Here is a 55,471-nt window from a genome sequence, read left to right on the forward strand (position 1 = left end):
ACTGTTCTGAGGGAATTTATTGATCGGGGTGTAACATATGTTTGACAAACCTACACATCTCTGTTTTATCTGCGACGTAACAATGTCAAAGATGATCGTTCCATCGTTAAGAACTGTTTTGTCATAAGAAACCTCTTTTCCCTGGAATTTCTTTTTTATATATTCCTCAGGATCCTCAATTTCCACTTCTTCTACAAATACATCCCTCATCTGGTTTCTGGGACATTTGTTAAAAATCTCCCAAATTACTTCATACTCTTTCATACTCTCTCCAAACGCATCACGGTTATCCATTGTTGCTGATCTAAATATCCAGCAGCCATTTGCCTTCGATCTCATCTTCAAATTCAAGTTCAACCTGAGTCAGACATTTCTCCTGCTCTGCCTCTACCGCCCAGGATAAGCCACAGCTTGCAGAAATTTCTCTCGGCACAGGGATCAGTCTTCCCGGAATCTTATGTTTTTTGCAAAATCTCTCTACAGCTATTGCCCCGCTTGTGCTGTGAAATGTCAGCAAATACCTTGGTATCTTCTGAATCATGGTTTTATAACTTTGGAAGCTTTTGCCATTGTCTCTACAATATCATACATATTGGTAACTTCTCCCACGCAGAGTTTCTCTGTCAGGCCATAGTAATTAAGGCAGGTTCCACAGGTCTTGATCGTCACTCCCTGTGCTTCCAGACTCTTCAGATCCTCCAGTGAATCAGAACCTTCTGTCGTCAGTGTTGCGCCTCCATTATAAAAAAGCATGGTCTTTGGAAGTTCATCCAGCTGTGTCACTGCAAAAAGGAATCCTTTCATCAGAACTTTGCCCAGTTCATCATTTCCTCTTCCCATTGTCGCTGTATCCACTGCGACCACGAAATCTCCTTTCACATCCGGAATGCAGGATACTTCTTCGGCCTTTGTGTCTGTCACCGGCTGACGGTCCTTCACACGAATGAACACATGAAATTCTTTGTCACTTTTTTTCTCGGAGAACACTTCTGCACCTGTATTTTTACCCATTCTGGTGAGATTCTGTACCGCTGTTTCATTATCGACCAATACTTCGATCTCGGCATCTCCCTGAATGCTGTCCAAAACTTTTTTTGTCTTTACTACAGGAATCGGGCACTGCTCTCCCATAGCATTGACCGTATATCGCTGTCCGCTCATCTTACTTCCTCCTGTTTTATAATTTTCTGAAATTAATATCATTGTAGCAGACTCTTTTCTCTTTTGCAATGTCCGACCAAAATTGTCCAGTATAAAGGACATTTTCGCCTCCAATATTTTTGTAACTTTACATAAATTTTTGTCGAAAAGAATTGAACTTCTTCGAAGAATAGAGTATCATAGATATAATTTTAGAAAAAACGTTTACAGATCAAAGGAGAGAAATCATGCAGCTTTTAAAGGAGCGTATACTGAAAGATGGAATCGTAAAACCGGGTAATATTTTAAAGGTTGACAGTTTTTTAAATCATCAGATGGATATTACTCTCATCAATGAAATTGGCAAAGAATTTAAGAGACGTTTTGCCGATTGCCCGATTACAAAAATTCTCACAATTGAAGCTTCCGGCATTGGAATTGCCTGCATTGCCGCACAGTATTTTGATGTTCCTGTCGTTTTTGCAAAAAAAGCGCAGAGCCTGAACCTTGATGGAGAAATGTACTGTTCAAAGGTTGAATCCTTCACTCACAAAAAAGTCTATGATGTTATCTTATCCAAGAAATTCCTTGGACCGGAAGATCATGTACTTCTGATTGATGATTTCCTTGCAAACGGATGTGCACTGCTCGGTCTGATCGATATCGTCAAAAAATCCGGTGCAACCCTTGAAGGTGCCGGAATCGTTATCGAAAAAGGCTTTCAGAATGGTGGTCAGAAGATCCGTGATATGGGTGTAAGACTGGAATCTCTTGCAATTGTGGATTCCATGACTGATGATTCTTTGACTTTCCGTGAATAATCCCCAGACATAAAAAACTCCGAATTTTGCTTCGGAGTTTTTTTTATGTAATTTTACTGGTTATGATTTCAGTTTTTGCTTTTTTCAGATTTTTTTAATGTCACCTTTGGTTTCGGAGTTGGTGTTGCCTTTTTTTCATCTTTCTGCTCCGGGGTTGGTGTCACAGTCTCTGTTGATTCTGCAGTTTCTGTCGGAGACGGTGTTACTGTCTCTGTTGGTCCTGCTGCATCTGTGGGTGTCGGCGTTACCGGTTCTTCTGTCGGTGTCGGCGTTGCCAACGGTTTCACTTCATCTTCTGTATAGTATCCATTATCAATCAGGATTTCATAATTCTCACCATCGATCAGCTGTGGCTCACAAAGATAGCTGGCTATGATCTTAATTCCATTATCATACTGTTCATAATCATTGACTTCCGGATCATCTTCCCCATGCAGATAAATGTTTACCATCTCTTCACACTGATCGGCAAGCTCTCTTCGATCCATAAAAATGCTGAACGTCTGTTTTCCCTCTGCAATTCTGCGAACACCTTCCTCATTGCATCCGGCACCACTGATCAACGGCCAGTTTTCGGTTCCCGGAACAAATCCAGCTTCTTCCAGAGCTTCTTCCGTTCCCATCGCAGCATCATCAAATCCGGTGCAGATAATATCCGGAACTGCACCATCTGGATAATATTCTGTAAGAATATCTGTCATTCTCGTTTTGGCGATCTCAGAACTCCAACGAAGAATTCCTGTATCATCGAAAGAGGTTTTGCCGGATTTACATATCAGTGTTCCATCATCGATATACGGTTGCAATGTTTCCATTACTCCATTATAGAGGAACAATGCCTGTGTATCATCCAGAGATCCCATAAAGAATTCTATTGTTTTTGATTCTTTCGCCTCCTGTACTTTGTCAAGTTCCTCACTGTCTATAATCTGTTTTGCTATCATCTGGCCCACCTGACGACCGCCAAATGTAACATAATATTTTATTCCATCCGTATTCATGATCAGATCATCATAGGAAATCACCGGTATCTCTATCTCTGCATCCTTTACATCTGCAAGTACATCTGCCAGACCATAAGGATCTACCGGGGCGATCACCATGGCAGATACCTCTTCGGCTGCCATCTGCTGGATCTGAGACACCTGTTTGGAGCTGTCATTATCTGCATAAAGAAGAATCGGATCATATCCGTCTTCTTCAAACTGTACTTCCAGTTCTTTTGCATCTCTCGTCCAGTTCTGTTCATCTGGAAGAAGTACTGCAATCTTTTCTCTGTTTTCTTCTGTTTCAGAAGCATCCTCTCCTGTTTCCTCAGCGTCTGTACCCTTCTCTGCTTTTTTATCTGTTTTCGTATCCGCTGTTTCATCAGTCTTCTTCTGGTCATCCTCTGCAGAATCAGCTGTTCTCTCTCCGGTTCCTTCCTTTTCGGTCTGTGCGCTTTCGCTGGCAGCCTCTGTTGCCTTGTTTTTACCACATCCGGTAAGCAATGTTCCCGTCAGAAGCACTCCCAGTAACATACATACTGCTTTTTTTTTCATGCTGTTTTCCTTTCTATACACCCTTATACTCTTTTGCAAGAGTTTTCAGATAATCACGGTAAGATGCTGCCGTTTTCTTTGGTTTCAGAATATGAACATCTTTTCCCATCATTGCCAGCCATCCGTAAAATTTTGGTCCTGCAATATGCGGCACCGTTACATGTAAATAGCCGGATTCTTTTAATTTGTACTCTCCATAACTGCCAAAGTACTCCCGGATCTCTTTTTCTCTGGAAGCATCACACTGCAGTTTCATTGCCTTCTCTGTGTTCTGAATTTCTTCTTTATCAAGTGTATTCTCTTTGTAAATGATCACTGGTTCTGATTTTTTTTCTGTCTCTGCATTTTTTGAAATCCCTGCTTCCTCTTTTGTGTGAACTGACTCCGGTGCCGCAGCAATTTCCTGTCCCCCGGCCAGATAATATCCACCTGGTCTGCCTCTTTTGTACTGAACATCCAGTCCAAATTCTCGAAGAGCTTCTATATCATCATAGATACTCTTTCTCTCTGCAGTGATTCCATATTCCAGAAGTTTATCAAGGATTTCCTGCATCGTCACTATCCGGCTTTCTCCTGTTCCCTGGAGAAGATGTTCAATCACCAGGATCTTCCCTTTCTGATTACGTGATTTTGCCATATTCATTCCCTCATTCTCTGTTTCCTGATCAGTTATTTATGCTTTTGTTACTTCAGGTACCTGCTTTACTTTTATTTATTTTCGTGCACAAAGCGATGCACGATATAATCATTGGCTTCCTTTTCCTGACTGTCATCCAATGGTGTCAGCACGGTCTCTTCGCCATATTTTTTCTTAAGTGCATGCTCAATGAGCCAGTCGGCAAGCTGCGGGTTCTTCGGAAGGAGGGGACCATGAAGATAAGTTCCGATCACATTCTTGTAAACAACACCCTCATATCCGGATTTGCCATCATTTCCTGAACCATAAAGTACCTTACCCAATGGTTTGTTGTTATTGATACAGGTCCTGCCGCCATGATTCTCAAATCCTACGACCGGCATATCAAAAAGATCACTTTGCAGTACAATATTACTGATAAGACGTCCTTCTTCCTGTTCCGTATACATATCAACCAGGTCAAGTCCTGTGATCATTCCCTGCTCGGTCTTGTAATATTTTCCCAAAAGCTGGTATCCACCGCAGATTGCGATCACGACACCATTATCCTCAACATATGCCTTAAAGTCTTTCTGAATAGTCTTCAGTTTTTCACAGACCAACATTTGTTCCCGGTCAGATCCGCCTCCGAGAAGTACGATATCCAGCTTGGAAAAATCGATTGTATCATCGATTTCATAGGCAATAGTTTCCGCCTCAATACCACGCCATTGACAACGTTTCATTAAACATTGGATATTTCCTCTGTCGCCATACAGATTCAGAAGATCCGGATATAAATGACCTATTGTAAGTTTCATTTGTGTTCTCCCTCCAGTTTCTTCAGAATATTTCTGGTACTGAACAATGCGGTGTAGTTGACCAGTACATAAAGGTTTCCGGTTCCATCTTCTACACGGTCACGGATTGCCTTTTCTACATCAGCTTCCAGCACAGACGGGATATCCACATATTTCATTCGCAGACGCATATCCTGACAACGGATACCACTGACGGTAATAGAACGTACACTTTCATCGCTGAAACGGTCAAAATCGACATCCCAAAGCCAGGATATATCGATTCCATCCTGTGCATTATCATTGATCGCGATGATCACATCTTTTGGACTACGATCCTGCATGACTGCGGAAATATTCTGGTTAAATCCAGCCGGGTTCTTGGCAAGATTCAGGATCACACTGGTTCCTTTGATGCGGAACTGCTCCATTCTTCCATTCTCCGGATTAAATTTTTTCAGCATATCACTAAAATGTTCAGCCTTAAGTCCGGCTGTCCGGATTCCTGCATAAGCCGCCAGAATATTATATACATTATAAAATCCCTTATAATTCGCTACAATACGTCTGTTCTCAACAGAAAAAGAAAGCTGATCTCCTACTTTTACATCCTCTGCATCAAAGTCAGGTGTTGGACGCTTGAATCCGCATTTCGGACACCTGTAATCACCAAGCTGACTGTAATGATAAAAGCTGTACTGAAGTCTTTCCCCGCAGCATTTACAGAAACGTCCTTCCCGGATTTCGTTTGTTTCATTTTTCATGACCGGACGACTGATTCCGTAATAAATACATGCATTGCCACTGTCCTTGGCAAGATATGCCGACAGTGCATCATCACCATTTACGATCAGTTTCATGTCCGGAACTTTGCGGATCATTTCTTCAAGGATATTCATGGTAATATCAATCTCACCGTAACGGTCCAGCTGATCTCGAAAAAGATTCGTCATAACCATATAATTCGGTTTGATCTTTGTAAAAATATGTCTGGTAGATGCCTCATCTACTTCAATACAGGCATAATCCGCATCAATATGTCCATTCATTCCGGCACTAAGTGCAAACGCAGCCACAACACCGTTCAGCATATTGGATCCGGTGTGATTGCAGATAACTTTGTTCCCTTCTTCCTCCAGAGCTGCACAGAGCATATTATTGGTAGTTGTCTTACCATTGGTTCCACAGACTACAAAAATGTCTTTCCGTACTTCTGCAGCAAGCTCCTGCAAAATCGGTGGATATATTTTTAATGCAATCTTTCCTGCCCAGGTAACACCCTGACGTCCCAGTAGCTTACAGCCGGCACCGGCAGCTTTTGCTGCCCAGATTGCTGCTATTCTTCGTATGTTCATAGTTTGTATCCTTTTGTTGCTGTATCTTCCGCCACAGCAATTCCTTTTTCTATAAATAGTGTTTGTAAATGATTTTACGCTAAAATGCGAAATTTATCAACCTTATGGAATAAATTAACGGGAATAAAAAAAGAGATGCCTCCGAAGAGACATCCCTTGATCATCATAAAGATTATACTAACTCAATGAGTACTTCCATTGCAGCGTCACCTTTACGCGGTCCAATCTTAACGATTCTTGTGTAACCACCGTTACGTCCAGCGTATTTAGGTGCGATTTCCTCGAACATCTTCTTAGTCATATCGATGTCTTTGGTATTTTTCTTTCTGCCAGCACCTTTTGCAGGTACTTCTTTAACAGAATAGAAAACTTTTGCCATCTGACGACGAGCGTGCAGTCTGGACGGAGCATCTTTAGTGATTTCTTTCTGAACTTCATCGTATACAGTAACTTTCTTACCGTCTACAACTTCTTTTACTCTCTTACCATCAGCATCTTTACGTGCAACTTTTGCAGTTACTGTAACTGTCTCAAAATTGTCTTTTTCACGTACTGCCATAGCGATAAGGCTTTCGGCGATCTTGCGAATTTCTTTTGCTTTTGCTTCAGTGGTAACGATTTTTCCGTGGTACAGAAGATTTGTCACCTGGTTTCTTAACAGAGCTTTTCTCTGATCAGAAGTTCTGCTTAATTTTCTATATTTTGCCATTTTATTTTCCTCCATCTGCGGGACATCCATACATGCTTGTTCGGTCTTACTGTATAAATGCTTAGGCATCCCCGCTCATATTTGCTGAATGAAATTACTCTTCAGTCGGCTGAAGCTGTAATCCCAGTTCTTTCAGTTTAGCAAGTACTTCTTCTAAGGACTTACGACCAAGGTTACGAACCTTCATCATGTCATCAGAAGTTTTGTTGCAAAGTTCTTCTACTGTATTGATACCGGCTCTCTTCAGGCAGTTGTAAGAACGAACAGAAAGTTCAAGCTCATCAATGCTCATTTCAAGAACTTTTTCTTTTTCATTGTCTTCTTTCTCGATCATGACTTCTGCAGTCTTAGCATTCTCAGAAAGATCAATGAAAAGGCTGAGATGTTCGCTCAGTACCTTAGCAGCAAGGCTGACAGCCTCATCCGGATCCAGTGTACCATTGGTATATACATCCAATGTAAGTTTATCGTAATCAGTGATCTGTCCAACACGGGTGTTCTGAACAATCATGTTTACTCGGTCAACCGGAGTATAGATTGCATCTACAGCGAGTACACCGATCGGCATATCGTCTGTTTTTCCCTTGTCAGCACTTACATATCCACGTCCACGTGTGATTGTAAGCTCCATAGCCAGTCTGCAGTCTTTGCCACCGTTCAGAGTAGCAATGACCTGATCTGGATTCATGATTTCGATATCCTGATCTGCCTGAATATCAGCAGCAGTTACGACACCTTTGCCCTCACACTCAATGTATGCGGTCTTTGGTTCATTGTCGGCACTGTTATTCTTGATAGCAAGGCTTTTCAGATTCATGATGATTTCTGAAACGTCCTCTTTCACGCCCGGAATAGAGCTGAATTCATGAAGGACTCCATCAATCTTAACCTGGCTGACTGCTGCTCCCGGGAGGGATGACAGCATAATTCTTCTGAGAGAATTACCAAGTGTAGTTCCATATCCTCTTTCCAGAGGTTCTACTACAAATCTGCCAAATTTTTTATCTTCGGAAATTTCCGTAATTTCGATTTTTGGTTTATTAAAATCAAACACTATAAGTCCCTCCTTCTGGGTTTGTCAACATTTGAGGGTATTTAATTTAAAATGCATTATTTAGAGTACAACTCGACGATAAGCATTTCGTTAACCGGAACATCAATAGCTTCTCTTCTTGGAAGTTCTTTTACAGTTCCGCTTAAAGCTTCCTGATTTACATCAAGCCATTCCGGAACAAGTCTTCCACCTGTTACTTCCAGAATTCCTTTGTATCTTTCAGAACCTTTGCATTTTTCTTTGATTTCGATTGTGTCACCAGCTTTTACAAGGTAAGACGGAATGTTTACACATTTTCCGTTTACAAGTACATGCTTGTGGTCAACGATCTGACGAGCTTCACGTCTGGTTCTAGCAAGTCCCATACGGAATACTACGTTGTCAAGTCTGCTTTCCAGAAGAACCATAAGGTTTTCACCAGTCTGTCCTGGCATTCTGTCAGCTTTGTTGTAGTAGTTGTGGAAAGGTTTTTCCAGAACTCCGTAGATGAATTTTGCTTTCTGTTTTTCTCTTAACTGTAAACCGTACTCAGACACTTTTCTGTTTGCACGTTTTAACTGTCTTGTAGATTTTTTATCAATTCCTAAATAAATCGGATCCAGGCCGAGGGATCTGCATCTTTTCAGAACAGGAACTCTATTTACTGCCATTTCAAGCTACCTCCTAAAATTAGACTCTTCTGCGTTTTGGTGGACGGCATCCGTTGTGCGGAACCGGTGTTACGTCACGGATACTTGTTACTTCAAGACCACATGCCTGAAGTGCACGGATTGCAGCTTCACGTCCTGATCCTGGTCCTTTAACCATAACATCAACAGTTTTTAAACCATGAATTAAAGCAGCTTTTGTTGCAGTCTCAGCTGCCATCTGTGCTGCATAAGGGGTAGATTTTCTTGAACCTCTAAATCCCAGACCACCAGCACTTGCCCATGAAAGAGCGTTTCCTTCGCTGTCTGTCAGAGTAACAATTGTGTTGTTAAAAGAAGACTGGATATGTGCCTGTCCGTGTTCAACGTTTTTCTTAACACGACGTTTTGTTGTCGCTTTTCTGGTTGTCTTTGCCATTTTAAAACTAACCTACACTTTCCTTTTTATAATCAATTATCTGTTACTTATTATTTTTTCTTATTTGCAACGGTTCTCTTAGGACCTTTGCGTGTTCTAGCGTTTGTTTTGGTCTTCTGGCCACGAACCGGAAGTCCTTTACGATGACGGATACCTCTGTAGCATCCGATTTCCTGCAGTCTCTTGATATTCAGAGCGATTTCACGACGAAGATCACCTTCAACTGTCATTGTTTCATCAATTACAGCACTGATTTTCTTAACATCATCATCTGTCAGGTCTCTGACACGAATGTCAGGATTTACACCTGCCTGAGCAAGAATTTTGTCAGCGCTTGTTCTGCCGATACCATAGATATAGGTAAGGCCGATTTCGATACGTTTGTCTCTTGGTAAGTCTACACCAGCTATACGAGCCATGTACTGTTTCCTCCATTTTCTTTTTGGATAGTCTTCTGAATTATACCACTTGCTGTCTTGCAAGGTGAAATGGGGTATATCTTCACAAGCTTCCTGATTTTCTAGTTTCCTAATTGGGGTGCCTCGGTAAAACACCCAGCCGCTTTTGGCGTAAAGCGACCTTTCCGAAATTGTGTCCTCACGGACGCTGTTGCCTCTCGGTATTAGGCAATACATGCTTCTTTAATAAGATATTAAAACAGTTCGAACAACCCTTCCGGGTGTATCAAACTGCAGCCGCACGTTTCACAAACTTGTCAATTAACCCTGACGCTGTTTGTGTTTTGGATTTTCACAGATTACTCTGATAGATCCTTTTCTTTTGATGATCTTGCATTTTTCGCAGATCGGCTTTACAGATGATCTTACTTTCACTGGAAATCCTCCTTTTCCGTAATATAGGCTTGAATCTGCAGTTCATACACACAGTCTTTGCGCGTACATATGATATATTAACACTATCGATTGGATTATGCAAGCCCTAATTTTAAATTTTTGTTAATTTTTTTGTTGGAGTAGAATGTAGAAATGGTACGTTACGGAGATGAGAAGGATGGTACTTCCTGACACACTTCGATTTCTATATGATTCGTGCGCTTGTTTGATGCCATTCACGCAAACTCGGCTTCGCCTCAAACAGTGCGTTCGGTGGCATCAGCTAGCACAAATCATATGACGAAATCTACGTTTACCGTCTGGAAGTACCATCCTTCTATCTCCTGACTGTAGCATTTGAATACATAGCAACGGGTGGGTGGTCGCTGACAGTAGTTGGTCGCAGACCGCCTTCGGCTACACCCGTATATAAGAAATATAAATTAATCGGCTTAGCCTGCCTACTTTGGTAACGTAGAATACAGGATTTAGTCGATAGCTTTTATATTTCTGCAAGCTGGAGTTTTGTAATCTTCATAAATGAAAAACTCCCCCTGTAAGCCGGCGTGGCCAAGAGGGGGAGTTTGAGGGGGACATGCGGCCTTCGCAACTGTGAGCCTGTCCCCCTCAAGGTTTTATTTATCTCTCCAGATAATACGTCCCTTAGAAAGATCATATGGAGAAAGTTCTATTGTTACCTTATCTCCAGGAAGAATACGGATAAAGTTCATACGCAGCTTTCCGCTGATATGTGCCAGCACTACATGCTTGTTTTCCAGTTCTACTTTGAACATCGCATTAGGCAGCTTCTCTAATACAGTACCTTCCACTTCGATTACATCTGCTTTAGACATTATAAACCTCCTGTGTCATCTGTCATTTTGTAAGAGTCAGAATTTCCGGTTCTCCATCCGTGATCAGAATGGTGTTTTCATAATGTGCAGAAAGTGAACCGTCCATCGTTACAACCGTCCACTCATCATCTTCCCACGCTACATCTGCGCGTCCAAGATTGATCATCGGTTCGATTGCAAGTGTCATACCCGGCATCAGCTTGATGCCTCTACGTTTCTGTGGGAAATTCGGGATCTGCGGATCTTCATGAAGATGAGTTCCGATTCCGTGTCCTACCAGGTCACGTACGATTCCGTAGTTGAATTTTGCAGCATATGCACCAATTGCCTTGGAAACATCGTTCAGATGATTTCCGGCTTTTGCAAATTTGATTCCTTCAAAAAAGCTCTGCTTTGTAACTTCCATCAGCTGTTTTGCTTCCGGAGATACCTCACCGACTGCATAAGTACGCGCTGCATCTGAATGATATCCTTTATAGATCAGTCCGGCGTCAATCTTTACAAGATCGCCTTCCTGGATGATCTTCTGTCTGGACGGGATTCCATGTACGACTTCATCATTCAGACTGATGCAAAATGATGCTGGAAAGCCCTGATAATTTTTAAAGTTCGGAATGCAGCCCATAGAGCGGATCATATCCTCACCAATTCGATCCAGTTCTTTTGTGCTGATTCCCGGCTTAATGTGAGAAGCCAATTCATCATGAACCTGTTCCAGTAAATGACCGGCATGTCTCATAAGCTCAATTTCATGTTCTGACTTAATAGAAACTGACATCTTTATTCTCCCAAGATTTCGACGATTGCCTGGAAAACTTTATCCAGTGCAGCTGTTCCGTCTACCGTCTTCAAAACACCCTGTTTTGTGTAATAGTCAATCAGCGGCTGTGTCTGTTCATGATAAACCTTCAGACGTTTGGAAACGGTTTCTGGTTTATCGTCATCACGGAGTACAAGATTTTCGCCACAGGTATCGCAAACATCTTCTACCTTCGGTGCAGCATATACAATATGATAAGTTGCTCCACATTTCAGGCATGCTCTTCTTCCTGACATGCGGTTCACAATATTGTCATCCGGTACATCTACATCAATTGCGTAGTCAATTTTGCTTCCCAGTTTTTCAAGAGCGGCTGTCAGGCATTCTGCCTGAGGAATCGTTCTCGGGAAACCATCCAGTACGTATCCGTTCTTTGCATCATCCTGCTGAATTCTGTCTACTACAAGATCACAGGTTAATTCATCTGGTACTAAAAGTCCCTGATCCATATATGTCTTTGCTTTTTTCCCCAATTCAGTACCATTTTTAATGTTTGCACGGAAAATATCCCCAGTGGAAATGTGCGGAATTCCATATTTTTCAGCAATTTTCTTTGCCTGTGTTCCCTTTCCAGCTCCCGGTGCACCTAACATAATAATACGCATAATAAATACCCTCCTTTTTCTTTATGAAGCATAAGCTTTATAGAAATTTCCATAAAGCAAAAAAGACTGTGATGCTTTCACACCACAGCCTTCGTTTTAGCTGTTCAGAAAGCCTTTGTAATTGCGGACAAGCAACTGAGACTCGATCTGCTTCAATGTTTCAAGAACAACACCAACGACGATGATGATAGATGTTCCACCAAATGAAACATGTGCTCCAAATACACCATTGAAGAAGAACGGAATTACTGCCACAATAATCAGGCCTACCGCACCTATAAATATAATATAATTAAGCATTTTAGTCAAATAGTCTGATGTTGGTTTTCCAGGACGAATACCTGGGATAAAACCACCCTGCTTTTTGATATTATCTGCGACTTCCAACGGATTAAATGTGATAGAAGTGTAGAAATATGCAAAGAATACACAAAGTACAATGTATACAAGCAGTCCCCAGCTATACTGTAGCTGGGATGGATTACACCAGTTACTTGAAGAAAGACCTCTCAGAATCTCGCTTCCGATGCCTGTTCCGTTTGTCTTACCGGCAAACTGCGCGATAACACCCGGGAATGACATGATTGAGGAAGCAAAGATGATCGGGATAACACCTGCGGTGTTAACTTTCAATGGGATGTTGGTGGCCTGGCCGCCCATCATCTTTCTGCCAACCATCTTTTTGGAGTACTGAACAGGAATCCTTCTCTCTGCTCCATTAAGAATAAGGACAAATACAACTACAACCATAATAATTGCAAAAATAATCACTCCTGCAAGCATTCCTTTTGCAATTGTTTTTCCCTTAATAAAGTTCTCATAAAGAGTTGTCATATCACTTGGAATTCTGGATACGATATTAACCGCAAGAACGATAGAAATACCATTTCCAACACCCTTTTCTGTGATACGTTCACCGATCCACATCAGCATAGCAGAACCGGCTGTAAGGCTAGCGATTACTACAACTGCCTTTAAGAAATTCATATCTTTTACGATATTTCCACGGCTGAATCCGATTGTCATGGCAATAGACTCAAAAAGAGCCAGACCAACTGTGACATAACGGGTAATCGCAGTCATTTTCTTTCTTCCCTCTTCACCATCTCTGTGCATTTCCTCCAGAGCAGGAATTGCAATTGTCAAAAGTTGGATAATAATGGAAGATGTAATGTATGGTGTGATGTTCAACGCAAAAACAGACATGCTTTCAAAGGAACCACCGGTGAATGCATCAAAGAAATTGAATGCATCACCGGTATTGCTCTTGAACCACTGTTTGAATACGCTGCCATCCACACCCGGGATGGGAAGCTGCGAACCTATACGGATGACAAAGATCATCGCTAACAGGTAGAGAAGCTTACGTCTCATCTCTTTCACTCTAAAAGCACTTTTAAGAGTCTCAAACATTAGATCACCTCTACTGTACCACCTGCAGCTTCGATTTTTGCTTTTGCGGTTTCGCTGACAGCATTTACTTTTACATTAAGTTTTTTGGTCAGCTCACCGTTTCCAAGAATTTTAACACCGTCTCCGGCTTTGGAAATTGCGCGGCTCTCCAGTAAAGTTTCAACGGTAACATCTGTACCATCTTCGAAACGATTAAGAACGTCTACATTGATTGCGATGATTTCTTTAGAATTTCTATTCTTGAAACCTCTCTTCGGAAGACGTCTGTATAAAGGCATCTGTCCACCTTCAAATCCCGGTTTCTTATGTCCGGAACGAGCTAACTGTCCTTTGTGTCCTTTTCCGGCTGTTTTACCGTTTCCGGATCCATGTCCACGGCCTCTTCTGAAGTTATCACTATGTTTAGAACCTTCTGCTGGTCTTAAGTTTGATAATTCCATCTTTGGCACCTCCTTTTATTATTCAATCTCTGGAAATTATTATGCTTCTTCTACTTTTACAAGATGCTGAACCTGCTGGATCATTCCTCTTGTAGCTGCATTGTCAGGCATTTCAACTGTTTTGTGCATTTTTGTAAGTCCCATAGCTGCTACAGTTTTTTTGTGTTTCGGAACTGCACCGATTGGAGACTTAACAAGTGTAACTTTTAATGTGTTTGCCATTATTTTGTCCTCCTTATGCCAGAATCTCTTCTACAGATTTTCCGCGAAGTTTTGCAACTTCTTCCGGAGTTTTCAGTTTGCTTAATCCTTCGATAGTAGCCAGAACTACGTTCTGTTTATTTCTGGATCCCATACATTTTGTACGGATATTTTTGATTCCTGCAAGCTCGATGACTGCACGGGCTGGACCACCAGCGATAACTCCAGTACCTTCCGGAGCACGTTTCAGAAGCATTTCAGCACTTCCGAATTTACCTACATAGTCATGAGTGATGGAATTGTTCTCATCTCTTGCAACTGTAACCAGTTTTTTCATGGCATCTTCTTTTCCTTTGCGGATAGCTTCCGGAATTTCAGCTGCCTTTCCTAAACCTGCACCAACATGTCCGTTGCCGTCACCTACAACAACCAAAGCTGTGAAACGGAAGTTACGGCCACCTTTAACAACCTTGGTAACACGTTTGATTGACACTACTTTATCTTCTAATTCTAACTGACTAGCATCAATAAGATTATTTTTCATGTGTCTTTTTCCTCCCTTTTAGAATTTCAGCCCAGCTTCTCTTGCTGCGTCTGCCAGTGCCTTTACTTTACCGTGATAGATATAGCCTCCTCTGTCGAAGACAACGCTTTCGATACCTGCTTCAACTGCTTTCTTTCCGATTACAGTTCCAAGGTATGCTGCAGCTTTTACATCATCAGTATTTTCCAGTTCAGCTTTTACATCTTTCTGAAGAGTAGAAGCAGATACTAAAGTTTTTCCTACAGTGTCATCAATGATCTGTGCATACATATGCTTGTTGGAACGATATACTGCCAGTCTTGGAGTAGTAGCTGTTCCATTGAGATGATGACGGATTCTTCTATGTTTTTTCTCGCGAATTTCCGCTCTGGATGCTTTATTAATCATATTCTCACTCTCCTTATTTATTTCTTACCAGTCTTACCGACTTTACGTCTGATAACTTCATCAGCATACTTGATACCTTTGCCCTTATATGGCTCCGGTCTTCTCTTATCTCTGATTTCAGCTGCATACTGGCCAACTTTTTCTTTGCTGATACCGGAAACGATGATCTTGTTTCCATCAACTTTGGATTCCAGACCTTCTGGATCTTCCATCTCTACCGGGTGAGAATATCCCAGAGAAAGAACAAGTTTCTTGCCCTGTTTCTGTGCTCTATAACCTACACCGTTAACTTCAAGCTCTTTTGTGTAGCCTTCGCTTACACCGATTACCATATTGTGGATCAGGCTTCTTGTCAGACCGTGTAATGCTTTCATTTTCTTAAGATCATTTGGTCTTGTAACTACTACATGACCATCTTCTACTTTGATTTCCATTTCGGTTGGAAGTGCTCTTTCGAGTGTTCCTTTAGGACCTTTAACGGTTACTACGTTACCTGCAGCTACGCTTACTTCAACGCCTGCCGGGATAGCTACCGGAAGTCTTCCGATTCGTGACATAATATTGTCCTCCTTACTTAAATTGTCGGAGAAGGTACTTCCTTCTCTGTTTTCAGTGCATTAACCACTTAACAAGTACAAGTGCTGTACAAGTTTAGTGTGAAAGTACACCTCGACACTTAATGAGAAAGTCGATGCATTGCGCCGGCTGTCGAATTTAGTGACGATGGTGTTTCCTTCATCTATAAAAATCTGCTTGCAGATTTTTTACCTTACCAAACGAATGCAAGAACTTCTCCACCAACCTGAAGTTTACGAGCTTCTTTGTCAGTGATTACACCTTTGTTTGTGGAAAGAATTGCGATTCCAAGTCCGCCAAGTACTCTCGGGAGTTCATCTTTACCAGCGTAGATACGAAGACCTGGTTTGGAGATTCTCTTAAGTCCTGTGATGATCTTGTCGTTCTTTGTTTCACCATATTTCAGTGTGATGTGGATGGTTTTGAATACACCATCTTCGATCAGATCGTATTTTGCAATGTATCCTTCATCTACAAGGATGTTTGCGATTGCGATTTTCATTTTGGATGCCGGAACATCTACTGTATCATGTTTTGCAGTGTTAGCGTTACGGATTCTTGTAAGCATATCTGCGATTGGATCACTCATTGTCATGTTAGTTTCCTCCTAATTTTTCAGACTTTACATGTCGATATATTTTCTAAATCAAATTACCAAGAAGCTTTTTTAACACCCGGGATCTGACCTTTGTAAGCCAGTTCACGGAAGCAGATACGGCAGATACCGTATTTTCTCAGGTATGCATGTGGACGTCCACAGATTCTGCAGCGGCTGTATTCTCTTGTGGAGAATTTCTGTTTGCGCTGCTGTTTGATTTTCATTGCTGTTTTAGCCATTCGAATTCTCCTCCTTATTTAGCAAAAGGCATATTGAACTGAGTTAACAGCTCACGAGCCTCTTCGTCTGTCTTAGCAGTTGTAACGAAGATGATATCCATACCTCTTACTTTGTCTACCTTATCATACTCAACTTCTGGGAAGATCAGCTGTTCTTTAATTCCCAGTGCGTAGTTTCCTCTGCCATCGAAAGCGTTTGGATTAACACCACGGAAGTCACGTACACGAGGAAGAGCAAGGTTGATCAGACGATCAGCGAACTCATACATCTTCTCGCCTCTTAAGGTAACCTTACAACCGATTGGCATACCCTCTCTGATTTTGAAGTTAGCTACAGATTTTTTAGCTTTTGTTGCGATTGCTTTCTGGCCTGTGATCAGTTCCATATCAGCGATTGCTGCATCAAGAAGCTTAGCGTTTTCTTTAGCTTCACCAACACCCATATTGATAACGATCTTATCGAGTTTTGGCACTTCCATAACGTTTTTATATCCAAATTTTTTGGTCATGGCATCCATGATCTCATTTTTGTAAAGTTCTTTTAATCTACTCACCTGTCATGCCTCCTCTCTTAATTAATCGATAACTTTACCTGTTGCTTTTGCAACACGTACTTTTTTGTCTCCATCCATCTGGAATCCAACTCTTGTAGCTTTTCCGTCAACAACGAGCATTACGTTGGAAATATGAAGAGCAGCTTCTTTTGTTGTGATTCCGCCAGCCTGGTTTGCAGCTGATGGTTTGTTGTGCTTTGTAACCATGTTGATACCTTCAACGATTACGGTGTTGTCTTTTACGTTAACGGCAAGAACTTTTCCTTCTTTGCCTTTATCTTTTCCAGCGATTACTTTAACAGTATCGCCTTTTTTAATTTTCATAGCTGACATTAGGCACCCTCCTATAATACTTCCGGAGCTAAGGAAACGATCTTCATGAATTTTTTCTCACGAAGTTCTCTGGCAACTGGTCCAAAGATACGTGTTCCTTTCGGAGTTAAATCGTCTTTAATGATTACGGCTGCATTTTCATCGAAACGGATGTAAGATCCATCTTTACGACGAGCGCCTTTTTTTGTACGAACTACAACAGCTTTTACTACATCGCCTTTTTTAACAACACCGCCTGGTGTTGCATCTTTAACAGTAGCAACGATAGTATCACCGATGTTAGCATATCTTCTTGTAGAGCCACCCATAACACGAATACAAAGGATTTCTTTTGCACCAGTGTTGTCGGCAACTTTCAGTCTTGTTTCCTGCTGAATCATACTGGTTTCCTCCTTATTTCACTTTCTCTACAATTTCAACCAGTCTCCATCTTTTGTCCTTGGACAGCGGTCTGGTTTCCATAACTTTAACGGTATCACCGATATTGCACTCATTGTTTTCATCATGAGCTTTAAGTTTATATGTTCTCTTTACGATTTTTTTGTAAAGAGGATGTTTTACATGGTCTTCGATAGCAACAACAATGGTCTTGTCCATCTTATTGCTGACAACCTTACCCACACGGGTCTTTCTCAGATTTCTTTCCACGATTATTTCCTCCTATATATCACTATTTCGCAGCGTTTGCCTGCTCAGTGATTACTGTCTGGATTCTGGCAATATTTTTGCGAACCTCTTTGATTCTGCTTGTATTGTCTAACTGATTGGTTGCATTCTGAAATCTCAGATTGAAAAGTTCTTTTTTAGCAGCTACTAATTCTTCATTTAATTCTGCAGCTGATTTTGCCTTTAAATCTTCTACGAATTTATTAATTTTCACTGTTATCACCGCCTTCTAAGTCTGCACGAGAAACGATTTTACATTTACATGGTAACTTGTGCATCGCAAGACGTAATGCTTCACGAGCGATTTCTTCAGAAACGCCTGCGATTTCGAACATTACACGTCCTGGCTTAACAACTGCTACCCAGTACTCAAGGGAACCTTTTCCGGAACCCATACGTGTTTCTGCTGGTTTCGCTGTTACTGGTTTATCCGGGAAAATCTTAATCCAAACCTGGCCACCACGTTTGATATAACGAGTCATGGCAACACGGGCTGCTTCGATCTGATTAGATCTGATCCAGCAAGGTTCGGTAGCAACAAGACCGAATTCACCATAATTGATTTTGTTACCTCTGAGGGCTTTACCTTTCATGGTGCCACGGAACTGTTTACGACGTTTTACTCTTTTTGGCATTAACATTATTTATCGCTCCCTTCCTTATTTCCTTTAGTAGGAAGTACTTCACCGTTGTATACCCAAGCTTTTACACCAACTTTTCCGTAAGTTGTGTCTGCTTCTGCAAATCCGTAATCAATGTCTGCACGAAGTGTCTGAAGCGGAATAGTTCCTTCGCTGTAGAACTCTGTACGAGCCATATCAGCTCCACCAAGACGTCCAGATACGGATGTTTTGATTCCTTTTGCTCCAGCTTTCATTGTTCTCTGCATTGTAGATTTCATAGCACGTCTGAAGGAGATACGGTTCTCAAGCTGCAGTGCAATGTTTTCAGCAACAAGCTGAGCATCTCTGTCCGGTCTCTTTACTTCTTTGATATCTACGATCAGTTTCTTATCTGTATATTTCTGTAATTCAGCTTTAACTTTTTCGATCTCAGAACCGCCCTTACCGATTACGATACCCGGTTTAGCAGTGTAGATGATGATCTTAACTCTGTCAGATGCTCTTTCGATCTCGATTTTAGAAACACCTGCGCTGTAAAGTTTTTTCTTTAAAAATGTTCTGATATTATAATCTTCAACCAGGTAATCTGCAAAATCTGCTTCTGCATACCATCTGGAATCCCAATCCTTGATAACACCGACTCTAAGGCCATGTGGGTTAACTTTCTGTCCCATGCTTTTCCTCCTTATCTTTCATCCAGCACGATGGTGATATGGCTTGTTCTCTTCTCGATTCTGTAAGCTCTACCCTGTGCTCTTGGCTGAATACGTTTCATTGTAGGTCCTTTGTTTGCATAGCACGCTGCAACGTAGAGGTTATCTGCGCTCATTCCGTTATTGTTTTCTGCGTTTGCGATTGCTGACTCAAGCAGTTTCTTCAGAACGCTTGAAGCGTATCTCGGATTATATGTGAGGATACCAAGTGCTGTCTGCACGTCTTTACCACGGATTGCATCTAATACATAGCAGGCTTTCTGAACAGAAATTCTTGCATAAGATAATTTTGCAGACGGTCTTGTCTCTCTATTACTCTCATTTCTGGCTCTCTTAATCTGGCTTCTATGTCCCTTTGCCATTTTAAAGTGCCTCCTTTCCAATTTTTCGATATCTGGTAACACCGCCTTGCTGCCCCTTATGGGACAACAGGCAGATTATTTATTTTAAGTTTAATACTAGCGAACGCCGGATTTCTTTTCGTCTTTTCCGTGTCCTCTGTAAGTTCTTGTTGCAACGAACTCACCAAGTTTATGTCCTACCATATCTTCTGTTACATATACCGGCACATGTTTTCTTCCGTCATGTACTGCGATTGTATGTCCTACGAAGGACGGGAAGATAGTGGAACGACGTGACCATGTTTTGATCACAGATTTATCATTTGCAGCATTCAGAGCGTCAACCTTTTTAAGCAGGCTTGCGTCTGCGAAAGGTCCTTTTTTCAATGAACGAGACATTCTGTACCCTCCTTATTATTTTGATAAAGCTTTTCCATCGCGTCTTCTTACGATGAGCTTGTTGGACTGTTTGTTTTTCTTTCTGGTCTTCAGACCAAGAGCAGGTTTGCCCCATGGTGTACACGGGCCTGGGCGACCGATTCCGGTCTTTCCTTCACCACCACCATGCGGATGGTCATTCGGGTTCATTACGGAACCACGAACTGTAGGTCTGATTCCCATGTGACGTTTACGTCCAGCTTTACCAATGTTAACAAGGTTGTGATCGCCGTTACCAACAACACCGATAGATGCGCGGCATACAAGCGGAACCATTCTCATTTCTCCAGACGGTAATCTTAATGTTGCGTATTTTCCTTCTTTAGCCATCAGCTGAGCACCGTTACCAGCAGAACGAACCATCTGTCCGCCCTTTCCTGGGTGAAGCTCAATGTTGTGTACCATAGTACCAACCGGGATAAGTTCCAGTGGCAGACAGTTTCCTACACGGATTTCTGCTTCCGGACCGTTCATGACTTTCTGTCCGACTTTCAGTCCTTCTGGAGCAAGGATGTATGCTTTTTCACCATCTTCATAGCTGATCAGAGCGATGTTTGCTGTTCTGTTTGGATCGTATTCGATTGTCTTAACAGTAGCATGAATTCCATCTTTTCTTCTCTTGAAGTCGATGATTCTGTATTTTCTTCTGCTTCCGCCTCCGCGGTGTCTAACAGTGATTTTACCCTGGTTGTTACGTCCAGCATTTTTCTTCAGAGATACGACTAAGGATTTCTCAGGGGTACTTGTTGTGATCTCAGAGAAATCAGATCCAGTCATATGTCTTCTGGAAGGTGTATATGGGTTATAGGTTTTGATTCCCATGATGTTTCTCCTTTCGAATATTAGTTATCATGCTTTCCAGCATATATCTTCAGAAAGCGTGGATTATAATCCTTCGAAGATCTCGATATCTTTGCTTTCTTCTGTAAGAGCTACGATCGCTTTTTTAGTTTTAGCTGTTTTACCAACTGTAACACCGCGACGTTTTTTCTTTCCATCCATGTTCATGGTGTTTACGCTCTTTACTTTTGTTCCTTCGAACATTTTCTCAACAGCCTCTTTGATCTGAGACTTGTTTGCTTCCGGATGAACCAGGAATGTATATTTTTTCTCACCCATGGCGTTCATGGATTTCTCTGTGATTACAGGCTTGAGAATTACATCATAATATTTAATATCTGCCATTATGCGTATACCTCCTCAATGGATGCAACTGCGTCTTTTGTAACCACTACTGTATTGTGTTTCATAACATCATATACGTTGATAGTGTTTACAGTTGCAGTCTGTACATCTGCAATGTTTCTTGCAGAAAGAACTACTTTCTGATCATCATCAGCAGTTACAACAAGAGCTTTGTCTGCTTTCAGGTTTGTGAGAACCTTCTGCATTTCTTTTGTCTTTGCTTCTGCAAGTGCAAGGCTGTCAACAACAACCAGTTTATTTTCCTGAACCTTAGAAGTCAGAGCGGATTTCAGAGCTGCTCTTCTTTCTTTTTTGTTCATTTTTACTTCATAATCTCTCGGTACCGGAGCGAATACTACACCGCCGCCAGTCCACTGTGGTGCACGGATGGAACCCTGTCTTGCATGACCTGTTCCTTTCTGTCTCCACGGTTTTCTTCCGCCGCCGCTTACCTCAGAACGTGTTTTTGCTTTCTGAGTACCCTGGCGATTATTTGCAAGCTGACGAACAACAGCAAGATGAACCAGATGCTCGTTGATTTCTACTCCGAACACTGCATCGTTCAGTTCCATTGTTCCAACTTCATTGCCTTCCATATTATAAACTGTTACGTTTGCCATTCTGATGCTCCTCCTTTCTCATTATAAAGACTTTACTGTCTCTTTGATGGTCACCAGAGATTTCTTAGGTCCTGGAACAGCACCTTTCACTAACAGTAAGTTATTTTCTGTGTCAACGCGAACGATCTCAAGGTTCTGAACAGTAACCTGTACATTTCCCATGTGACCCGGCATGTGTTTTCCTTTGAATACTTTACTCGGATCGGAGCAAGCACCATTGGAACCAGCATGACGATGATATTTGGAGCCGTGAGCCATAGGTCCTCTGGACTGTCCATGTCTCTTGATAGCACCCTGGAAACCTTTACCTTTGGAAACAGCAGTTACATCGATGTGATCGCCGTCTGCAAAGATATCAGTTTTAATTTCCTGTCCTACAGTGTATTCTGCAGCATTTTCAAATCTGAATTCTTTTACAAATCTCTTTGCTGCAACACCAGCTTTGTCAAAGTGACCTTTTTCCGGTTTGTTAACCAGTTTTTCTCTGATTTCGCCATAGCCCACCTGAACTGCAGCGTATCCATCGTTTTCCTCTGTCTTAACCTGAGTTACAACGCATGGACCAGCCTGTAAAACGGTTACCGGGATTAACTGGCCATCTTCATTGAAGATCTGAGTCATTCCGACTTTTGTAGCTAAAATAGCTTTCTTCATTTCTTTCTTCCTCCTTATAGCGGATTACCAAAAAGGCAATCATATAGTTTTTTGAAACGCCCAAAGGGCATTTAAAACGAGTTTAAATTATTTTGTTTTCATCTTGATATCGATGTTAACACCAGCAGGCATTTCCAGTCTGGAAAGTGCATCAACTGTTTTCTGAGTTGGTGTCATGATATCGATAAGTCTCTTGTGAGTTCTCTGCTCGAACTGTTCTCTGGAATCTTTATATTTGTGAACAGCTCTTAAGATTGTAACAACTTCCTTCTTAGTCGGAAGCGGAACCGGTCCGCTAACTGTTGCTCCGTTCTTTTTAACAGTCTCGATGATTTTTGCTGCGGATGCATCTACTAACTGATGATCGTAAGCTTTTAATGTGATTCTCATTACCTGATTTGCCATAAAAAAAGTCTCCTCCTATTCGTACTCAATTATGCAGTACGACAAGCGGCGACTGTACACATCTCCGTGTGTGTCTTTCGACTTCTTTACACACGTCCATCCCGTTGATGGTTTCTGAACTTGTACAGTGACTTGTCGTCAGTTTCCTAACTTGACATTCGCTCCACGGAAAACCCGTCATATCCTGACGGCAACCTCGCGCTTCATTGCTATCATGTCACAGCAAGGATTATTATACACAAGGCATTTCACTTATGCAAGTCCTTTTTTCATTTATTTTTGTATTTTTATAAGTACAATTTTATTTATACTCTTTTACCCAGGAATTATCGTTCCAGTTATATCAAAAGCGGCTTCAGGAGTTTCTCCCGAGCCGCTTTCTGCGTTACTTCTTATATATAAGAAGTAATTATTTCTTATAATATGTAACATTTAAATTCAGATATTATTCGTTATCCTCTTCTTCATCATCTTCCCCTGCAATGATATCCGAATAATCAAACAATGTTACTTTTGTAATAGAGTCTCTTACGATATCAGGAGTATCTCCTGCCTTACGCGCTTTATTTGCCAGTTGAGCTGCTGAGCGTCTTGGAATCGCAAGTTTCTTGATTTCAACCTCTTCTTCCTCATCCTCCGGTTCTGTTTCAGCAAGATCGCTTTCGAGAAGCGAAATTCTCTCAGTAAGGTTGCCCGGTGCATCAAAGTAGTCATCCGGAAGTTCCTGGCTGTCATCTGCGGTTGCAGCGGCAATTTCTTTTTTCAGAAGCTCATGTGCCTCGCTTGTTGCAGCCTGCACATTTTGTGTCGGACGTACGGTTGGTTCCTGTTCCTGTGCTTCTTCATCAAGATCATCTTCATAGATTTCATCTACAAAACCGCCTGTACGGATTTTTTTTCTTTTTATCTTTTCCTCTTTTTTGGCACGTTTTTTCTTTTCTTTCTCTCCATAAAGAAGCTCGTTGTCTTCTTCCTTCATTTTTCTTGCACGCGCCTTTTCTTCCATTTTAAGTTCTTTAGAAGTTTTCACATGTCGTGTATCACCCTGAAGATCTTCATATTCATCTTCCGGCTCTTTTTTCCAGAGTTCCGCAATCACATATAATATAATGAGGAAAAGAATTACAAGCCCGAGGATGATCAGGCCTTCAATACTTTCTGTAGCTACAAGCAAATATCCAACAAATGGAATTGTAACTACGATCTTCGGTACCCAGTTCTTGACTGACACTGTGATATTCTGCTGTGCAGATGTTGTAGTATCGATCACTGTACCCGTATTATTTTCCCGATTTACACTTACCAGATTGTAACGATAAGACTTTCCATCTTCCTGGACAAGAATTGGTGTTCCCGCAGCAACGTCTTCTGTTTTTACCGGTATTGCATAGGTCACAGAACCTACTGGCAGATTTGTAGCCTTATCTGACGAATCCATAATAACTGTTCTTACCCCAAAGAATGGCGGCAGAGCCAGTCCAAGAACACACACGATCGTACAAATAACAAAGAAATGTACAATAAATTTCAAAAATTTTGACATTGGTATCTCCTTTGCTTTGGTTCACCTTTTATTAAAAGCATTGCCCTGGAATCGGTCTTCTTCCCGGCAATGCTCTTTTATATTATAGAATAACGAATCCTGATTACTGATTGCTCAAATAATTTTCAATGCTCTTCATTGCGTCCTCTTCATCTTCCCCATTTGCAGAAAGAGTAATTTCTTCTCCCGCATCAAGACCAAGTGTCATCATTCCCATGATACTTTTTGCATTGACTTTTTTTCTTCCAATCTCAACGTAGATCTCACTGTTAAACTGACTGGCAACCTGAACCAGCTGCGCAACTGGGCGCGCTTCAAGTCCTGTAGACAGGTGAATAGTGATTGGTTTTTTAATCATAATAAATCCTCCTCGTTCATCCGCAGTTCATCGGCTATCTCACTTAATTTTCTCAGCCGGTGATTAACCCCTGATTTTCCAACCTGCGGATTTAACATCATTCCTAGTTCTTTAAGTGTGGCCTCCGGGTACTGCAATCTCAGTTCTGCAATTTCTGCCAGTCCTTCGTTCAGATTATGAAATCCTTTTTTCTGTTCGATCAGCCTGATATCTTCGATCTGTTTGACTGCCGCGTTCACCGTTTTATTGATATTTGCTGTTTCACAGTTTACTTTCCGGTTGACGGAATTACGCATCTCCTTCAGGATCCGGATATTCTCCAGATTCATCAGTGCCACATTTGCTTCCATAATTGCCAGCATATCTACGATCTGCGCGCCTTCTTTCACATAGACCACATATGACTTCTTACGCAGCACGATCTTCGCATCGATCTGAAAACTACAGATGATTTCTTGCAAATGCGCAGCTTTTCTCTCATCCTGAGTAACGATTTCAAAATGATACCCTTTTTCCGGATCGCTGATCGATCCGGATGCAAGAAAAGCACCCCGGATAAACGCCCGCTTACAGCAGCTCTGCTGCGTGAGCAATGCATTCTCCGTATATAACGTTTCTCCGTCACCCTCATTCACCGAAAGTTTCGTTCCCTGAAGGACAGTCTCCACCTGTCCGGGATCTGCGATCTCCACATAATACACATTTCCCTTCTTCATCTGACGACTCTCGCGAATGGCTATTTCTGTTTCTATATTAAATGTTTTTTGTAATAAAGTAAAGTACTTTCTCACCACAGCATCATTTTCTGTCTGAAACCGCAGTATCCCTGCGGCAGTCATTTTGCCACAGGCACTGAGCAATGCTGCAATTTCTGCAATCCGGCAGTGTCTTGCCGTGCTGATCTGTCTGGAAAGTTCTTCTTTCACCATCCCCGAAAAAGACATTTCCATTTCTCCTGTTCTGCTACTCTGTTTCGTTACATTTCGATTTGCTCACAGCATCTCTACTTCTTCAGAAGAGCGTCCTTACCGATATCTCTGTGTTCCAGCCGTATTCCATATTCACGCTTCTCCACCAGTCTGTTATACAGAACCCTTGCCAGTGTCACAGATCTGTGTTTTCCTCCGGTACATCCTATTGCAATGACCAGACTTGTTTTGCCTTCCTTCGCATAATTCGGAATCAGAAATTCAACCATATCTTCCAGTTTCTGAGCAAACTGTCTGGCCGTTTCATTATCCATCACATAATTATAAACACCCTCATCCATTCCCGTCTGCGGTCGCAGTTCATCTACATAATACGGATTTGGAAGAAAGCGGACATCAAAGACCAGGTCTGCATCTTCCGGTATTCCATACTTAAATCCGAAAGAAAGAACAGATATCATCATATTACTGAATTTTCCGTTATCAACAAAAATATTATTCAGTTCCTTCTTCAGTTCTCTGGTCAGCAGATGTGTTGTATCTATAATATAATCTGCCCTGTTGCGTAAAAATTCTGTTTTTATACGTTCCAGCCTGATTCCATCATCCACTCTTCCTGTCATGGCAAGCGGATGGCTTCTTCTTGATTCTTTATATCTTTTGACAAGTACTTTATCATCCGCATCAAGAAAAAGGATCTCAAAAGTATGTCCTTCTGCTTTCAGTCTGTCAAGCACAACTTCCAGTTCTTCAAGAGCCCGTCCGCTGCGTGCATCAATACCTATCGCAGCGTTCTGTACTTCTTCATCCTGTGATGTCGCCATCAGCGAGACAAATTTCCCGACAAGCGCGATCGGCAGATTATCTACACAAAAATATCTCGCATCCTCAAGCATTTTCAGTGCAGTAGATTTTCCTGCTCCTGACATGCCGGTAACAATTACAAGCCGCATGTTTTATCTCCTGTTAAAATTCTCCCAGAAATTTCACTTCCGGTTCAAGTGTCACTCCAAATTTAGCATATACAATCTCTGTTACATGCTTCATCAGGCTGCGTACATCTTCAGCAGTAGCGTCTCCTGTATTGATCACAAAGCCACAGTGTTTCTCCGATACCTGGGCTCCACCCACGCGATACCCCCGCAGTCCGCTGTCCATGATCAGTTTGCCGGCAAAATATCCTTCCGGTCGTTTAAATGTACTTCCAGCACTTGGGTATTCCAGCGGCTGTTTCGATGTACGCTGCTCACTGAGCTTTCTGGTCAGCATTTTTATTTCCTCGAGATTGCCTTCTTTAAGAGAGAGTACCGCACCCAGAACAATATATCCTGCTGTTTTTATGATGCTCGTTCTATATCCCATCTGAAGTTCTTCTGCCGGAATCTCAAAAACCTTTCCGCTCTGGTCCATTACCATTACTTTTCGAAGAACATCTTTCATTTCTCCACCGTACGCCCCAGCGTTCATGACCACTGCTCCGCCAAGCGTCCCCGGAATTCCTCCGGCAAATTCAAATCCTGTCAGTGATGCTCTTCTGGCAGCTACAGCAATCGTAGAAAGCAGTGCTCCCGCTGATGCATGGATCTCCGTACCTTCTACTTTTACTTCTCCGAAATTACGGTCCAGCTGAATCACAACCCCCCGGTATCCTCTGTCACTGACAAGAAGATTGCTTCCATTTCCAAGAATAAAATACGGGAGATCTTCTGTCCTGCAGATTTCCAGTATTCTTTGCATCTCTTCAAGATTCCCAGGCATAACAAATACTTCTGCCGGACCGCCGATTCGAAAAGTTGTATGACGTTTCATCGGTTCTTCCAAAAGCACTCGATCACTTCCAAACTCCCGGCAAAACTTCTGTTTTATTTCTTCATTCACAGATTTTGTCCCCTATCTTTCTATTCAGTTAATATCCTTATTTATTTCTTGTTTTCTCCGCCAGCAGGTCTTTCACCACCTCTGCAGATACCAGCATTCCTGCTGTTCCCTGCACAAACGAAATGCTTCCGCTTCCTTCCGACGCCCGGTCGGTATTGTTATCTTTCATTATCCTGCTGTTCTTTTCCTTACGGATTTTTTCACGAGAATATAACACCTTGACTTTTCGGACGTTTTTTTTGCGAAGCTCGACACGAATAGTTTTCGCAAACGGATCATTGCTTACCCTGGAAATATCTGCGATCTCAAGTCTTGCCGGATTCAGTTTGTTTTCTGTCGTGAGACATGAGATCACCGGAACTCCACAGGCTTTTGCCTGTTCGATCAGAAGAATCTTGGATGCCAATGAATTCATCGCATCTACAATATAGTCATACGCCTTCAGATCAAACATCCCTGCTGTATCATTACTATAATATGTTTCATAGGTATGCACCAGAATATCCTCATCAATGTCACGAATATGTTCTTTTGCTACCTGAACTTTTTTGCGGCCTATTGCCGAACGCAATGCATATAACTGCCTGTTGATGTCAGTCAGAGAAATATCTTCATGATCAACAAGTGTAAGGCTTCCAACTCCACAGCGTGCAAGAGCTTCCACCACATACGAACCGATACCACCAATGCCGAACACTGCGATTTTCGCACTGCCAAGCCGTTTCACACCTTTGGTTCCAAGCAGATTTTCCATTCTGGAAAATGCATCGTACATGTGTAAACCTCCTCCTGTTTTTTCATTATTTATTAAAAATTCTCTATCTCCACCCTAACTAAAGCTCATTATACTATCCACACAAAAGAATGTACAGTTTTTCATACTTTTTTTACAATCCGTGCATGAATCATGAACAGTTCCATATACTACTGACATTAACTGTGTTCTTTTGCTTTTCGATTGGCAATAGCCTTCTCATTATATGCATAAATAACGTAAAAGTCAAAAGAAAACCATGTTTTTTACAAATAAATTTTTTTATTCCAAAAATTGTTAAGGAAAGGATGGATTACATGTCAGAAGAAAAACAACGCGAAAAACAGAAAGCATACGAAAAATACGTAAAAAAGATCACTCCTGTTCACAATCTTCCGTTAAACATGCTGAAAGCATTCCTGACTGGCGGACTGATCTGTGTTCTCGGTCAGCTTATCCTGAACACCGCATCTTCTATAGGAGCTGACAAAGAAACTGCCGGAAACTGGTGTTCTCTTCTGCTGATCTTTATCAGTGTTATTCTGACTGGTCTGAATGTTTATTCTAAAATAGGAAAATTCGGCGGTGCCGGAGGGTTGGTCCCTATTACCGGTTTCGCCAATTCTGTTGCCGCATCGGCTATCGAATACCGTGCAGAAGGTCAGGTCTTCGGAATCGGCTGCAAGATTTTCACGATTGCCGGCCCCGTCATCCTGTATGGCATTTTAAGTTCCTGGCTTCTTGGCCTTATTTATTATGTATACAAACTCCTGGAGGTGATCTGATGAATTCCGGAACTCTGCTCGGGAAGGCAAGTATCTCTTTTTCCCGCCCCGTTTATATTCAAAGCTGCGCGTCCGTAGTTGGTCCCAAAGAAGGGGATGGTCCTTTAAAAAACTGTTTTGATATGATCTGTGATGATCCGATGTTCGGAGAAAAGAAATGGGAAGCTGCTGAAAGTGCCATGCAAAAAGAGGCCGCTGTTCTTGCGATCGGAAAAGCCGGTCTTACACCGGATGATATTCGATTTGTCTTCGCTGGTGACCTGCTCGCCCAGACCATTGCTTCTTCCTTTGGTATTGCAGAAATGGGAATTCCATTCTTCGGTCTGTATGGTGCCTGCTCTACAATGGGAGAATCACTCTCTCTTGGAGCTATCGCCGTATCTGCCGGATATGGGCATCACATTCTCTGTGCCACCTCCAGCCATTTTGCCACTGCCGAAAAAGAATTTCGTTTTCCTCTTGGTTACGGCTGTCAGCGCCCTCTTTCCGCTACCTGGACTGTTACCGGAAGCGCTGCCTGTATTCTCAGTCCAGAGGCCCCTCATCCATCAGAAATAGTCGGTTCTTCACTTCTCAGAAGTACCCTCGGATCTGTAGCGATCACCGGAATCACCACAGGAAAAGTCATTGATTTTGGCTTTCGTGATTCTCTCAACATGGGTGGCTGTATGGCTCCTGCCGCATGTGATACCATTTACCGGCATTTTGAGGACTTCGGGCGTTCTGTAAATGACTACGATGCTGTTCTGACAGGAGACCTCGGTGTTGTTGGACGGCAGATCCTTCTCGATCTTCTGAAAGAAAAAAATATAGATCTGTCATCCGTCCATCAGGACTGTGGTCTGCTGATATACGATAACCAGAAACAGGATACACATTCCGGCGGCAGCGGCTGTGGCTGTGCAGCCTCTGTACTTGCCGCCTATATTCTTCCCCGTGTCGTGTCCGGCTTTTGGAAACGTGTCCTCTTTGTACCGACCGGCGCCATGCTTTCCAAAGTCAGTTTTAACGAAGGCGAATCTGTTGCCGGAATCGCCCACGGAGTTGTCATCGAACACATCAGTAAAGAAACGGAGGTCTGACCATGGATTATTTTAATGCATTCTGGGTAGGTGGACTGATCTGTGCTCTTGTACAGATTCTTCTGGACAAAACCAAGCTGCTTCCGGGCCGTGTTATGGTCCTGCTCGTCTGCTCCGGTGCTGTCTTGAGTTTTCTGGGCTTTTACCAGCCTTTTATAGAATATGCAGGCGCAGGTGCCAGTGTTCCACTTCTTGGATTTGGAAATATTCTGTGGAAAGGCATGAAAAAAGCGATCGATGAAAACGGTTTTCTCGGTCTGTTCACTGGTGGTTTCACTGCCTGTGCCGTTGGTGTTTCTGCCGCATTGATTTTTTCATATCTGGCAAGTCTGATTTTTCATCCCAGAATGAAAGAATAATAAATTCCCCATTTGTCTGCCACCAGCGAACATCTGTAAATTATTCTATTGCGTTCTCTGTCCTTTTCGTTTATAATGTACCCTGTTATCATTTTAAAACGTTAAAGGAGTAGAAATATGAAAAAGCTTTGGAACAAATGGACAGACATCGCTCTGGTAAAGCGAATCCTGGTTGGACTGATTCTCGGTGCTATCCTCGGAATCGCTGTACCAGGGGCGACCGGCATCGCAATCCTTGGAGATGTCTTTGTAAGTGCACTTAAGGCGATCGCACCACTTCTGGTATTCTTTCTTGTTATCAGTTCTCTGTGTAACGCAGGTAAATCTCACGGCGGTGTCATCAAGACAGTTATCATACTTTACATGTTCAGTACTGTACTTGCCGCAGTCATTGCCGTATTTGCAAGTATGGCATTTCCTGTAAAACTGACACTTGCCACTGCTGCCACTACAGATGCAGCAGCACCGCAGGGTATTGTCGAGGTTCTCAACAATCTCCTTCTGAATCTGGTTGCCAACCCGGTATCTTCCCTTGTGAACGCAAACTATGTCGGCATCCTTATGTGGGCAATTCTTCTTGGCCTTGCATTCCGTGCTGCCAATAACATGACCCAAAATGTACTTAAAGATGTTGCTGATGGAATTTCCACAGTTGTTACCTGGATCATCAATATGGCTCCATTCGGTATCTTCGGTCTTGTATTCAACACAGTATCTACCAATGGCCTGGATATCTTCACAACATATGGAAAACTGCTTCTTCTGCTTGTCGGATGTATGCTTTTTATCTATTTTGTAACAAACCCTCTTCTGGTATACTGGTGTATCCGCAAGAATCCATATCCGCTGATCTTCCACTGTCTGAAGAGAAGTGCTCTGACTGCTTTTTTCACAAGAAGTTCTGCAGCCAATATCCCAGTCAATATGAAAGTCTGTGAAGAAATGGGACTTGACCGTGATACATATTCTGTAACGATTCCTCTTGGTGCAACGATCAACATGGACGGTGCTGCCATCACGATCACTGTCATGACGATGGCAACCGCCTTTACCCTTGGCATTCATGTAGATATCCCTACTGCAATCATCTTAAGCCTTCTGGCTGCTCTGTCAGCCTGTGGTGCATCTGGTGTTGCCGGTGGTTCTCTGCTTCTGATTCCGATGGCATGCTCCCTGTTTGGCATCTCAGATGATGTCTCCATGCAGGTCGTTGCAGTAGGATTCATCATCGGAGTGATCCAGGACTCTGTAGAAACAGCCCTGAACTCTTCATCCGACCTTCTTCTCTCTGCTTCTGCTGAATTCAGACAGTGGCGATTCGAAGGAAAAGAAATCAAATTCTGATCAGATCAGACATTCACGAAAGCCCCGGCATTAATCTGTCGGGGCTTTTTGCTGCCATTTCATCCTTTCTTTGTATACTTTTGTCTACCATCTTTTCCAGAAAAACAATCCTGCCCCGAAGCCTTTTCCAAGTGCTAACATCAGCACAAACACCGCCAGGTATCGAACGATTCTTGCCCGGCGCATAAATATCGGAAACACATTCAGGATTTCTGCAAGTGCCATAGCCCAGCATCCAACAAAAATTCCTCCAAACAGTCCAAATATCCCAAGGAATATGGAACGTCCCGGCAAATGGACCTCAAAAATCTGAAACAAATTTCCCAGTACAGCACCAGCAGAAACCATATCTTCATAAAACAGGATGTGCTTTGCAGTATGTGTACGGTCAGCAAAATCAGAGATCACTCCCAGTTCCACAATAAAGGAGAACACACCTCCTGCAACAACCATTCCTGCGCTGATACCGATCAGTGCCAGAAACACATTTCGCCACCACATTATCGATCACCCACTTCAAGTTCTTCTTTTCTTCTGGATGCATTTTCTACGAGTGCCGTCTGAATATCATTTTCATAGAGACGCATCTGCACCTCCATCGGAGTCGGATCGACTGTAAATCGTTTTTTACCAAAATGATTAAAAAAGACCAGGATTCCAAATGTCAGTCCAATAGAATATGTGACTTCCAGAACAGTGAAGCCATCACTTTGTTTTCCCATCACAAGTTCATATATCTGACCAAACAGTTTTGTTCCACCCACATCATTATTAAATGCCATGATTGAAAATGCCGAGCCAAAAAAGATAATTGCTGCCACAACTGCCACTTTGAGGATATGCCAGAGATATGGCGGAGTTTTCTGATTTTCGTATGTCACGATAATATCCGCTTCTCCAAGATTCTGCACTTCTACTTCAGGGTACGCAGCATGGATACAGGCAATGATTTCCAGTACAGAGACCACATACCGCTGTTCTCTGTTTCCATGAAGCTTCAGTATCTTTACTGTCTGAAGTTTCGGCAGAAATTTTTTATCGGAACATTCCATGCTGACAATATCCTTCAGAAACACATCCTGTTCTGTCACTTCAACATTGCGGTCTCCTTTTATATAAAGTGTTATATTTTCGGAAGCCATACTTTCATCTGTCCTTTCTTTTTTTACAGGACATTTTGTCCGATATATACAGTATCTTTATATTCAGCAATTTTATACTTCCGTTTTATCCTGTATCTCTTTTTTGAGTCTGTGTAAGATTCTTTTTTCCATTCTCGAAACCTGCACCTGTGATATTCCCAGCCTCTTTGCCACCTCCGTTTGTGTCATATCACAGAAATAACGCATGCAGATCAGCCTTCTTTCTTCTGTTCCCAATATATTTAGTAATTCTTCCAGAAAGATTTTGTCCAGTATTCTTTCCTGCCTGTTTTCCTTCTCCGGAAGCTTGTCCAAAAGCTGCAATTCCGTTCCTTCCCCCTGATGTATAGGACGATAGATTGATTCTACTTCTGTTGCTGCATCCGATGCCATGGCAATTTCCTCCGGTGTCATTCCCAGCTCTTCTGCCAGCTCTGTCACCGTCGGCTCCCTACCCAGATTCTTTTCCAGTTTTTCCCGCATTTTATAAATGCGATATTGATTTTCTTTTATGCTGCGGCTGACCTTCAGCATCCCGTCATCTCGCAGGAAACGTTTGATTTCTCCCGCAATCATTGGTACTGCATACGTAGAAAATTTCACATCATATGACAGATCAAATTTATCTACTGCTTTCAAGAGTCCGATACTGCCAATCTGAAACAAATCTTCCATCTCTGCACCTCTTCCCAGGAATCTGTGTGCAACACTGTAGATCAGTCCTGTGTTTTCATGGAACAAAATGTCTCTTGCTTCTTTATCCCCCTGGTGCGCACGCCCGATCAGGGCAACGGTATCCCAGGTCATTTTTTACCGGCCGATGATTTTTTTCATGTGTACGACAGTTCCTTTATCTGGTTCCGATTCTACTGATAATTCATCCATAAATGCCTCCATAAACGTAAATCCCATTCCAGATCTGTCCTTATCCGGTTTTGAAGTATACATCGGTTCCATTGCTTTCTCCACATCACTGATCCCCACGCCATAATCAGTAATATCTACATAAAGCTCCCGTTCCCTGTAAGACAGGTGCATCTCAATCCTTCCTCTTCTGCCTTCGTATCCATGTATAATACAGTTTGTCACTGCCTCCGAAACAGCAGTCTTCAGATCTGCGATCTCCTCCAGAGTCGGATTCAACTGCGTGCAAAAAGATGCTGCCGTAACTCTTGCAAGCCCTTCATTAACCGGATTACTTTCAAAAATAAGTAGCATCTCATTTGCAGATACTTCATTTGTATCTTCTCTCATGACACTTCCCCCTCCCCTGCTTTCTGGATCACAATGTAACGATGAAGTCCTGACAGACGCAGCAAATGCCCTATATGACCGTTTACGCCGACTGCCTGAATACAGTCCTTTCGCATTCCAAGTGCACGATATCTTCCCATCAGAAGCCCGATGCCTGAACTGTCCATAAACTCTGTCTCCGAAAAATCAAACACAATTGTACGGATATAAGTCCTCCCTGCAATCATTTCTGTTCCTTTCCGGATCAGATCTGCCATCGGATGATCCAGTTCCTGCGGAAGAATGATACGTAATGTAGTCCCCTCCAGTTGAAACATTTCATTCATTTTCTACTCCCCCTTCTGTCCATTTTCAAGAATGCCCGCCACTGATATAATTTTGTTGCTCACCACCTGCAGGTGGGAGTCATCTCACATCTGATATAAAGAAAAGGAGATGTACGTTCTGAAATCGTACATCCCCTTCTCCGAGGTTTTTCTGCTATATCGTTATTTATTCATAATACTCTTCATCATAATTGCTGTAATCCGACTCATCGTAAGAAGTATCCTCATACGAAGTATCTTCAGACGAAGAAGTATCTTCTGTGCTGTCTGACGAATTCTCCTGCCTCTGCACTCCCTCTGTATCTCCGATTCCTGCTACACCGGTCGCATCTCTGATCGTTGTATAAACAGATTTCATGCTGTCTGTCAGTACATCCACATGCACCTTCTGAATCTCCACAGCTGCTTCATCCAGATTCTGCTGCTGATAATACGTATAAGCCTGCAGAAGTGCCTGATAGCTTTCGCTCTTCGCCTGTTCTGTCGTAAGTTCCTGCGTGACAGACTCTACCGTATCTCCGGATTCTTTGGCCTCTCCCTGTGCTTTCGTGAGTTCCGCTCCCTGGCTTGCCAGAGATTCACTGTACTGGACAATCTGCTGGTTCGCCTCCTGATAGATTCCCTGCCGTATCGCAGGTACCGCCAGAAGCCAGAATGCTACTGCACCAGCTGCTATTCCGGCCATCAGAATAAAAAATACAGAAACCTTTGAATGTTCTCTGTACACGGTCGGCTGAGCGACTCTCTCGCTTCCGAGAATATCCGTATCCGGATTTTCTTTAGTCCCGGAGCGAAACAGACCTTTCTTTTTCTTTTCAAGTCTGGTCGTCACTCCTGTCTGCTCATCTACCTCTCGCAGAAAACGAAGGGTTGTTGTGTTTGTTTTGTCAATCCTTGCAGCTTTTTTGAGGATTCTTCGCGCTTTATTCCATTCTCCGTTCTTCATCTGGATTAAAGCCAGCAGATGATATCCCTTGATCAGTTTGGAATTCTGTGTAAGAATCTTTCGCAACTGAATGGCTGCCATATCTTCATGCCCTTCTCGGCAGAGCATTAATGCATGGTTATATTTCTTGATTGTTTCATTGATTGCCGCAAGTTTATTGGGATTTGCCTGCAATTTGTTGATATATTCTGATGCCAGGTTTCTGGTTGGCTGAAGATTCTTACTGATCACCCATTCACTGAGTGCCGAGACAACTTCCCCTGTTTCAAAATATACCAGCCCAAGCAGATTTCTCGCCCTGATGTTTCTTTTGTCATACATAAGACTCTGTTTCAGACAGGCAATCGCACCGGAAAGATCACGGATACTTGCCTTCTCAAGTCCCTGATTATAAAAAATCTTAGACAGATAATCTACCTTTTTCTGAATCAGTACATTATACCCACAATTTGGACAGTAATCCAGATCCATATCTGTAAGAAATGCACCGCAGTTCATACAATTCATGTAGTTCTCCTTGTATCTTATTTTACACGTCTGTTGCTTTTTGCTTCTCTTAATACTTCCTGAAGAACATCCAGGATATCCGTAAGCTCTCTGTCATAGATTGCGCCCTCTGCATCTGTAACATCCAGACATGGCTCAAATTTCTTCAGTTCCTCTTCATAATCAATCATATTATTCTCCTTTATTTACCGACTCCCTGCAGAATAAGTGTCTTGATTTCTCCAACCAGATACAGAGAACCGACACAGAATAACATTCCGTCTTCTCCTTTTGCCGCCAGCGCTTTCTTAAACGCTTCTTCCACATCTTCGCAGGCTTCCGCTGTCGGACAGCCTTTTTCTCTGAATATCTCTGCCAGTTTTTCTGCCGGAACCTTTCGATAGCCTCCAACCTGAGTCACGATCACATGATGGAAAGAAATTTTCCCAAGAATGGTACGGATCATATCTGTATAATCCTTATCATCTACTGCCGAAAAAAGCAGTGTCAGCGGATAATCTTTCTGGAAATGTACTGCTGTCTCCACAAATTTCTCTACACCATCTTCATTATGTGCCCCGTCAACGATCACACCCGGCAACACGGTTTCCATCCTTCCCTGCCAGCGTGTCTCGAGAAGTCCCTTCCTGACCGCCTCCACCGGTATCTTCACCTGGTCTTTTAATACTTCAATCGTCTTCAATGCAAGTGAACTGTTCATCACCTGATACTCTGCAATAAATGGAAGCGTAAAAACTGTATTTCCATAATACTCATTCTCATAAGAAAAATCAATGCCTGCCCTGGTGTTTCGGATGATTTTTGTATCTTCTCTCTTCACTTCAAAATACGGACTTCCCAGTTCCTGTGCTCTTGCTCTGATCACACCTGCTGCAGCCGGATTATTTCCATCATAGATCACAGGCACACCCGGCACAATGATTCCCGCCTTCTCTCCGGCAATTGCCTCAATGGTATTCCCCAGATACTGCATATGGTCAAAACTGATCGACGTAATTACACAGGCACTCGGTTCTTCTACTGCTGTTGTCGCATCCAGTCTTCCACCAAGGCCTGTTTCAAGTATCACATAATCCACATTTGCATCCGCAAAAATCACCATTCCCATCAGAAACAGGAACTCAAAATATGTTGGATGATAACTACCTTCCGCTACCAGCTCATCTGCAAGTTTTTTTACCTTTTCAAATGCTCTGAGGAATGTATCATTGTCAATATTCTTCTCATTGATCTGAAAGCGTTCATTGATCACAACCAGATGCGGAGAGGTAAACAGTCCACAGGAATATCCGGCTTCTCTAAAGACCGAAGTCAGAAATGCACAGGTGCTTCCCTTTCCATTTGTTCCTGCCACATGTACAACCTGAAACTGCTTCTGCGGATTTCCAAGACGCCGCAGGCATTCTTTTGTGTGCTCCAGTTTATTCTTTGTTGTAAATTTCGGAGTTTCTTCAATATAAGCAACCGCTTCTTCGTAATTCATAAAAAAATTCACCACTCATCTAATGTATTCGCAGCTATCTGGTCTTTAAAACCAAACCGCTACGATATCATTATATATGAGTGGTGAAAGATGTCCAGTACTAATCGTAATCTTTTATTCGTCAGAATCAGGATTCATCTGTCGGAAGTTTCCATTTATTTTCAGAATACAACATATAAACCGAACGATCGTAACTCTTGCTCAATGCCTTTCTGGTTGAACTGTTGCTTCGCTGTGATACTGATATTCTGTCAAAATCCTTCAGTTCTGTGCCTGATATCATCAGTGTGGTCGGATTCACATATACAGTATCGATCCATTCCCCGTTCAGCTTAACCTGACTGGATGGTGTGAAGTTTGTTCCCTTTAATCGATATGTAAAATCTATGTCAGAGATAAGATCCATAGAATCCAGACTCACATCATAAATGCCCATTCGCATCTTGGTTCTTTCAAATGTCAGTTCCTTATCTTTGTATGCATACTTTTCTCCATAAAGAAGATCATACTGAAGCGTTTCCAGATCTACCTGGTAATTTCGGGTATTTCTTCTTGCCTGGTGATAACGGAAGATTGTTCCTTCATGTATTCCGGCGCGATCCATAACCTCTGCTGCCATCTGATAAGCTGAGAGATTCACCTTCTTTTTCTCCATACCGAAATTGTCCCACATTACATATTCTGTCTGGAACAGATATTTATTCTTGAGATCTTCAACCGTAAGTCCCATTGTTGGAAGGTGATCGCCGTACATAACCAGGATCACATCCTCCGGATAATCTGCCAGTGCATCTGTCAGCTCTTTAACAAATTTATCCATTTCGTGGATCTCATTGCAGTAATACTCCCACTGGTTGTTCTGCGCTTCTGAAGCAGCACCTGTGACAGTGATCTCCGGATCATCGATCAGCTGTTCTTCCGGATATGCTCCATGTCCCTGCGTGGAGATCGTATATACATAATCCGGACCTTCCGTAGAATCCAGGCATTTGATGATCTCATCAGTGAGAACTTCATCTTTTGTCCAGCCCAGAGGGTTCTTATCATTTTCCTCTGCCATATATTCAGCAGAAGTGAAAGTATCAAATCCAAGGTTCGGGAAGATACCTCTTCTTCCGTAGAAGTTTGCCTCATTATTATGCACTGCATGAGTGCTGTATCCAAGATTCTTCAGGACATATGGTGCGCTTTCGCAGGTTGTCTCTTTCAGAATACTCTTGTACGGATATTCTCCCGGTCCAAAATAATGAAGGCTCATACCTGTGATTGACTCAAATTCCGTATTTGCTGTACCGGCTCCGACTGCCGGAACCTTGTAGTATCCGGATGAATACTCTTTCATCAGCTTGCGGAACGTAGGGATCGGATCTTCGGAGATTTTCAGATAATTGACCAAAGTCGGATCAAAGAAGGATTCGAGCTGCAGGAAGAGAATATTCGGCTGATTTTTCTCATTTGTTGCCGGAAGGTTATCCTCAGTCTTCTCGATTCTCTCAATCTCTTCTTCTGAATAATCACGAGGACAGCTGATGCCGGTGTTAAATATTGTGACACCAAGGCAGTATGGATATCCATAATCTTCATATGCAAATGCAATATTTCCAAAGTAATTGGAAAGCACTCTCTTTTCCAGCGCCAGCTGTGTGATTCCTACAAATGCTGCAATTCCCACAACAACCAGGAGAAGGTCATAGCGGAATTTTACTTTTCGCTGATACTTTGGTCCTTTGACCAACAAAGAAAGAAGAATCAGTACTAATACTCCAAGCACGATCAATGCAACTACCACACCCCAGGACGGCAGATATTTGTTAAGGACTGCCATACCGTCTGTGAGCAGATGCAGATCCGGGCCGGTAAACGGTGTGACCCTGTTTGCCAGGATCACGCCATTGATAATTCCAAGAAGCAGCCAGAATATGGATACCAGAACACGCCAGAAGGTTCTTCGGCGGAACAAATATACAATCAGGCTCGTGGTAAATATAAGGCCTGCGTTATAAGCAAATACCAGTGGTTTTCCTGTCATGTAGGTCCACGCATCGGTAAAAGAATGACGACTGATCGCTTCGATAAGGAAATATCCGGCTGCACTGCAAAGCGCATGAAGCAGCAGGGATATCTTATTGCATATCTTATACAATTTCATCCAAATGCTCCTTTATTACTTGTCCATCTGAGTAAGCTGTGTTTTAACCTTTTCCATCATTTCTTCATATTTCTGAAGTTTTTCTTTTTCTGCATTTACTTTTGCTTCCGGAGCTTTGTTGACAAAGTTCGGATTGCTCAGCATTCCCTGGCATCTTGCGATTTCTTTTGCAAGACGCTCCTGTTCTTTTTTCAGACGCTCGATTTCTTTTTCTCTGTCGACAAGATCTTCAAGCGGCATATATACAACTGCATCGGATACTACTACAGATACTGCATCTTCACCGATACCGTCTTTGTTTTCCTGTACAAGGATTTCTTTTGCAAATGCAAGGTTCACGAAGGATTTCTTGCATGCTTCGTATCTTGCACATGTATCCGCATCCTTACCTACGATGTAAAGGCTGGTTTTGCGGTTCATCGGCACGTTCATTTCTGTACGTGTGTTACGGATACCGCGAATTGCTTCTTTAAAGCTTTCTACTGCTTTTTCTGCCTCCGGGAAGGACCATGCTTCCTGGAATACCGGCCAGTCAGAAATCATGATAGATTCTTCTTCAGGAAGAAGTGTGCAGTAGATTTCTTCTGTGATGAATGGCATGTATGGATGAAGCAGTTTCAGTCCTTCTGTCAGGGCTGTACGAAGTGTCCAGAGTGCATTATTTGCAGCCTTCGGATCTTCTTCTGCTTTCCAGAGGCGAACTTTTGCCATCTCGATATACCAGTCACAGAGCTCATCCCACAGGAAGTCATAAACCTTCTGTACTGCGATTCCAAGCTCATATTTGTCCATGTTGTCTGTAACTTCACGGATCACTGTATTGAGTTTGGAAAGAATCCATTTATCTTCAAGGCAAAGCTCATTTAAATCTGCAGGTTCAGTAACTGTCTTGCCTTCCAGGTTCATCATAATGAATCGGGATGCATTCCAGATCTTGTTTGCAAAGTTACGGCTGGATTCTACTCGCTCCCAGTAGAAACGCATGTCGTTTCCAGGTGCATTTCCTGTGATCAGTGTCAGACGAAGTGCATCTGCGCCGTATTTATCAATAACTTCCAGCGGATCGATACCATTTCCAAGAGATTTACTCATCTTACGTCCCTGTGAGTCACGTACAAGACCATGGATCAGTACATGGTGGAATGGAACTTCTCCTGTCTGCTCAAGAGCGGAGAATACCATACGGATAACCCAGAAGAAGATAATGTCGTATCCTGTTACAAGAACATCTGTCGGATAGAAGTATTCGAGTTCCGGTGTTTTGTCCGGCCATCCAAGTGTGGAGAACGGCCACAAAGCGGAACTGAACCAGGTATCCAGAGTATCCTCATCCTGGTGGAAATGTGTGCATCCACATTTCGGGCATTTTTCCGGCATTTCTCTTGCAACGACAACTTCACCGCACTCATCACAGTAGTAAGCCGGGATTCTGTGTCCCCACCAGAGCTGACGGGAAATGCACCAATCACGGATATTTTCCAGCCAGTGCAGATATGTCTTACCAAAGCTTGCCGGAACAAATTCCAATTCACCCGGTCTTAAGGATTCCATAGCTGCTTTTGCCATCTCGTCCATACGAACAAACCACTGCGGTTTGATCATTGGCTCTACGGTTGTGCCACAACGGTCATGCGTACCAACACTGTGATTATGTGGAACAACTTTTACGAGAAGTCCCTGCGCTTCAAGATCTGCTACCATTGCTTTACGGGCTTCGTAGCGGTCCATACCTGCATATTTGCCACCAAGAGAATTGATGGTAGCATCATCATTCAGAATATTGATTTCCTCCAGATTATGACGTTTGCCTACTTCAAAGTCATTCGGATCATGTGCCGGTGTAATTTTCACACATCCTGTTCCAAATTCTTTGTCAACATACTCATCCGCAATAACCGGGATCTCACGGTCAGTCAACGGCAGTTTCAGCATTTTGCCGATCAGATCTTTGTATCTTTCATCATCCGGATTGACTGCAACTGCAGTATCTCCGAGAAGTGTTTCCGGACGTGTAGTTGCGATCTCTACAAATCTGCCTTCCTCACCTACGATCGGATAATTAATGTGCCAGAAAAATCCGTCCTGATCCTCATGTTCTACCTCTGCATCAGAGATGGAAGTCTGGCATACCGGACACCAGTTGATGATTCTGGAACCTTTGTAAATATATCCTTTCTCATACAGACGGATAAATACTTCCTGTACAGCCTTGGAGCATCCTTCGTCCATTGTGAAGCGTTCTCTCTCCCAGTCTGCAGAAGCACCGAGTTTCTTCAGCTGGTTGATGATCTTTCCGCCGTACTCTTCTTTCCATGCCCACGCATGTTTAAGGAATTCTTCACGTCCGATATCGTGTTTGTCGATTCCTTCTTTTTTCAGTTTATCGATAACCTTAACCTCTGTTGCGATTGCAGCATGGTCGGTTCCCGGCTGCCACAGAGCTTCGTATCCCTGCATTCTCTTGAAACGGATCAGGATATCCTGCATGGTTTCATCAAGTGCATGTCCCATATGAAGCTGGCCGGTTACGTTCGGCGGCGGCATTACGATTGTAAATGGTTTCTTATCTGGATTTACTTTTGCGTGGAAGTATCCGTTGTCCATCCATTTCTGATAAAGGCGGTCTTCCAGACCCTTTGGGTCATATGTTTTTGCAAGTTCTTTGCTCATAATTTCCTCCTGATTAAAAAAAGCATCTCCCATCTACTGTAATTGCATTTTTTCGCCTTGTCAAGACGGATTGTGCATTTTTCACAGAATCTGGGAGATTTGCTTTCCTGTATTATTTTTTCAAATCGTCATTCAACGGATTTCAGCGATTCTACCATATCGATCTTTTTCAGTTTTTTATGCATAAAGATGTTTACCACAGCTGAAAAGATACAGGTGATCACCGCACAGTACAAAAAGCTGAGTGGAGCAATGTTTCTTCCAAACATGACCGCATCCACCTCTACTGTGACAATAATAAAGCGATGGAGCAGGATACCAAATCCTGAGCCAAACAGAATTCCTGCGATCGTCAGAATGATATTCTCTCGCAGGACATACTGAGAAACTTCTATATCAAAGAAACCAAGTACCTTTAATGTGGCAAGCTCTCGCTGGCGCTCAGTGATATTGATATTGTTCAGATTATAAAGTACTACAAATGCAAGCATTCCGGCAGACACGATCAGTACAAGAATAACTACACCAAGAGTGCTGAGCATACGGTCTACCATTTCGATCGTACTCTCTGTATAGCTGATGCTTAAGACAGCCGGTGAATCCATGATCTTCTGTCCGACTTTTTCTACCTGATCCTTATATTCCTCTTTTACTGAGAAAACGATATCTTCATAAACCGGCTCTTCTCCAAATGTTTCTTTGTAGATCTGCGGTGTCATATACACATAATGGCCTGCGTAGTTTTCGGTGATAACAGAGATCTTCACATGATACTCTTTGTCATCTTTTTCGAGTGTCAGTTCATCACCGATCTTCAGCCCCAGAAGGCTTGCTGTCTTTTCACAGACCGCCGCCCCATCCTCAGGCAACTCGTATTCTTCTTTTGTAACACGGTTTCGAAGTGTCACATCTTTTTTGAAGTTCTCAAGGTTTTCAGGAACAAACACATATACACTCAGATTTGATTTTCCGTTTGGAGCCGTGAGCTTTGAGAGTCTTATCTTCGTATAATGATCCAGTGATTCATTTTTATCCAGAGATTCTATAAGTGCTTCCCTTTCCGTATCCGTGGCATCGTCATCTGAGATGATCGTCGCATCATAATGCTGCAGATTCGTGTACTGAAGATGTACAATGTCTGAAACAGAATCACGAATACCAAAACCTACCAGCATCAGCGCCATACTTCCTGCAATTCCAAAAATAGTCATAAACAGACGTTTTTTATAACGGAACAGATTTCGAAGAGAAGATTTCCAGGTAAAATTCAGATGTTTCCACAAAATCGGTATCCGCTCCAGAAGGATTCGTTTCCCTTCTTTAGGTGTCGGTGGACGCATCAATGATGCCGGTGTCTCTGCCAGCGCATGCACACAAGAAAAAATCGTTGCACCAACTGTACAGATCAATGCCGCCACGGAAGCAAGCAGTGCATATTTCAGTTCATAATGTATCTGAAGGGTATTCTCCACATTGTGATACATAATTCCATAAGACTTGATAATTACAAACGGAATGATCTTTTCACCGATCAGGATACCGGCAACACTGCCGCCTGCCGTTGCCAGGAACGCATAATTCAGATATTTGGAAGCAATACTGATTTTACTGTAGCCGAGAGCCTTCATTGTTCCAATCTGCGTTCTCTGCTCCTCGACCATTCTGGTCATGGTGGTAAGACTGATAAGGGCTGCTACCAGGAAGAAAATAACAGGAAATACCTCGCCGATATTTTTGATACGGTCTGCATTGTCTCCGTAATCAGAGTATTCCGGAAGTCCATTTCGGTCTGTGAGAATCCATTCCGGATATTTTAAGTCTGTAAGTTCTTTTTTTGCATCGTCAATCTTTTCCTGCCCGTCTTTTATTTTATCTTCTGCTTCTTTTTTACCGTCTTCATATTCTTTCTTGCCATCGGCAAGCTCTTTTCGGGCATCCTCAAGCTCCTTCTCTGCATCTTTTAGCTTCTGCTCGTTTTCCTGGATTTCTCTTTCACCGTCGACCAGTTTCTGTTCATTTGCTGCTATCTCGGCCTCACCGGAATTCAGTTTTTGCTCATTTGCCTCGATTTCGGCCAGAGCAGAGTTCATTTTAGCCTTGTTTGCATCTATTTCTGCCTGACCATCCTGGAGCTTTTTCAAGCTGGCGTCCAGTTTCTTTTTACTGTCTTTTAGAGTTTTTTCATTTGCTGCTATCTCTTTCTCTGCAGGACCAAGCTTTGCCTCTTCTTCATTTAACTTCGCTTTTCCTTCGTCGATTGCTGTCTGATTTGCACTTAAGTTCTCCAAAGTCTGGGCAAGTTCTGTCTTTTTAGCCTGAAGAGTTTCGACTCCGGCATTTGCTGCTGAAAGATTTGCTTCAAGTTCTGTTTTCTGTGCTGCCGCCTGCTGACAGGCATTTAATGACTCCTGAGCCTGTGCAAGAGCGCCATTTACAGCTTCGAGTTCTGCCTGGGCCTGTGCAAGAGCCTGCTCATATCCGACAAGCTCTTCTTCCGTCAGCTCTCCGTTTTCGACTTTCTGCGCTGCTTCGTCACGGGCGGCCTGTGCCGCTTCCACTGCACTCTGTTTTTCCTGAACAGCTGCCTCAAGCTGCGCCACTGCATTCTGCGCTGCCTCCAGACCTTCCACAGCTGCCTGCAGCTGACCGATTCCAGCCTCGAGCTGAGGAATCTGTTCCTGGAGCTGTGCAAGCTGTGTCTCAACAGCCTGCTGCCCCTCCTGTATCTGGGCGATTCCGGCATTCAGTTCCTGCTGTTTTTGTTCGAGTTCCGCTTTACCAGCGGCTATTTGTTTTTTGCCGTCTTCAAGCTCTTTTTTAGCGGCATCAAGTTTTTTCTTGCCGGCATTGTATTTTTTCTTACCGTCGTTATACTGATTCCAGCCCTCATCCAGTTTCTTCTGAGCTGTAGCAATCTGAGCCTGACCATCGGCAACCTGCTGACGGGCTGATGCGATCTGAGATCTTCCGTCAGCTATCTTCTGTTTTGCATCGGCAAGCTGTTTTTTGCCATCTTCGAGTTCCTGCCGGGCGTCGGCAAGCTGTTGTTTGCCATCTTCGTATTCTTTTTCGCCGTCAGTTAATTCCTGTTCTCCATCATCAAGCTTTTTCTTTGCATCCGCAAGTTCTTCATCCGCTTCCTTTTTGCCGTCCGCAAGCTCTTTTTCGGCATCCTCGATTTTTTCCTGTGCTTCACCGACTACCGAATCATAACGTGCCTGGCAGCGCTCTGCCTCAATGCCTTTTACTTTATCTTCCAGTTTGTCAGCCAAGTTATCATAGCCGTCGGTATAACTGGTGACCTTATCCACCTCATGTGCGCGCACGTAGATCTGTGTATACACATCTGAATCGAAATCATCCGCAACGACATACATGAATCCATTTACTTCACCGGATCCTACGGTCGTATTTCCTCTGTTAAAAGATATATACAGCGGACTTTTACCAATACCGACGACCGTATAGGTCTCTTCTTTCAAAAGTTCAGAGTCTCCGGGCTGTCGGATAACAACCTTGTCTCCGATCGAATATTTCTGGCCTGACGCAAACGCGGAATCCAGGAAGCACTCCCCGCTCTTTTGGGGAAGTCTTCCTTCTGTTATGCTCAGGTGATTGACTTCTTTATTCAGGGATTCCACATGGAGTACTTTCTGAGAATCTGTTTCTCCACAGATCACATCTGTAGAATATGCCCCTTCCACTGTATCAGTCTCCGGCAGTTCTTTAAGCGCCTGTATATCATCATCGGTCAGTCCCATGGTTCCGACCACTTTCAGATCCATAAGCTTTGACTCGTTATAATATGCATCACCGGAAAGCCGCATGTCCGGAGAGGATGCCTGGATTCCTGAAAAAAAAGCCACACCCAGGGCCACGATACAGAAGATCGATATAAAACGCGCCCGGCTCTTTCTGACTTCCATCCAGAAGTCTTTGTGCAATGCTCTTTTTCCTACCATTCGATTTCCTCCACCGGCGTAGGATCAGTATTCAGTTCCATTGCCGAAACCGTACCATTTTTGATATGGATCACGCGGTCTGCCATTGGTGTCAATGCTGAGTTATGTGTAATAACGATAACTGTCATCCCTTTTTCCCTGCACATATCCTGCAAAAGCTTCAGGATTGCCTTTCCTGTCTGATAGTCAAGTGCCCCTGTCGGTTCATCACACAAAAGAAGCTTCGGATTCTTTGCAAGGGCTCTTGCGATCGAAACTCTCTGCTGTTCACCGCCGGATAGCTGTGCAGGGAAATTGCCCATACGGTCTTCCAGTCCAACTTCGCAGAGGACCTTTTTTGCATCGAGTGGATTTTTGCAGATCTGCATCGCAAGCTCTACGTTTTCAAGTGCGGTAAGATTCGGCACCAGATTATAAAACTGGAAGACAAAGCCGATATCATCGCGGCGGTAAGCGGTCAGCTGGTGGCTGTTATATTCAGCAATATTTGAGCCGTCCACGTAGACGTCACCCTCTGTCGCTGTGTCCATTCCACCAAGAATATTCAGAACCGTTGTTTTACCGGCTCCACTCGGTCCAACAACTACGACAAATTCACCTTTTGATATTTCAAAGCTGATATTATCCACTGCCCGGATCTCAACTTCACCCATTTTGTATATCTTAGAAACTTTATCTAATTTTACATATGAATTTTGAAGGTTTCCCATATTTTTCTCCTGTATATTGCAACCATATTCAATACCTGCTACTATCAGTATACCAAAAAAGCACCGTCCGCAACAGCTTCCAGACGATGCTTTTTTGTATTTTTTTTGTGTTTCACATATCTTTTTCTTCTTTTCGTTTACTTGCAAGCAAACCTCCGATCCTGCCGGTTTCTTTTGCTGACAGGCTTTTCCATCCACTTTCCAGTACTTTATCCAGAATTCCCAGTTCCTGTGCAATTTCATATTTCAGTTTCTGCTCTTCCGGAAGTACTCCCTTCAGATAAGCTTCCACTTCCTTTTCTTTGTTCATGTCCACAACTCCTTTTATACTGCTTCGCACTGATTCACAGCAGTCTGCCTTCCAGCATTCCTGTTCTTTCAGAGTATGGACATCTTTTTCAGAAATTATACATTGTTTTCCGGATGTTATTCATATCGAACTATCAAATCTGCACCGGCTCATCCCTTAGGAATAATAATGGCAGCAATGATATATGCCCAGATCCCTGCCCCGCCAAAGCAGGTCAGGATCACCCAGGCAAGACGTACCAATGTTGGATCAATGTTGAAATATTCTGCAATACCGCCGCATACACCGCACAGCATATAATTTACAGATGATTTGTAAAGCCTTTTGTTATCCATGATCAATTCCTTCTTTCTTAAACTGAAAACATTTTACAGGTACCTTATAAACCAGCCGATATTCTGAACAGCCGTTTATTTTTCAAAATCTACCGTTATATTTCCCACACCGCAGTCCAGATTCATATTTCCTTTGGCATTTGGGTTCGTGATATTCTTATTATGTCCGACACCGCTGTAAGAGCTGTCGCCAATATCCACATTTCCCGCCGAACAGGAAATCTGATAATTGTAGTCTGCTTCTTTTCCCAGAATACCAAGATCAACATTTCCAATACCACAGTCAACTTCCAGATTATTTATATCCAGCTCTGACAGTTCTACATTTCCTGTGCCAACTGCAATTGTTGTATCGCTGGCTGCACGGATCTTCCCTGTATTTGTAAACTCACCTGCCGCTACAGATACATCCAGATCATCCGTCCGGAATTCATCGCACATTGTAACTGTACCTGCTGCAACCTCTATAGAAGTCTCCTTAAATCGTACATTCTTCGGATAACTCACTGTGATCTCACGGTCCCGTGTCCTGCCGGTCGTCTCAAGAATCAGACTGTCATCCTCTGTACCGATCCTTATCTTATCTTTCTTCGAACCAGACACCTCTATGCGAAGCTTATCTCCATCATAGGACCGAAACTTAAGTTCGTCTCCACTCAGTGAAAGTTTCAGATCAGAAATTGATGCTGTTTCAAAAATTTCTTTGTCATTATCTGTTTCAACCGGTTCAAGCTGTGTGATCTCATCCCAGTCCTGTTCCCAGTCATCTTTATCATCAAGGCTGATATATTTTGCTGTCTGTTTAACAATACCATCGAATCCATATTTTGATAAGTTCAGTCCTGCGATCGTAGCCCCCATGGCAACTCCACCGATACTCATTCCAATTCCGACAACACCAACAACGGCAGCTGTAAGCAGCATTACTTTTGAAGATTTTTTCATGCCCGTTCACCTTCCTTTCTGCCTCTGTTCACAATACGGCAGCAAAAATCTGTAAAATTACGCAGAAGTGCCGGAAGTGCACAGGTTGCTGCCCATTTCAGGAACACAAGACCAACAAGTGCCAATGCAAACAGGAGCAGACCAATTCCAACGAGAAGGACACCAAACGGAAGTGCTGTAAAACAGGTTCCAATTCCGGCTCCGATCACTGCTACTGCAGCAACAAACAGGCCAACTACAGCCGCCCCGATTCCGAATACGATCAGGAACGGAAGCAATGCCAGTGCTACAATAAATCCAAGTACTCCTCCGACTGCTCCTTTGATCAGAGGTGAAATAAATACCAGAAGGATCAGCACCAGAATCACACTGGCCTTTCCGCCTTTGCGTTCAGCATGATAACCTCGGTCCGCACGGTTCTGCGGCATCTGACGTTCATTATCTACACGCTCATCCTGAAATCCATTTTCGGTAAATTCTCCGTAGTTCTGCGAGCTGCCCTTTAAATCTTCTTTAATAATAGCCGCTACCTTTCCCGGGCTTCCAAGCTCCCGTATCACTTCTGCCTCCTGATCTTCTCCGGCATCATCAAAGTAACTCTCATAATACTCAAGAGCCTCTTGTCTTTCCTCCTCAGAGATATCAGAAAGCAGTTTCTTTAACTGTTCCATAAACTGCACTCTGTTCATAACTCTATGCCTCCCTCAAACAGCTTCGAAATCTTTGTTGAATAATTCCTCCATTCAACTCTGTACAGATTCAGCTGTGCCATGCCTTTTTCTGTGATCTTATAATATCTGCGGTTTCTACCTGCAAAAGCCTGATCGTATGTCTCCAGACATTCATCCTTCTGCAGTCTCCGCAGCACCGGATACAGCGTTGATTCGGATACCTCCAGCACACTCCGTACATCCTGGGTGATCTTGTAGCCGTAGGTTCCATCTTTCTCATTCGATACTACAGCCAGAACGATCGCGTCCAGAAGTGCCGCACCTGTGTTAAATACCATGCTATCACTTCCTTCATATTTTTTCTGCAATATTATCTAGCGATATAATATTATTTCGTTAGCAATACTATATGATATATAATATAGTTTTGTCAATAGTATTTTCTATTTTCTTTAACTAATTTATAATTTTATTGTTATATCTGCTATTTGCAGACTCTTCTACAATAATAACTTATTACAGATACTAAGGAGATTTTCATGTCTGAACATACAATTACCGAACTCCTCTCTCCTGCATTTCTGTCTCGCATGCAGAATATGCTGGGTGATGAATATGAAAGCTTTTTAAAAAGTTATGAAGCACCGCGTACTTACGGGCTTCGTGTAAATACCGCAAAAATCAGCTGTGACGAATTCGAACGGATCGTCCCGTTCCCGGTCACTCCGATTCCGTGGATCTCCAATGGATATTTTTATCCGGAAGATGTCCGTCCATCCTTCTGTCCACTCTATCAGGCCGGACTTTTCTATCTGCAGGAACCAAGTGCCATGACACCGGCATCCTGTCTTCCAGTCACTCCAGGTGAAAATGTTCTGGACCTTTGTGCTGCACCTGGCGGCAAAGCTACTGCCCTTGGTGCAATGCTGAATGGAAGCGGACTCCTGGTCGCCAACGACATCAGTGCTTCCAGAGCCAGGGCACTCCTTCGCAACATTGAATTATTCGGTATCACCAATGCATTTGTTACAAATGAAACTCCGGCACATCTCGGCAAACATTTTCCTGAATTTTTCCATAAGATTCTGCTTGATGCACCTTGCTCCGGAGAAGGCATGTTTCGCAAAGAAGAAGCGCTTGCACGTGACTGGACTCCTGAAAAGTCTCATGAACTTTCCAGTCTGCAAAAAGAATTGATTCTGCAGGCAGCCGATATGCTTCGTCCAGGCGGACTGCTTCTGTACTCCACATGTACCTTTGCGCCGGAAGAAGACGAAGAAGTTGTTTCTCATCTTCTTGAAAACCGACCGGATATGGAACTCCTTGAGCTTCCGGAATATGAAGGTTTCACTTCAGGTGTCCCGGAATGGGGAAACGGAGATCCGTCACTTATACGCAGCGTACATCTCTTTCCCCATAAGATGCAGGGAGAGGGACACTTTCTTGCACTGTTTCGTAAAGAGGGCAGAACTGATCTGATCGGTACAATGTCTTCTGCAAAACCAAATGCCGAAACCCGCAAATGGCTGGAACTTTTCCTGAAGGAGATCGGACTGAAAACACTTGGTGGGCAGCCCTTTGACTGGAATCGCGTTGAAACACGAAAAGACAAAGTCTACTATCTGCCACCGATAGGCGGTGATTTCCGTGGACTTACATTCCTTCGAAATGGGCTGTATCTCGGGGACCTTAAGAAAAACCGTTTCGAACCTTCCCAGCCATTTGCACTTTCCCTTCGAAAAGGTGATGCAGAAGCCGTAATCTCACTTCCGGTCTCCGATCAGCGTCTGACACGCTATCTCAAGGGTGAGACTCTCAATATTGAACCAGAAGAGGCTGCTCACGCAAAAGGATGGCATCTGCTCTGCGTTGAAGGTTATCCAATCGGATTCGGTAAACTCGTCGGCCAGACTCTCAAAAACAAATATCCCGCAGGATGGAGAGTGTAACCTCTCTGTCCTACGGGATATTTTCATGATAACGGTATCATCTTTCTCAGTGTAAATGAATAAATATATGTTTCCTTTACTTTTTTCTGCAGCATTCGTTCCAATGCCGCTGCGTAATCCTCCAACTGTATATGATACAGATCGATCAGATCCTGTTCTCCCCCCGGTGATACCTTATCAGTCTTATAATCCACCAGTACGATCTCATCGTCCTCAATAAAATAGGCATCTATGATTCCCTGCACCAGTACTGTCTCTTCACCGTTCCAGGCTGCCTCGATCTGATTCATCTTCTGTGCAATGACAAATGGCTGTTCGCGATAAAGTGCGTTTTGTTCTGCTGCTGTTTTCATACGCTGTCCAAGTTTTGAATCCACAAACGCAAGAATATCTGCAATTCGGATACATTGTGCTTCCTCCGGTGACATTTTCCTGCTGTCTGTGAGCATCCGAATCTGTTTCTGGATCTGATGTACATCTTCTGCATGTGTATAATCCAGGCATTCCATCAGACGGTGATAGGCCGTTCCTCTTGCAGCTCCACGATATTCTTCTTTTTCCCCTGAAACAAATGTCGGAATGATCTCCTGAATATCCGGTTCATAAAACAGGGATTCTTCTTTTTCTTCCTCCCCCCGCCAGCTGCGTTTCTTAAGTTCCGATACACTGACTTTCACCGGCAGATCTTTAAGATATTCAAATGGATAGCAAAAAGCAAATCTTTCTGTCAGAATCTCATGGATCTCCTCATCATAAATTTTTCTGCTGTCCCATTCTTTGAGAAGTTTTTCCTGCATCTGGCTGTCCGTCTGTCCAAGAATCTCACCCTGTACCAGCTCCGCTGCCGTAATTTTCTGCACTTTGAATTCCGCGTGTTCCATCTCACAGACCTGGATCTGCCGGTCTGCAATCCCATATTCCCTGAAAAGTGGCAGCATAGCTTCATGGCGAGCCAGAGCCGGAAGGATAAATGACCAGTAGTTTCTTGCTTCTCCCCTTGTTCCAATTGGAAGCAATGTCTCTCTGCGTCCCATCTGCCAGGAAACTGCCTGCAGCACATCCGCAAGCTTTGCAATTGTCCCTGTAATGATCAGTTTTTCCTTTGCCCTGGTCAGCGCCACATAAAGAACTCTCAATTCTTCCCCAAGGCTTTCCCTTTTGAGCTGTCTCCGTATGATCTGTTTGTGTACTGTTGACAGAATCAGACGCTTTTCCGGAAGGATGACATCCACTCCGAAGCCCATATCAGGATGAATCAGAAAACGACTGTTGATATCCTGAAAATTGAACTGTTTTCCCATTCCTGCTGCAAACACGATTGGAAATTCCAGTCCTTTACTTTTGTGTATTGTCATGATCTGCACTGCACCGTTTCCGGCATCAGCTAGATTTACTTCTCCAAAATCCACTTCATATTTCTGCAGTTTTTCTATATAACGAACGAAGTTAAACAGTCCACGATAGCTTGTTTTTTCGTATTCCATTGCTTTTTCCACAAGCATATGAAGGTTTGCACCTCTCTGTGCACCACCCGGAATTGCTCTTACATAATCCCCATATCCTGTTTTTCTGAGAATATACTGGATCAACTCATGAACCGGTGTGTACACCGCAAGGTCACGCATTTCTTCCAGCAGCTCTATAAAATGACTGATCTTCTCTCTTAATACAAGTTCTTCTTCATCCCTGTCATCTGTCTTTCTGTCTCTGAATGCAAGCAGACTTTCATACAACATACCATCCGGACATTTGCTTCGGATTATCGCAAGTTCCTGTGTATTGCAACCTCCGATTGCAGAATGCAGTACACCTGTCAGCGGAATATCCTGCATTGGATTATCGCATATGCGGAGATAATTCAGAAGCGTCACCACTTCCTGCGCTGCAAAATATCCTGTTCGAGATGCTGTATAGACCGGGATTCCCTTTGATGCAAGTACCTGGCTGAATGGCTCCGCCCATCCCGCAGAAGTTCGCAGAAGGATGACAATATCACCATATCCTGCCTTACGATAAGTTCCGCTATCCTTATCCAGCACCTCTTCGATACCGACAAGCTTCTGGATCCGCTGTGCGATCGCAAGTGCCTCCAGTTCCTGTACTGTCTGATTTCCCTGCTGCTCCAGTTCCTCACCGTCCTTTTCGATCAGGAGTACTTCTGTCTCCGGCTCTTTACCATCTGCTCTCTCTGGAAATGACGCACCTGTATAAAGTGCATTTTCATCCTCATAAGTGATCCCGCCAAGATCCTCACCCATGATCTGGCGAAACAGATAGTTGACAGATGATAATACCGTTCCACGGCTTCGGAAGTTTTTGTGCAGATCGATTCTCTGTTCCTCGCTGTCTTCCAGTGAATACCTGTGGTATTTTTCCATAAAAAGCTCCGGTCGTGCCAGACGGAAACGATAGATACTCTGCTTGACATCTCCAACCATAAAAATATTTTTCCGTTTGTCTGCCCATCCGGCTACCAGATTCGTGATCATCTCCTGTACCAGATTACTGTCCTGATACTCATCTACCATTACTTCATCATAACGTGCAGATAATTCCCATGCAGCTGCACTCGGTGTGATCGTATCGCCTTCTTTGTGCATCAGTATGTCCAATGCAAAATGTTCCATATCCGTAAAATCCAGAATATTCTGTTCTCTTTTTCGGTCAGCAAAAGCGTCCTTATACTGCAGTGTGACTTCAGCCAGTCCTTCCATTGGTCTGCGGCAATACTGCAGATACTCAAGAATCAGTTCTTCTGTCTGGTTAAAATATTTTTCTGTCAGTTCATTCCAGAGTCCCTTGGCACTGTCACGGAGATCTTTCACCTGTATTTTCTTTTCCTCGTCTACCGACAGATCTTTTTTCGTTGAAAGCCGGGCATATTTGTGATTTTTAAGAAGTTCTGAAAATCCATTGTAATCACGCTCTTTGACCGCAGTCTCCGCTGCTCTGAGTAACAGAATATCATCATCCAGCGCAGCCTCGTAAAAATAAGGTCCTGACTCTTCCCGGCAGATTGCAGCTGCCCTGGAAAGAAGCTCTCGTACCTGCACGATGCTCTCATCTGCGGCATCCCAGATCAGCTTCATCCACGGTGTATCGTGAAGGTCTTCCAGTGAATCCACCTGATACACCTCAAGACACTCCTCGATCCATTCTTCCGGAAACGGATGACTCATAGACGCATCGTACAGTTTATAGATCATATCGCGTATCTCATCATCTGTCTTTCCCGTCGCATAACACTCCACAAGACTTAAAAACTTCTCGCCTTTCCTTGCATAGGCAGCCTCCAGAACCTCCTTCATGACATCTTCCCTGAGAAGTTTCAGTTCTCCTTCCTCTGCCGTCCGATAGCCAGGATCCAGATCGATCATATGGAAATAATTTCGAATGATGTAAGCACAGAATCCATCAATTGTTGTAATCTGTGCATTGTGAATCAACGATGCTTGTCTTTGCAGGTGTTCATTGTCCGGATTATCGTACAATATCTGATCGATTGCAGCTGAAATCCTCTCCTTCATCTCCCCTGCCGCAGCACGCGTAAATGTCATGATCAACAGACGGTCAATGTCCACTGGTCTTTCTGTATCCATGATCTTGCTTAATATCCTCTGTACAAGCACAGCCGTTTTTCCGGAGCCAGCTGCAGCACTGACCAGAATATTCCGATCCCGAAGTGAAATGACTTTCTGCTGTTCTTCTGTCCAGGTTACTCCCATCAGTCTTCCACCTCCTTTGCAAATGCTTTCCAGATCTCCTCATCTGCAAACTGTTTCAGTCTGCGGAATTCATAACCTGGAATCTTCCGGTCAAAACCGCAGGTCCCCTGATATGGACAGTATGTGCAGGCATTACGGTTTCCCATCTCATATGGAGCAGCTTCCGCATTGCCGTTCAATATCGATTCCCGGATATCAGTGATTTTTTTCTT

The 55,471-nt window shown here is 43.0% G+C and carries 69 protein-coding genes (1 of these 69 cut by a window edge); 6 read left to right on the plus strand and 63 right to left on the minus strand.

All coding sequences use genetic code 11. The features are described 5' to 3' along the window. The 3 genes from LI112_RS12360 to yedF form a co-directional block, all read right to left on the minus strand. On the minus strand, positions 1 to 264 hold a 264-nt coding region (locus LI112_RS12360), incomplete at its 3' end, for a hypothetical protein (RefSeq protein WP_227190830.1). A gap of 40 nt (positions 265 to 304) precedes the next feature. Next, positions 305 to 517: a DUF3343 domain-containing protein gene (locus LI112_RS12365; protein ID WP_237976551.1), complete on the minus strand. Its 213-nt coding sequence runs from the start codon at positions 515 to 517 to the stop codon at positions 305 to 307. Positions 518 to 537: 20 nt separating this feature from the next. Next, on the minus strand, positions 538 to 1,161 hold the full coding sequence (gene yedF / locus LI112_RS12370; protein WP_117593069.1) for a sulfurtransferase-like selenium metabolism protein YedF: 624 nt from the start codon (positions 1,159 to 1,161) through the stop codon (positions 538 to 540). Positions 1,162 to 1,388: 227 nt separating this feature from the next. Here yedF and LI112_RS12375 point away from each other — a divergent pair, with 227 nt between their 5' ends. Next, positions 1,389 to 1,961 (plus strand): xanthine phosphoribosyltransferase, encoded by a 573-nt coding sequence (locus tag LI112_RS12375; RefSeq protein ID WP_005428586.1) that lies wholly within the window; start codon positions 1,389 to 1,391, stop codon positions 1,959 to 1,961. A gap of 68 nt (positions 1,962 to 2,029) precedes the next feature. On the opposite strand, the gene LI112_RS12380 is transcribed toward LI112_RS12375, so the two are convergent. The 41 genes from LI112_RS12380 to LI112_RS12580 all read right to left on the minus strand — a co-directional run bounded on the left by LI112_RS12380 (position 2,030) and on the right by LI112_RS12580 (position 28,626). Beyond that, positions 2,030 to 3,502, minus strand: a complete 1,473-nt coding sequence (locus LI112_RS12380; protein ID WP_005428585.1) for a sugar-binding protein — start codon at positions 3,500 to 3,502, stop codon at positions 2,030 to 2,032. Positions 3,503 to 3,515: 13 nt separating this feature from the next. Continuing rightward, positions 3,516 to 4,139 carry a hypothetical protein gene (locus LI112_RS12385; RefSeq protein WP_117627863.1) on the minus strand — a complete coding sequence of 208 codons (624 nt, stop codon included), beginning with the start codon at positions 4,137 to 4,139 and terminating at the stop codon, positions 3,516 to 3,518. Between the two features lie 71 nt (positions 4,140 to 4,210). Next, positions 4,211 to 4,939: a type 1 glutamine amidotransferase gene (locus LI112_RS12390; RefSeq protein WP_005428574.1), complete on the minus strand. Its 729-nt coding sequence runs from the start codon at positions 4,937 to 4,939 to the stop codon at positions 4,211 to 4,213. Beyond that, positions 4,936 to 6,273: a MurT ligase domain-containing protein gene (locus LI112_RS12395; RefSeq protein WP_022388238.1), complete on the minus strand. Its 1,338-nt coding sequence runs from the start codon at positions 6,271 to 6,273 to the stop codon at positions 4,936 to 4,938. The genes LI112_RS12390 and LI112_RS12395 overlap by 4 nt, the downstream gene beginning before the upstream one ends. A 172-nt stretch (positions 6,274 to 6,445) precedes the next feature. Continuing rightward, positions 6,446 to 6,982, minus strand: coding sequence for a bL17 family ribosomal protein (locus tag LI112_RS12400; protein WP_044926372.1), 537 nt, complete (start codon positions 6,980 to 6,982; stop codon positions 6,446 to 6,448). A gap of 94 nt (positions 6,983 to 7,076) precedes the next feature. After that, positions 7,077 to 8,036: a DNA-directed RNA polymerase subunit alpha gene (locus LI112_RS12405; protein ID WP_044926370.1), complete on the minus strand. Its 960-nt coding sequence runs from the start codon at positions 8,034 to 8,036 to the stop codon at positions 7,077 to 7,079. A gap of 56 nt (positions 8,037 to 8,092) precedes the next feature. Further along, the gene (gene rpsD, locus LI112_RS12410; protein WP_005428567.1) at positions 8,093 to 8,686 is read right to left on the minus strand and encodes a 30S ribosomal protein S4; all 594 of its coding nucleotides are present in this window, start codon (positions 8,684 to 8,686) and stop codon (positions 8,093 to 8,095) included. A gap of 19 nt (positions 8,687 to 8,705) precedes the next feature. Beyond that, positions 8,706 to 9,101 (minus strand): 30S ribosomal protein S11, encoded by a 396-nt coding sequence (gene rpsK, locus LI112_RS12415; protein ID WP_005428565.1) that lies wholly within the window; start codon positions 9,099 to 9,101, stop codon positions 8,706 to 8,708. Between the two features lie 50 nt (positions 9,102 to 9,151). After that, entirely contained in the window at positions 9,152 to 9,520 is a 369-nt protein-coding gene (rpsM, locus tag LI112_RS12420) for a 30S ribosomal protein S13 (RefSeq protein WP_022387993.1), read from the minus strand. 300 nt (positions 9,521 to 9,820) lie between these two features. Further along, complete coding sequence (gene rpmJ / locus LI112_RS12425) at positions 9,821 to 9,934, minus strand: 50S ribosomal protein L36 (protein ID WP_003497809.1); 114 nt, start codon at positions 9,932 to 9,934, stop codon at positions 9,821 to 9,823. A gap of 635 nt (positions 9,935 to 10,569) precedes the next feature. Continuing rightward, complete coding sequence (infA, locus tag LI112_RS12430) at positions 10,570 to 10,788, minus strand: translation initiation factor IF-1 (protein WP_005428560.1); 219 nt, start codon at positions 10,786 to 10,788, stop codon at positions 10,570 to 10,572. 22 nt (positions 10,789 to 10,810) lie between these two features. Continuing rightward, positions 10,811 to 11,566 (minus strand): type I methionyl aminopeptidase, encoded by a 756-nt coding sequence (map, locus tag LI112_RS12435; RefSeq protein WP_005428549.1) that lies wholly within the window; start codon positions 11,564 to 11,566, stop codon positions 10,811 to 10,813. A gap of 2 nt (positions 11,567 to 11,568) precedes the next feature. Next, positions 11,569 to 12,213 carry an adenylate kinase gene (locus tag LI112_RS12440; protein WP_022387994.1) on the minus strand — a complete coding sequence of 215 codons (645 nt, stop codon included), beginning with the start codon at positions 12,211 to 12,213 and terminating at the stop codon, positions 11,569 to 11,571. A gap of 96 nt (positions 12,214 to 12,309) precedes the next feature. After that, positions 12,310 to 13,626, minus strand: coding sequence for a preprotein translocase subunit SecY (gene secY, locus LI112_RS12445; RefSeq protein WP_117627862.1), 1,317 nt, complete (start codon positions 13,624 to 13,626; stop codon positions 12,310 to 12,312). After that, entirely contained in the window at positions 13,626 to 14,066 is a 441-nt protein-coding gene (gene rplO / locus LI112_RS12450) for a 50S ribosomal protein L15 (RefSeq protein WP_005424999.1), read from the minus strand. Before rplO ends, secY begins: the two co-directional genes overlap by 1 nt. Positions 14,067 to 14,105: 39 nt before the next feature. Next, positions 14,106 to 14,288 (minus strand): 50S ribosomal protein L30, encoded by a 183-nt coding sequence (gene rpmD, locus LI112_RS12455; protein WP_008707273.1) that lies wholly within the window; start codon positions 14,286 to 14,288, stop codon positions 14,106 to 14,108. A 13-nt stretch (positions 14,289 to 14,301) separates the two neighbouring features. Next, the gene (rpsE, locus tag LI112_RS12460) at positions 14,302 to 14,811 is read right to left on the minus strand and encodes a 30S ribosomal protein S5 (RefSeq protein WP_005424995.1); all 510 of its coding nucleotides are present in this window, start codon (positions 14,809 to 14,811) and stop codon (positions 14,302 to 14,304) included. A gap of 18 nt (positions 14,812 to 14,829) precedes the next feature. Next, on the minus strand, positions 14,830 to 15,198 hold the full coding sequence (rplR, locus tag LI112_RS12465; protein ID WP_005424994.1) for a 50S ribosomal protein L18: 369 nt from the start codon (positions 15,196 to 15,198) through the stop codon (positions 14,830 to 14,832). Positions 15,199 to 15,215: 17 nt separating this feature from the next. Continuing rightward, positions 15,216 to 15,755, minus strand: a complete 540-nt coding sequence (rplF, locus tag LI112_RS12470; RefSeq protein ID WP_005424992.1) for a 50S ribosomal protein L6 — start codon at positions 15,753 to 15,755, stop codon at positions 15,216 to 15,218. A 212-nt stretch (positions 15,756 to 15,967) separates the two neighbouring features. Further along, positions 15,968 to 16,369: a 30S ribosomal protein S8 gene (gene rpsH, locus LI112_RS12475; protein WP_005424990.1), complete on the minus strand. Its 402-nt coding sequence runs from the start codon at positions 16,367 to 16,369 to the stop codon at positions 15,968 to 15,970. 56 nt (positions 16,370 to 16,425) lie between these two features. Beyond that, the gene (locus tag LI112_RS12480) at positions 16,426 to 16,611 is read right to left on the minus strand and encodes a type Z 30S ribosomal protein S14 (RefSeq protein ID WP_005424988.1); all 186 of its coding nucleotides are present in this window, start codon (positions 16,609 to 16,611) and stop codon (positions 16,426 to 16,428) included. Between the two features lie 14 nt (positions 16,612 to 16,625). Beyond that, positions 16,626 to 17,165, minus strand: a complete 540-nt coding sequence (gene rplE, locus LI112_RS12485; RefSeq protein WP_044925691.1) for a 50S ribosomal protein L5 — start codon at positions 17,163 to 17,165, stop codon at positions 16,626 to 16,628. A gap of 21 nt (positions 17,166 to 17,186) precedes the next feature. Continuing rightward, complete coding sequence (gene rplX, locus LI112_RS12490) at positions 17,187 to 17,498, minus strand: 50S ribosomal protein L24 (RefSeq protein ID WP_005424986.1); 312 nt, start codon at positions 17,496 to 17,498, stop codon at positions 17,187 to 17,189. An 11-nt stretch (positions 17,499 to 17,509) separates the two neighbouring features. Next, positions 17,510 to 17,878: a 50S ribosomal protein L14 gene (gene rplN, locus LI112_RS12495; RefSeq protein WP_005424985.1), complete on the minus strand. Its 369-nt coding sequence runs from the start codon at positions 17,876 to 17,878 to the stop codon at positions 17,510 to 17,512. Between the two features lie 13 nt (positions 17,879 to 17,891). After that, complete coding sequence (rpsQ, locus tag LI112_RS12500; RefSeq protein WP_008707264.1) at positions 17,892 to 18,146, minus strand: 30S ribosomal protein S17; 255 nt, start codon at positions 18,144 to 18,146, stop codon at positions 17,892 to 17,894. Between the two features lie 22 nt (positions 18,147 to 18,168). After that, a complete protein-coding gene (gene rpmC, locus LI112_RS12505; protein WP_022067328.1) occupies positions 18,169 to 18,378 on the minus strand; it encodes a 50S ribosomal protein L29 in 210 nt (69 codons plus the stop codon). Continuing rightward, positions 18,368 to 18,805 carry a 50S ribosomal protein L16 gene (gene rplP, locus LI112_RS12510; RefSeq protein ID WP_005424982.1) on the minus strand — a complete coding sequence of 146 codons (438 nt, stop codon included), beginning with the start codon at positions 18,803 to 18,805 and terminating at the stop codon, positions 18,368 to 18,370. The genes rpmC and rplP overlap by 11 nt, the downstream gene beginning before the upstream one ends. Then, complete coding sequence (rpsC, locus tag LI112_RS12515; protein ID WP_005424980.1) at positions 18,805 to 19,461, minus strand: 30S ribosomal protein S3; 657 nt, start codon at positions 19,459 to 19,461, stop codon at positions 18,805 to 18,807. Before rpsC ends, rplP begins: the two co-directional genes overlap by 1 nt. An 11-nt stretch (positions 19,462 to 19,472) precedes the next feature. After that, positions 19,473 to 19,862 (minus strand): 50S ribosomal protein L22, encoded by a 390-nt coding sequence (rplV, locus tag LI112_RS12520; RefSeq protein WP_005424978.1) that lies wholly within the window; start codon positions 19,860 to 19,862, stop codon positions 19,473 to 19,475. 96 nt (positions 19,863 to 19,958) lie between these two features. Next, positions 19,959 to 20,240, minus strand: coding sequence for a 30S ribosomal protein S19 (gene rpsS, locus LI112_RS12525; RefSeq protein ID WP_008707255.1), 282 nt, complete (start codon positions 20,238 to 20,240; stop codon positions 19,959 to 19,961). 15 nt (positions 20,241 to 20,255) lie between these two features. Then, a complete protein-coding gene (rplB, locus tag LI112_RS12530; RefSeq protein WP_044925688.1) occupies positions 20,256 to 21,101 on the minus strand; it encodes a 50S ribosomal protein L2 in 846 nt (281 codons plus the stop codon). Between the two features lie 63 nt (positions 21,102 to 21,164). Then, the gene (rplW, locus tag LI112_RS12535; protein ID WP_005424975.1) at positions 21,165 to 21,464 is read right to left on the minus strand and encodes a 50S ribosomal protein L23; all 300 of its coding nucleotides are present in this window, start codon (positions 21,462 to 21,464) and stop codon (positions 21,165 to 21,167) included. Next, complete coding sequence (gene rplD, locus LI112_RS12540) at positions 21,464 to 22,084, minus strand: 50S ribosomal protein L4 (RefSeq protein WP_005424974.1); 621 nt, start codon at positions 22,082 to 22,084, stop codon at positions 21,464 to 21,466. Before rplD ends, rplW begins: the two co-directional genes overlap by 1 nt. A 21-nt stretch (positions 22,085 to 22,105) precedes the next feature. Further along, positions 22,106 to 22,738 carry a 50S ribosomal protein L3 gene (gene rplC, locus LI112_RS12545; protein ID WP_005424973.1) on the minus strand — a complete coding sequence of 211 codons (633 nt, stop codon included), beginning with the start codon at positions 22,736 to 22,738 and terminating at the stop codon, positions 22,106 to 22,108. 87 nt (positions 22,739 to 22,825) lie between these two features. Further along, the gene (gene rpsJ, locus LI112_RS12550; protein WP_005424971.1) at positions 22,826 to 23,143 is read right to left on the minus strand and encodes a 30S ribosomal protein S10; all 318 of its coding nucleotides are present in this window, start codon (positions 23,141 to 23,143) and stop codon (positions 22,826 to 22,828) included. 445 nt (positions 23,144 to 23,588) lie between these two features. Next, on the minus strand, positions 23,589 to 24,686 hold the full coding sequence (locus tag LI112_RS12555) for a hypothetical protein (protein WP_005424970.1): 1,098 nt from the start codon (positions 24,684 to 24,686) through the stop codon (positions 23,589 to 23,591). Positions 24,687 to 24,789: 103 nt separating this feature from the next. Continuing rightward, entirely contained in the window at positions 24,790 to 25,044 is a 255-nt protein-coding gene (locus LI112_RS12560; protein ID WP_022389247.1) for an HPr family phosphocarrier protein, read from the minus strand. Next, positions 25,041 to 25,988, minus strand: coding sequence for a DNA-binding protein WhiA (gene whiA / locus LI112_RS12565; protein WP_022389248.1), 948 nt, complete (start codon positions 25,986 to 25,988; stop codon positions 25,041 to 25,043). The genes LI112_RS12560 and whiA overlap by 4 nt, the downstream gene beginning before the upstream one ends. A 59-nt stretch (positions 25,989 to 26,047) precedes the next feature. Beyond that, the gene (gene rapZ, locus LI112_RS12570; RefSeq protein ID WP_117627860.1) at positions 26,048 to 26,926 is read right to left on the minus strand and encodes an RNase adapter RapZ; all 879 of its coding nucleotides are present in this window, start codon (positions 26,924 to 26,926) and stop codon (positions 26,048 to 26,050) included. A 13-nt stretch (positions 26,927 to 26,939) separates the two neighbouring features. Then, positions 26,940 to 27,851: a UDP-N-acetylmuramate dehydrogenase gene (gene murB, locus LI112_RS12575; RefSeq protein WP_022389249.1), complete on the minus strand. Its 912-nt coding sequence runs from the start codon at positions 27,849 to 27,851 to the stop codon at positions 26,940 to 26,942. A 37-nt stretch (positions 27,852 to 27,888) separates the two neighbouring features. Further along, positions 27,889 to 28,626, minus strand: a complete 738-nt coding sequence (locus tag LI112_RS12580; protein WP_055056361.1) for a ThiF family adenylyltransferase — start codon at positions 28,624 to 28,626, stop codon at positions 27,889 to 27,891. Between the two features lie 296 nt (positions 28,627 to 28,922). Here LI112_RS12580 and LI112_RS12585 point away from each other — a divergent pair, with 296 nt between their 5' ends. The 4 genes from LI112_RS12585 to sstT all read left to right on the plus strand — a co-directional run bounded on the left by LI112_RS12585 (position 28,923) and on the right by sstT (position 32,175). Next, positions 28,923 to 29,390 carry a SpoVA/SpoVAEb family sporulation membrane protein gene (locus LI112_RS12585; protein ID WP_044925684.1) on the plus strand — a complete coding sequence of 156 codons (468 nt, stop codon included), beginning with the start codon at positions 28,923 to 28,925 and terminating at the stop codon, positions 29,388 to 29,390. Beyond that, positions 29,390 to 30,472: a stage V sporulation protein AD gene (locus LI112_RS12590; protein WP_022388253.1), complete on the plus strand. Its 1,083-nt coding sequence runs from the start codon at positions 29,390 to 29,392 to the stop codon at positions 30,470 to 30,472. The genes LI112_RS12585 and LI112_RS12590 overlap by 1 nt, the downstream gene beginning before the upstream one ends. A 2-nt stretch (positions 30,473 to 30,474) precedes the next feature. Next, positions 30,475 to 30,831, plus strand: coding sequence for a SpoVA/SpoVAEb family sporulation membrane protein (locus LI112_RS12595; protein WP_005424961.1), 357 nt, complete (start codon positions 30,475 to 30,477; stop codon positions 30,829 to 30,831). A gap of 117 nt (positions 30,832 to 30,948) precedes the next feature. Continuing rightward, positions 30,949 to 32,175: a serine/threonine transporter SstT gene (sstT, locus tag LI112_RS12600; RefSeq protein WP_022388254.1), complete on the plus strand. Its 1,227-nt coding sequence runs from the start codon at positions 30,949 to 30,951 to the stop codon at positions 32,173 to 32,175. A gap of 84 nt (positions 32,176 to 32,259) precedes the next feature. Here sstT and LI112_RS12605 read toward each other — a convergent pair whose 3' ends face one another. From LI112_RS12605 to LI112_RS12685, 17 genes are all read right to left on the minus strand, one after another. Beyond that, a complete protein-coding gene (locus LI112_RS12605; protein WP_005424956.1) occupies positions 32,260 to 32,676 on the minus strand; it encodes a stage V sporulation protein AB in 417 nt (138 codons plus the stop codon). Further along, a complete protein-coding gene (locus LI112_RS12610; protein ID WP_022388255.1) occupies positions 32,676 to 33,317 on the minus strand; it encodes a stage V sporulation protein AA in 642 nt (213 codons plus the stop codon). The genes LI112_RS12605 and LI112_RS12610 overlap by 1 nt, the downstream gene beginning before the upstream one ends. A 72-nt stretch (positions 33,318 to 33,389) precedes the next feature. Beyond that, a complete protein-coding gene (sigF, locus tag LI112_RS12615; RefSeq protein WP_022388256.1) occupies positions 33,390 to 34,124 on the minus strand; it encodes an RNA polymerase sporulation sigma factor SigF in 735 nt (244 codons plus the stop codon). Between the two features lie 3 nt (positions 34,125 to 34,127). Further along, positions 34,128 to 34,571, minus strand: coding sequence for an anti-sigma F factor (gene spoIIAB, locus LI112_RS12620; protein ID WP_005424952.1), 444 nt, complete (start codon positions 34,569 to 34,571; stop codon positions 34,128 to 34,130). Beyond that, positions 34,568 to 34,897, minus strand: coding sequence for an STAS domain-containing protein (locus LI112_RS12625; protein ID WP_005424951.1), 330 nt, complete (start codon positions 34,895 to 34,897; stop codon positions 34,568 to 34,570). The genes spoIIAB and LI112_RS12625 overlap by 4 nt, the downstream gene beginning before the upstream one ends. 166 nt (positions 34,898 to 35,063) lie before the next feature. Next, complete coding sequence (locus tag LI112_RS12630) at positions 35,064 to 36,350, minus strand: lipopolysaccharide assembly protein LapB (protein WP_022388257.1); 1,287 nt, start codon at positions 36,348 to 36,350, stop codon at positions 35,064 to 35,066. A gap of 17 nt (positions 36,351 to 36,367) precedes the next feature. Continuing rightward, positions 36,368 to 36,520, minus strand: coding sequence for a hypothetical protein (locus LI112_RS12635; RefSeq protein WP_005424949.1), 153 nt, complete (start codon positions 36,518 to 36,520; stop codon positions 36,368 to 36,370). 11 nt (positions 36,521 to 36,531) lie between these two features. Continuing rightward, entirely contained in the window at positions 36,532 to 37,833 is a 1,302-nt protein-coding gene (locus tag LI112_RS12640) for a folylpolyglutamate synthase/dihydrofolate synthase family protein (protein WP_022388258.1), read from the minus strand. Between the two features lie 127 nt (positions 37,834 to 37,960). Further along, a complete protein-coding gene (locus LI112_RS12645) occupies positions 37,961 to 39,982 on the minus strand; it encodes an LTA synthase family protein (protein ID WP_117627859.1) in 2,022 nt (673 codons plus the stop codon). A 15-nt stretch (positions 39,983 to 39,997) separates the two neighbouring features. Beyond that, the gene (locus LI112_RS12650; protein WP_117627858.1) at positions 39,998 to 42,652 is read right to left on the minus strand and encodes a valine--tRNA ligase; all 2,655 of its coding nucleotides are present in this window, start codon (positions 42,650 to 42,652) and stop codon (positions 39,998 to 40,000) included. Between the two features lie 128 nt (positions 42,653 to 42,780). After that, positions 42,781 to 46,614: an FtsX-like permease family protein gene (locus LI112_RS12655; protein ID WP_227190831.1), complete on the minus strand. Its 3,834-nt coding sequence runs from the start codon at positions 46,612 to 46,614 to the stop codon at positions 42,781 to 42,783. Further along, the gene (locus LI112_RS12660) at positions 46,608 to 47,324 is read right to left on the minus strand and encodes an ABC transporter ATP-binding protein (protein WP_022388261.1); all 717 of its coding nucleotides are present in this window, start codon (positions 47,322 to 47,324) and stop codon (positions 46,608 to 46,610) included. The genes LI112_RS12655 and LI112_RS12660 overlap by 7 nt, the downstream gene beginning before the upstream one ends. A gap of 112 nt (positions 47,325 to 47,436) precedes the next feature. Continuing rightward, positions 47,437 to 47,634, minus strand: coding sequence for a small, acid-soluble spore protein, alpha/beta type (locus LI112_RS12665; RefSeq protein ID WP_005424943.1), 198 nt, complete (start codon positions 47,632 to 47,634; stop codon positions 47,437 to 47,439). A 149-nt stretch (positions 47,635 to 47,783) separates the two neighbouring features. After that, a complete protein-coding gene (locus LI112_RS12670; RefSeq protein ID WP_005424942.1) occupies positions 47,784 to 47,969 on the minus strand; it encodes a PspC domain-containing protein in 186 nt (61 codons plus the stop codon). Positions 47,970 to 48,044: 75 nt separating this feature from the next. Then, positions 48,045 to 48,914: a DUF4097 family beta strand repeat-containing protein gene (locus LI112_RS12675; protein WP_117593040.1), complete on the minus strand. Its 870-nt coding sequence runs from the start codon at positions 48,912 to 48,914 to the stop codon at positions 48,045 to 48,047. Next, positions 48,911 to 49,603 (minus strand): DUF1700 domain-containing protein, encoded by a 693-nt coding sequence (locus tag LI112_RS12680; RefSeq protein WP_117593038.1) that lies wholly within the window; start codon positions 49,601 to 49,603, stop codon positions 48,911 to 48,913. The genes LI112_RS12675 and LI112_RS12680 overlap by 4 nt, the downstream gene beginning before the upstream one ends. Then, entirely contained in the window at positions 49,600 to 49,923 is a 324-nt protein-coding gene (locus tag LI112_RS12685; protein ID WP_005424938.1) for a PadR family transcriptional regulator, read from the minus strand. Before LI112_RS12685 ends, LI112_RS12680 begins: the two co-directional genes overlap by 4 nt. Positions 49,924 to 50,124: 201 nt before the next feature. Between LI112_RS12685 and LI112_RS12690 the strand changes: the two genes are divergently transcribed. Continuing rightward, positions 50,125 to 51,534 (plus strand): RsmF rRNA methyltransferase first C-terminal domain-containing protein, encoded by a 1,410-nt coding sequence (locus LI112_RS12690; protein WP_005424937.1) that lies wholly within the window; start codon positions 50,125 to 50,127, stop codon positions 51,532 to 51,534. 23 nt (positions 51,535 to 51,557) lie between these two features. On the opposite strand, the gene addA is transcribed toward LI112_RS12690, so the two are convergent. Beyond that, positions 51,558 to 55,259, minus strand: coding sequence for a helicase-exonuclease AddAB subunit AddA (gene addA, locus LI112_RS12695; RefSeq protein ID WP_117593036.1), 3,702 nt, complete (start codon positions 55,257 to 55,259; stop codon positions 51,558 to 51,560). Continuing rightward, on the minus strand, positions 55,259 to 55,471 hold the end of the coding sequence (gene addB / locus LI112_RS12700; protein WP_118044413.1) for a helicase-exonuclease AddAB subunit AddB. The gene runs 3,117 nt beyond the window's last position; 213 of the gene's 3,330 nt are visible here — the last part of the coding sequence; its start codon lies off the right edge, out of view — the gene reads right to left on this strand; it ends in the stop codon at positions 55,259 to 55,261. The genes addA and addB overlap by 1 nt, the downstream gene beginning before the upstream one ends.

Origin of the sequence: Blautia sp. 210820-DFI.6.14 (assembly GCF_020558815.1) — a bacterium.
GTDB lineage: Bacteria > Bacillota > Clostridia > Lachnospirales > Lachnospiraceae > Blautia_A > Blautia_A obeum.

What these genes read in the sequence shown, in the direction of transcription:
- map (WP_005428549.1), bottom strand. Translation starts at nt 11,566, where the DNA reads ATGTCAGTTTCTATTAAGTCAGAACATGAAATTGAGCTTATGAGACAT.
- rpsK (WP_005428565.1), bottom strand. Translation starts at nt 9,101, where the DNA reads ATGGCAAAGACAACCAGAAAAGCGACAACAAAACGTCGTGTTAAGAAA.
- LI112_RS12590 (WP_022388253.1), top strand. Translation starts at nt 29,390, where the DNA reads ATGAATTCCGGAACTCTGCTCGGGAAGGCAAGTATCTCTTTTTCCCGC.
- rpsE (WP_005424995.1), bottom strand. Translation starts at nt 14,811, where the DNA reads ATGAAAAATAATCTTATTGATGCTAGTCAGTTAGAATTAGAAGATAAA.
- LI112_RS12380 (WP_005428585.1), bottom strand. Translation starts at nt 3,502, where the DNA reads ATGAAAAAAAAAGCAGTATGTATGTTACTGGGAGTGCTTCTGACGGGA.
- LI112_RS12400 (WP_044926372.1), bottom strand. Translation starts at nt 6,982, where the DNA reads ATGGCAAAATATAGAAAATTAAGCAGAACTTCTGATCAGAGAAAAGCT.
- LI112_RS12635 (WP_005424949.1), bottom strand. Translation starts at nt 36,520, where the DNA reads ATGATTGATTATGAAGAGGAACTGAAGAAATTTGAGCCATGTCTGGAT.
- spoIIAB (WP_005424952.1), bottom strand. Translation starts at nt 34,571, where the DNA reads ATGAGAGAAGATACAAATGAAGTATCTGCAAATGAGATGCTACTTATT.
- yedF (WP_117593069.1), bottom strand. Translation starts at nt 1,161, where the DNA reads ATGAGCGGACAGCGATATACGGTCAATGCTATGGGAGAGCAGTGCCCG.
- LI112_RS12480 (WP_005424988.1), bottom strand. Translation starts at nt 16,611, where the DNA reads ATGGCTAAAACAGCAATGAAAATCAAACAGCAGCGCAAACAGAAATTC.
- whiA (WP_022389248.1), bottom strand. Translation starts at nt 25,988, where the DNA reads ATGTCTTTTTCGGGGATGGTGAAAGAAGAACTTTCCAGACAGATCAGC.
- sigF (WP_022388256.1), bottom strand. Translation starts at nt 34,124, where the DNA reads ATGACCTGGGATACCGTTGCCCTGATCGGGCGTGCGCACCAGGGGGAT.
- rplC (WP_005424973.1), bottom strand. Translation starts at nt 22,738, where the DNA reads ATGAAGAAAGCTATTTTAGCTACAAAAGTCGGAATGACTCAGATCTTC.
- rapZ (WP_117627860.1), bottom strand. Translation starts at nt 26,926, where the DNA reads ATGCGGCTTGTAATTGTTACCGGCATGTCAGGAGCAGGAAAATCTACT.
- LI112_RS12685 (WP_005424938.1), bottom strand. Translation starts at nt 49,923, where the DNA reads ATGGTATTTAACACAGGTGCGGCACTTCTGGACGCGATCGTTCTGGCT.
- LI112_RS12630 (WP_022388257.1), bottom strand. Translation starts at nt 36,350, where the DNA reads ATGAATTGTATGAACTGCGGTGCATTTCTTACAGATATGGATCTGGAT.
- sstT (WP_022388254.1), top strand. Translation starts at nt 30,949, where the DNA reads ATGAAAAAGCTTTGGAACAAATGGACAGACATCGCTCTGGTAAAGCGA.
- rpsC (WP_005424980.1), bottom strand. Translation starts at nt 19,461, where the DNA reads ATGGGACAGAAAGTTAACCCACATGGCCTTAGAGTCGGTGTTATCAAG.
- addA (WP_117593036.1), bottom strand. Translation starts at nt 55,259, where the DNA reads ATGGGAGTAACCTGGACAGAAGAACAGCAGAAAGTCATTTCACTTCGG.
- LI112_RS12375 (WP_005428586.1), top strand. Translation starts at nt 1,389, where the DNA reads ATGCAGCTTTTAAAGGAGCGTATACTGAAAGATGGAATCGTAAAACCG.
- rplF (WP_005424992.1), bottom strand. Translation starts at nt 15,755, where the DNA reads ATGTCACGAATCGGAAGACTTCCGGTAGCTATCCCGGCAGGCGTTGAA.
- LI112_RS12680 (WP_117593038.1), bottom strand. Translation starts at nt 49,603, where the DNA reads ATGAACAGAGTGCAGTTTATGGAACAGTTAAAGAAACTGCTTTCTGAT.
- LI112_RS12690 (WP_005424937.1), top strand. Translation starts at nt 50,125, where the DNA reads ATGTCTGAACATACAATTACCGAACTCCTCTCTCCTGCATTTCTGTCT.
- LI112_RS12385 (WP_117627863.1), bottom strand. Translation starts at nt 4,139, where the DNA reads ATGGCAAAATCACGTAATCAGAAAGGGAAGATCCTGGTGATTGAACAT.
- rpsH (WP_005424990.1), bottom strand. Translation starts at nt 16,369, where the DNA reads ATGACAATGAGTGATCCAATCGCAGATATGCTTACAAGAATCCGTAAC.
- LI112_RS12555 (WP_005424970.1), bottom strand. Translation starts at nt 24,686, where the DNA reads ATGTCAAAATTTTTGAAATTTATTGTACATTTCTTTGTTATTTGTACG.
- LI112_RS12655 (WP_227190831.1), bottom strand. Translation starts at nt 46,614, where the DNA reads ATGGTAGGAAAAAGAGCATTGCACAAAGACTTCTGGATGGAAGTCAGA.
- rplP (WP_005424982.1), bottom strand. Translation starts at nt 18,805, where the DNA reads ATGTTAATGCCAAAAAGAGTAAAACGTCGTAAACAGTTCCGTGGCACC.
- secY (WP_117627862.1), bottom strand. Translation starts at nt 13,626, where the DNA reads ATGTTTGAGACTCTTAAAAGTGCTTTTAGAGTGAAAGAGATGAGACGT.
- LI112_RS12595 (WP_005424961.1), top strand. Translation starts at nt 30,475, where the DNA reads ATGGATTATTTTAATGCATTCTGGGTAGGTGGACTGATCTGTGCTCTT.
- rplV (WP_005424978.1), bottom strand. Translation starts at nt 19,862, where the DNA reads ATGGCAAAGGGACATAGAAGCCAGATTAAGAGAGCCAGAAATGAGAGT.
- LI112_RS12585 (WP_044925684.1), top strand. Translation starts at nt 28,923, where the DNA reads ATGTCAGAAGAAAAACAACGCGAAAAACAGAAAGCATACGAAAAATAC.
- rpsM (WP_022387993.1), bottom strand. Translation starts at nt 9,520, where the DNA reads ATGGCTCGTATAGCTGGTGTAGACTTACCAAGAGACAAACGTATCGAA.
- infA (WP_005428560.1), bottom strand. Translation starts at nt 10,788, where the DNA reads ATGTCTAAAGCAGATGTAATCGAAGTGGAAGGTACTGTATTAGAGAAG.
- rpsJ (WP_005424971.1), bottom strand. Translation starts at nt 23,143, where the DNA reads ATGGCAAATCAGGTAATGAGAATCACATTAAAAGCTTACGATCATCAG.
- LI112_RS12605 (WP_005424956.1), bottom strand. Translation starts at nt 32,676, where the DNA reads ATGTGGTGGCGAAATGTGTTTCTGGCACTGATCGGTATCAGCGCAGGA.
- LI112_RS12390 (WP_005428574.1), bottom strand. Translation starts at nt 4,939, where the DNA reads ATGAAACTTACAATAGGTCATTTATATCCGGATCTTCTGAATCTGTAT.
- rplN (WP_005424985.1), bottom strand. Translation starts at nt 17,878, where the DNA reads ATGATTCAGCAGGAAACAAGACTGAAAGTTGCCGACAACACTGGTGCA.
- LI112_RS12645 (WP_117627859.1), bottom strand. Translation starts at nt 39,982, where the DNA reads ATGAAATTGTATAAGATATGCAATAAGATATCCCTGCTGCTTCATGCG.
- LI112_RS12650 (WP_117627858.1), bottom strand. Translation starts at nt 42,652, where the DNA reads ATGAGCAAAGAACTTGCAAAAACATATGACCCAAAGGGTCTGGAAGAC.
- LI112_RS12560 (WP_022389247.1), bottom strand. Translation starts at nt 25,044, where the DNA reads ATGATTAAAAAACCAATCACTATTCACCTGTCTACAGGACTTGAAGCG.
- rplR (WP_005424994.1), bottom strand. Translation starts at nt 15,198, where the DNA reads ATGATTAATAAAGCATCCAGAGCGGAAATTCGCGAGAAAAAACATAGA.
- rpsS (WP_008707255.1), bottom strand. Translation starts at nt 20,240, where the DNA reads ATGTCTCGTTCATTGAAAAAAGGACCTTTCGCAGACGCAAGCCTGCTT.
- LI112_RS12625 (WP_005424951.1), bottom strand. Translation starts at nt 34,897, where the DNA reads ATGAATGAAATGTTTCAACTGGAGGGGACTACATTACGTATCATTCTT.
- LI112_RS12675 (WP_117593040.1), bottom strand. Translation starts at nt 48,914, where the DNA reads ATGAAAAAATCTTCAAAAGTAATGCTGCTTACAGCTGCCGTTGTTGGT.
- rplX (WP_005424986.1), bottom strand. Translation starts at nt 17,498, where the DNA reads ATGTCAGCTATGAAAATTAAAAAAGGCGATACTGTTAAAGTAATCGCT.
- LI112_RS12440 (WP_022387994.1), bottom strand. Translation starts at nt 12,213, where the DNA reads ATGCGTATTATTATGTTAGGTGCACCGGGAGCTGGAAAGGGAACACAG.
- rplB (WP_044925688.1), bottom strand. Translation starts at nt 21,101, where the DNA reads ATGGGAATCAAAACCTATAACCCATATACACCTTCCAGAAGACATATG.
- LI112_RS12660 (WP_022388261.1), bottom strand. Translation starts at nt 47,324, where the DNA reads ATGGGAAACCTTCAAAATTCATATGTAAAATTAGATAAAGTTTCTAAG.
- LI112_RS12580 (WP_055056361.1), bottom strand. Translation starts at nt 28,626, where the DNA reads ATGTACGATGCATTTTCCAGAATGGAAAATCTGCTTGGAACCAAAGGT.
- rplW (WP_005424975.1), bottom strand. Translation starts at nt 21,464, where the DNA reads ATGGCAGATATTAAATATTATGATGTAATTCTCAAGCCTGTAATCACA.
- rpsD (WP_005428567.1), bottom strand. Translation starts at nt 8,686, where the DNA reads ATGGCAGTAAATAGAGTTCCTGTTCTGAAAAGATGCAGATCCCTCGGC.
- LI112_RS12610 (WP_022388255.1), bottom strand. Translation starts at nt 33,317, where the DNA reads ATGGCTTCCGAAAATATAACACTTTATATAAAAGGAGACCGCAATGTT.
- LI112_RS12640 (WP_022388258.1), bottom strand. Translation starts at nt 37,833, where the DNA reads ATGAATTACGAAGAAGCGGTTGCTTATATTGAAGAAACTCCGAAATTT.
- rplD (WP_005424974.1), bottom strand. Translation starts at nt 22,084, where the DNA reads ATGGCAAACGTAACAGTTTATAATATGGAAGGCAATGAAGTTGGAACA.
- LI112_RS12395 (WP_022388238.1), bottom strand. Translation starts at nt 6,273, where the DNA reads ATGAACATACGAAGAATAGCAGCAATCTGGGCAGCAAAAGCTGCCGGT.
- LI112_RS12670 (WP_005424942.1), bottom strand. Translation starts at nt 47,969, where the DNA reads ATGGATAACAAAAGGCTTTACAAATCATCTGTAAATTATATGCTGTGC.
- rplO (WP_005424999.1), bottom strand. Translation starts at nt 14,066, where the DNA reads ATGGAATTATCAAACTTAAGACCAGCAGAAGGTTCTAAACATAGTGAT.
- LI112_RS12665 (WP_005424943.1), bottom strand. Translation starts at nt 47,634, where the DNA reads ATGAACAAAGAAAAGGAAGTGGAAGCTTATCTGAAGGGAGTACTTCCG.
- rpmD (WP_008707273.1), bottom strand. Translation starts at nt 14,288, where the DNA reads ATGGCAAACACATTAAAAGTTACACTTGTTAAGTCTCCAATCGGTGCA.